This is a genomic window from Enterobacter sp. E1, assembly GCF_016809815.1.
GTDB classification, from domain to species: domain Bacteria; phylum Pseudomonadota; class Gammaproteobacteria; order Enterobacterales; family Enterobacteriaceae; genus Enterobacter; species Enterobacter adelaidei.
In genome coordinates, this window is record NZ_JAFBJM010000008.1 from 1 (window position 1) to 57201 (window position 57201).

The 57201-nt window shown below is 53.7% G+C and carries 54 protein-coding genes, 2 tRNA genes, 1 other RNA gene and 2 pseudogenes (1 of these 59 only partly in view); 24 read left to right on the plus strand and 35 right to left on the minus strand.

Annotation, left to right across the window (positions count from 1 at the left end; all coding sequences use genetic code 11):
• Positions 1-90 precede the first annotated feature (90 nt).
• The 6 genes and pseudogenes from JGF26_RS17660 to garL all read right to left on the minus strand — a co-directional run bounded on the left by JGF26_RS17660 (position 91) and on the right by garL (position 4335).
• Positions 91-873, minus strand: coding sequence for a PAAR domain-containing protein (locus JGF26_RS17660; protein WP_203250374.1), 783 nt, complete (start codon positions 871-873; stop codon positions 91-93).
• 11 nt (positions 874-884) lie between these two features.
• The gene (locus tag JGF26_RS17665) at positions 885-1379 is read right to left on the minus strand and encodes a PAAR domain-containing protein (protein ID WP_108091063.1); all 495 of its coding nucleotides are present in this window, start codon (positions 1377-1379) and stop codon (positions 885-887) included.
• A 103-nt stretch (positions 1380-1482) separates the two neighbouring features.
• Positions 1483-1691 (minus strand): annotated as a pseudogene (locus JGF26_RS22470) (hypothetical protein).
• Positions 1692-2216: 525 nt separating this feature from the next.
• Positions 2217-2593: RNase P RNA component class A (gene rnpB / locus JGF26_RS17670), an RNA gene on the minus strand.
• Positions 2594-2652: 59 nt separating this feature from the next.
• Positions 2653-3543, minus strand: a complete 891-nt coding sequence (garR, locus tag JGF26_RS17675; RefSeq protein ID WP_108091064.1) for a 2-hydroxy-3-oxopropionate reductase — start codon at positions 3541-3543, stop codon at positions 2653-2655.
• A 21-nt stretch (positions 3544-3564) separates the two neighbouring features.
• Positions 3565-4335: a 2-dehydro-3-deoxyglucarate aldolase gene (gene garL / locus JGF26_RS17680; protein ID WP_134708512.1), complete on the minus strand. Its 771-nt coding sequence runs from the start codon at positions 4333-4335 to the stop codon at positions 3565-3567.
• A gap of 336 nt (positions 4336-4671) precedes the next feature.
• Here garL and garD point away from each other — a divergent pair, with 336 nt between their 5' ends.
• A complete protein-coding gene (gene garD, locus JGF26_RS17685) occupies positions 4672-6243 on the plus strand; it encodes a galactarate dehydratase (protein WP_134708511.1) in 1572 nt (523 codons plus the stop codon).
• A 39-nt stretch (positions 6244-6282) separates the two neighbouring features.
• Here the strand turns inward: garD and JGF26_RS17690 are convergent, their stop codons facing one another.
• Complete coding sequence (locus JGF26_RS17690; RefSeq protein ID WP_134708510.1) at positions 6283-7092, minus strand: DeoR family transcriptional regulator; 810 nt, start codon at positions 7090-7092, stop codon at positions 6283-6285.
• Between the two features lie 239 nt (positions 7093-7331).
• On the opposite strand from JGF26_RS17690, the gene kbaZ reads away from it, so the two are divergent.
• The 9 genes from kbaZ (at position 7332) to JGF26_RS17735 (ending at position 16559) form a co-directional block, all read left to right on the plus strand.
• On the plus strand, positions 7332-8639 hold the full coding sequence (gene kbaZ / locus JGF26_RS17695; RefSeq protein WP_134708516.1) for a tagatose-bisphosphate aldolase subunit KbaZ: 1308 nt from the start codon (positions 7332-7334) through the stop codon (positions 8637-8639).
• Between the two features lie 20 nt (positions 8640-8659).
• Entirely contained in the window at positions 8660-9133 is a 474-nt protein-coding gene (gene agaV, locus JGF26_RS17700) for a PTS N-acetylgalactosamine transporter subunit IIB (RefSeq protein WP_028017073.1), read from the plus strand.
• 10 nt (positions 9134-9143) lie between these two features.
• Complete coding sequence (agaW, locus tag JGF26_RS17705) at positions 9144-9923, plus strand: PTS N-acetylgalactosamine transporter subunit IIC (protein WP_028017072.1); 780 nt, start codon at positions 9144-9146, stop codon at positions 9921-9923.
• The gene (gene agaE, locus JGF26_RS17710; RefSeq protein ID WP_028017071.1) at positions 9913-10791 is read left to right on the plus strand and encodes a PTS N-acetylgalactosamine transporter subunit IID; all 879 of its coding nucleotides are present in this window, start codon (positions 9913-9915) and stop codon (positions 10789-10791) included. Before agaW ends, agaE begins: the two co-directional genes overlap by 11 nt.
• 16 nt (positions 10792-10807) lie before the next feature.
• Positions 10808-11242 (plus strand): PTS galactosamine/N-acetylgalactosamine transporter subunit IIA, encoded by a 435-nt coding sequence (gene agaF, locus JGF26_RS17715; protein ID WP_028017070.1) that lies wholly within the window; start codon positions 10808-10810, stop codon positions 11240-11242.
• Positions 11239-12372 (plus strand): N-acetylglucosamine-6-phosphate deacetylase, encoded by a 1134-nt coding sequence (gene nagA, locus JGF26_RS17720; protein WP_134708509.1) that lies wholly within the window; start codon positions 11239-11241, stop codon positions 12370-12372. Before agaF ends, nagA begins: the two co-directional genes overlap by 4 nt.
• 246 nt (positions 12373-12618) lie before the next feature.
• Positions 12619-13764, plus strand: a complete 1146-nt coding sequence (locus JGF26_RS17725) for an SIS domain-containing protein (protein ID WP_134708508.1) — start codon at positions 12619-12621, stop codon at positions 13762-13764.
• 12 nt (positions 13765-13776) lie between these two features.
• Positions 13777-14649, plus strand: a complete 873-nt coding sequence (gene kbaY / locus JGF26_RS17730) for a tagatose-bisphosphate aldolase subunit KbaY (RefSeq protein WP_028017067.1) — start codon at positions 13777-13779, stop codon at positions 14647-14649.
• A gap of 20 nt (positions 14650-14669) precedes the next feature.
• Positions 14670-16559 (plus strand): enterotoxin, encoded by a 1890-nt coding sequence (locus JGF26_RS17735; protein WP_134708507.1) that lies wholly within the window; start codon positions 14670-14672, stop codon positions 16557-16559.
• 19 nt (positions 16560-16578) lie between these two features.
• On the opposite strand, the gene JGF26_RS17740 is transcribed toward JGF26_RS17735, so the two are convergent.
• Together JGF26_RS17740 and rsmI are read right to left on the minus strand one after the other, a co-directional pair.
• Positions 16579-17559: a Fic family protein gene (locus JGF26_RS17740; protein WP_049007618.1), complete on the minus strand. Its 981-nt coding sequence runs from the start codon at positions 17557-17559 to the stop codon at positions 16579-16581.
• Positions 17560-17563: 4 nt separating this feature from the next.
• A complete protein-coding gene (gene rsmI, locus JGF26_RS17745) occupies positions 17564-18427 on the minus strand; it encodes a 16S rRNA (cytidine(1402)-2'-O)-methyltransferase (RefSeq protein WP_108091074.1) in 864 nt (287 codons plus the stop codon).
• 62 nt (positions 18428-18489) lie between these two features.
• Between rsmI and JGF26_RS17750 the strand changes: the two genes are divergently transcribed.
• Genes JGF26_RS17750 through dolP form a run of 4 tightly spaced genes read left to right on the plus strand, consistent with a single transcriptional unit; the run spans position 18490 to position 22190 of the window.
• A complete protein-coding gene (locus JGF26_RS17750; protein WP_134708506.1) occupies positions 18490-20640 on the plus strand; it encodes a penicillin-binding protein activator in 2151 nt (716 codons plus the stop codon).
• A complete protein-coding gene (locus JGF26_RS17755; RefSeq protein WP_028017062.1) occupies positions 20598-20993 on the plus strand; it encodes a YraN family protein in 396 nt (131 codons plus the stop codon). The genes JGF26_RS17750 and JGF26_RS17755 overlap by 43 nt, the downstream gene beginning before the upstream one ends.
• Positions 20994-21014: 21 nt before the next feature.
• On the plus strand, positions 21015-21605 hold the full coding sequence (diaA, locus tag JGF26_RS17760) for a DnaA initiator-associating protein DiaA (RefSeq protein ID WP_003861754.1): 591 nt from the start codon (positions 21015-21017) through the stop codon (positions 21603-21605).
• Between the two features lie 9 nt (positions 21606-21614).
• Positions 21615-22190, plus strand: a complete 576-nt coding sequence (dolP, locus tag JGF26_RS17765) for a division/outer membrane stress-associated lipid-binding lipoprotein (RefSeq protein WP_028017061.1) — start codon at positions 21615-21617, stop codon at positions 22188-22190.
• 36 nt (positions 22191-22226) lie between these two features.
• On the opposite strand, the gene JGF26_RS17770 is transcribed toward dolP, so the two are convergent.
• Together JGF26_RS17770 and JGF26_RS17775 are read right to left on the minus strand one after the other, a co-directional pair.
• Positions 22227-23264 (minus strand): permease, encoded by a 1038-nt coding sequence (locus tag JGF26_RS17770; RefSeq protein WP_134708505.1) that lies wholly within the window; start codon positions 23262-23264, stop codon positions 22227-22229.
• A gap of 40 nt (positions 23265-23304) precedes the next feature.
• Positions 23305-23949, minus strand: a complete 645-nt coding sequence (locus tag JGF26_RS17775) for an NAD(P)H-binding protein (RefSeq protein WP_049007614.1) — start codon at positions 23947-23949, stop codon at positions 23305-23307.
• A gap of 128 nt (positions 23950-24077) precedes the next feature.
• On the opposite strand from JGF26_RS17775, the gene JGF26_RS17780 reads away from it, so the two are divergent.
• Positions 24078-24596, plus strand: a complete 519-nt coding sequence (locus JGF26_RS17780; RefSeq protein WP_008501486.1) for a type 1 glutamine amidotransferase domain-containing protein — start codon at positions 24078-24080, stop codon at positions 24594-24596.
• Here JGF26_RS17780 and JGF26_RS17785 read toward each other — a convergent pair.
• A complete protein-coding gene (locus tag JGF26_RS17785) occupies positions 24576-25010 on the minus strand; it encodes a YhbP family protein (protein WP_134708515.1) in 435 nt (144 codons plus the stop codon). The two genes, JGF26_RS17780 and JGF26_RS17785, sit on opposite strands and share 21 nt — an antisense overlap.
• A 14-nt stretch (positions 25011-25024) precedes the next feature.
• Here JGF26_RS17785 and JGF26_RS17790 point away from each other — a divergent pair, with 14 nt between their 5' ends.
• Positions 25025-25354 carry a GIY-YIG nuclease family protein gene (locus tag JGF26_RS17790; protein ID WP_108091077.1) on the plus strand — a complete coding sequence of 110 codons (330 nt, stop codon included), beginning with the start codon at positions 25025-25027 and terminating at the stop codon, positions 25352-25354.
• Here JGF26_RS17790 and JGF26_RS17795 read toward each other — a convergent pair.
• Positions 25341-25844: an N-acetyltransferase gene (locus JGF26_RS17795; protein ID WP_028017056.1), complete on the minus strand. Its 504-nt coding sequence runs from the start codon at positions 25842-25844 to the stop codon at positions 25341-25343. The two genes, JGF26_RS17790 and JGF26_RS17795, sit on opposite strands and share 14 nt — an antisense overlap.
• The gene (locus JGF26_RS17800) at positions 25838-26362 is read right to left on the minus strand and encodes an SCP2 domain-containing protein (protein ID WP_028017055.1); all 525 of its coding nucleotides are present in this window, start codon (positions 26360-26362) and stop codon (positions 25838-25840) included. The genes JGF26_RS17795 and JGF26_RS17800 overlap by 7 nt, the downstream gene beginning before the upstream one ends.
• Positions 26363-26573: 211 nt before the next feature.
• On the opposite strand from JGF26_RS17800, the gene JGF26_RS17805 reads away from it, so the two are divergent.
• The 3 genes from JGF26_RS17805 (at position 26574) to JGF26_RS17815 (ending at position 29546) form a co-directional block, all read left to right on the plus strand.
• Positions 26574-27569, plus strand: a complete 996-nt coding sequence (locus tag JGF26_RS17805) for a peptidase U32 family protein (RefSeq protein ID WP_028017054.1) — start codon at positions 26574-26576, stop codon at positions 27567-27569.
• A 7-nt stretch (positions 27570-27576) separates the two neighbouring features.
• Positions 27577-28455 carry a U32 family peptidase gene (locus JGF26_RS17810; protein WP_128348184.1) on the plus strand — a complete coding sequence of 293 codons (879 nt, stop codon included), beginning with the start codon at positions 27577-27579 and terminating at the stop codon, positions 28453-28455.
• 89 nt (positions 28456-28544) lie between these two features.
• Entirely contained in the window at positions 28545-29546 is a 1002-nt protein-coding gene (locus tag JGF26_RS17815) for a luciferase-like monooxygenase (RefSeq protein WP_128348185.1), read from the plus strand.
• A gap of 57 nt (positions 29547-29603) precedes the next feature.
• Here JGF26_RS17815 and mtr read toward each other — a convergent pair whose 3' ends face one another.
• The 12 genes and pseudogenes from mtr to JGF26_RS17875 form a co-directional block, all read right to left on the minus strand.
• Positions 29604-30848: a tryptophan permease gene (gene mtr, locus JGF26_RS17820; protein ID WP_129324185.1), complete on the minus strand. Its 1245-nt coding sequence runs from the start codon at positions 30846-30848 to the stop codon at positions 29604-29606.
• A 142-nt stretch (positions 30849-30990) separates the two neighbouring features.
• Complete coding sequence (locus JGF26_RS17825) at positions 30991-32880, minus strand: DEAD/DEAH family ATP-dependent RNA helicase (RefSeq protein ID WP_028017050.1); 1890 nt, start codon at positions 32878-32880, stop codon at positions 30991-30993.
• Positions 32873-32953 (minus strand): protein YrbN, encoded by an 81-nt coding sequence (yrbN, locus tag JGF26_RS17830; RefSeq protein ID WP_097533792.1) that lies wholly within the window; start codon positions 32951-32953, stop codon positions 32873-32875. The genes JGF26_RS17825 and yrbN overlap by 8 nt, the downstream gene beginning before the upstream one ends.
• A gap of 107 nt (positions 32954-33060) precedes the next feature.
• A complete protein-coding gene (gene nlpI / locus JGF26_RS17835; protein ID WP_008501476.1) occupies positions 33061-33945 on the minus strand; it encodes a lipoprotein NlpI in 885 nt (294 codons plus the stop codon).
• A gap of 50 nt (positions 33946-33995) precedes the next feature.
• Positions 33996-36192, minus strand: a pseudogene (gene pnp / locus JGF26_RS17840) (polyribonucleotide nucleotidyltransferase).
• 242 nt (positions 36193-36434) lie between these two features.
• Positions 36435-36704 (minus strand): 30S ribosomal protein S15, encoded by a 270-nt coding sequence (gene rpsO, locus JGF26_RS17845; RefSeq protein WP_003861789.1) that lies wholly within the window; start codon positions 36702-36704, stop codon positions 36435-36437.
• Between the two features lie 154 nt (positions 36705-36858).
• Positions 36859-37809 (minus strand): tRNA pseudouridine(55) synthase TruB, encoded by a 951-nt coding sequence (gene truB / locus JGF26_RS17850; protein ID WP_028017048.1) that lies wholly within the window; start codon positions 37807-37809, stop codon positions 36859-36861.
• Positions 37809-38213: a 30S ribosome-binding factor RbfA gene (gene rbfA, locus JGF26_RS17855; RefSeq protein WP_003024988.1), complete on the minus strand. Its 405-nt coding sequence runs from the start codon at positions 38211-38213 to the stop codon at positions 37809-37811. Before rbfA ends, truB begins: the two co-directional genes overlap by 1 nt.
• Before the next feature lie 89 nt (positions 38214-38302).
• Positions 38303-40993: a translation initiation factor IF-2 gene (infB, locus tag JGF26_RS17860; protein WP_028017047.1), complete on the minus strand. Its 2691-nt coding sequence runs from the start codon at positions 40991-40993 to the stop codon at positions 38303-38305.
• Positions 40994-41017: 24 nt separating this feature from the next.
• A complete protein-coding gene (gene nusA, locus JGF26_RS17865) occupies positions 41018-42520 on the minus strand; it encodes a transcription termination factor NusA (RefSeq protein ID WP_028017046.1) in 1503 nt (500 codons plus the stop codon).
• A 28-nt stretch (positions 42521-42548) separates the two neighbouring features.
• Positions 42549-43001, minus strand: coding sequence for a ribosome maturation factor RimP (gene rimP / locus JGF26_RS17870; RefSeq protein WP_014833432.1), 453 nt, complete (start codon positions 42999-43001; stop codon positions 42549-42551).
• 207 nt (positions 43002-43208) lie between these two features.
• Positions 43209-43285 (minus strand) — tRNA-Met (locus JGF26_RS17875).
• Between the two features lie 286 nt (positions 43286-43571).
• Here JGF26_RS17875 and argG point away from each other — a divergent pair.
• Positions 43572-44918: an argininosuccinate synthase gene (gene argG / locus JGF26_RS17880; protein WP_028017045.1), complete on the plus strand. Its 1347-nt coding sequence runs from the start codon at positions 43572-43574 to the stop codon at positions 44916-44918.
• Between the two features lie 104 nt (positions 44919-45022).
• Here the strand turns inward: argG and JGF26_RS17885 are convergent.
• The 6 genes from JGF26_RS17885 to rlmE all read right to left on the minus strand — a co-directional run bounded on the left by JGF26_RS17885 (position 45023) and on the right by rlmE (position 50615).
• Positions 45023-45109: transfer RNA gene (locus tag JGF26_RS17885), tRNA-Leu, on the minus strand.
• Positions 45110-45118: 9 nt separating this feature from the next.
• Positions 45119-45451, minus strand: a complete 333-nt coding sequence (gene secG / locus JGF26_RS17890) for a preprotein translocase subunit SecG (RefSeq protein WP_023309338.1) — start codon at positions 45449-45451, stop codon at positions 45119-45121.
• Between the two features lie 223 nt (positions 45452-45674).
• Complete coding sequence (gene glmM / locus JGF26_RS17895) at positions 45675-47012, minus strand: phosphoglucosamine mutase (protein ID WP_028017044.1); 1338 nt, start codon at positions 47010-47012, stop codon at positions 45675-45677.
• Positions 47005-47853, minus strand: coding sequence for a dihydropteroate synthase (gene folP / locus JGF26_RS17900; RefSeq protein ID WP_134708504.1), 849 nt, complete (start codon positions 47851-47853; stop codon positions 47005-47007). The genes glmM and folP overlap by 8 nt, the downstream gene beginning before the upstream one ends.
• A 98-nt stretch (positions 47854-47951) precedes the next feature.
• Positions 47952-49886 (minus strand): ATP-dependent zinc metalloprotease FtsH, encoded by a 1935-nt coding sequence (gene ftsH / locus JGF26_RS17905; RefSeq protein ID WP_028017042.1) that lies wholly within the window; start codon positions 49884-49886, stop codon positions 47952-47954.
• A 102-nt stretch (positions 49887-49988) separates the two neighbouring features.
• On the minus strand, positions 49989-50615 hold the full coding sequence (gene rlmE / locus JGF26_RS17910) for a 23S rRNA (uridine(2552)-2'-O)-methyltransferase RlmE (RefSeq protein WP_003861812.1): 627 nt from the start codon (positions 50613-50615) through the stop codon (positions 49989-49991).
• A gap of 127 nt (positions 50616-50742) precedes the next feature.
• Between rlmE and yhbY the strand changes: the two genes are divergently transcribed.
• A complete protein-coding gene (yhbY, locus tag JGF26_RS17915) occupies positions 50743-51036 on the plus strand; it encodes a ribosome assembly RNA-binding protein YhbY (protein WP_003861814.1) in 294 nt (97 codons plus the stop codon).
• Between the two features lie 151 nt (positions 51037-51187).
• Here the strand turns inward: yhbY and greA are convergent, their stop codons facing one another.
• Positions 51188-51664, minus strand: coding sequence for a transcription elongation factor GreA (gene greA, locus JGF26_RS17920; protein WP_028017041.1), 477 nt, complete (start codon positions 51662-51664; stop codon positions 51188-51190).
• A 225-nt stretch (positions 51665-51889) separates the two neighbouring features.
• Here greA and dacB point away from each other — a divergent pair, with 225 nt between their 5' ends.
• From dacB to pmrB, 3 genes are read left to right on the plus strand one after another with little or no spacing between them, the layout of a single operon-like run.
• Entirely contained in the window at positions 51890-53323 is a 1434-nt protein-coding gene (gene dacB / locus JGF26_RS17925) for a serine-type D-Ala-D-Ala carboxypeptidase (RefSeq protein WP_028017040.1), read from the plus strand.
• Positions 53324-53325: 2 nt separating this feature from the next.
• On the plus strand, positions 53326-53988 hold the full coding sequence (gene pmrA, locus JGF26_RS17930; RefSeq protein WP_028017039.1) for a two-component system response regulator PmrA: 663 nt from the start codon (positions 53326-53328) through the stop codon (positions 53986-53988).
• On the plus strand, positions 53985-55028 hold the full coding sequence (gene pmrB, locus JGF26_RS17935) for a two-component system sensor histidine kinase PmrB (protein ID WP_028017038.1): 1044 nt from the start codon (positions 53985-53987) through the stop codon (positions 55026-55028). Before pmrA ends, pmrB begins: the two co-directional genes overlap by 4 nt.
• A gap of 35 nt (positions 55029-55063) precedes the next feature.
• On the opposite strand, the gene cgtA is transcribed toward pmrB, so the two are convergent.
• Positions 55064-56236: an Obg family GTPase CgtA gene (gene cgtA, locus JGF26_RS17940; protein ID WP_028017037.1), complete on the minus strand. Its 1173-nt coding sequence runs from the start codon at positions 56234-56236 to the stop codon at positions 55064-55066.
• Positions 56237-56251: 15 nt separating this feature from the next.
• Positions 56252-57201 carry the 3' portion of a DMT family transporter gene (locus JGF26_RS17945; RefSeq protein ID WP_028017036.1) on the minus strand. It continues 16 nt past the right edge of the window, so only the last 950 of its 966 coding nucleotides appear in the window; its start codon lies off the right edge, out of view; its stop codon occupies positions 56252-56254.

Below are 57201 nucleotides of genomic sequence, written 5' to 3' on the forward strand. Positions count from 1 at the left end.
GTCCCCATTCATCGCTGGATTACCAGACACCAGCTGAATTCGCAACGGACTGGCGAAACAGGAAATATGAAGAAAAACCAACCGACATTACTAACTGAAGGTTGTATCTAATCCTGGGGGCAGGTCACCATAAGTATCACTCGCCGTACTTGCTGCGGCAGAAAACATCTCAACAGTGTCTTTGTACTTGAAAAGAAAATTAGCTTGCTGGTGTGAGAGTGGAGCTAAAGCACTATCGATACGTTCTTTCGCTGCCTGCATATGGGCAATTTGTTCACTATCCTGCTTGTCCGGGTCAACAACTAACAGAATAGAACCGGCTTTGTATTCCTTACCTGCACCATTTAGAGCACGGTAAAGTTCGCGTGTGCCTGCCGGTGGCTCACTTTCGAATAACCAGGGCTCATATGCGCCAGTTTCAGCACCGTAAGGAAGTATGCAAAAACCAGCATCTACAGGTTCGCGTTTTGCTTCCTGCGGTTTTGGTTCTTCTTGTACATGTTTTTTAGCGGCCTGTGCGTGCTGCTCTGGCTCCGGAACGGTTTCTGTCGTTGATTTCACGGCTGCTGACACCGGGGCGGCTTTTGTTGATGCGACTGGATATGAACCATGCCATGCCCAGGTCTGCGAGGGAATGAAACGAGCCTTGCACGGACAGGTTGAGCGGCTATAAAGCGTGCTCGCAACATGCGTACCATCGACTATGTCACCAGGATGCCCCCCTGCTACGTGGAAGACTCCAGGGTGCTTTCCACAAGAGACTTTATGGCCATTCAGGGCTGCATAGTTACCAGCAAACTCTTTTCTTTTTGTTCCTTCGAGGATCTGTCCACCGCAAGTTGTCCTGTCCCCTTTGACTAACCAATGTCCCATTACTGGATCTCCTACAGTGCAACAGGGGTGAGAAAATTGGCAGGCATTGCGGGGCTGTTGTCCAGTTGGCACAGGAGAGCAAAATCTTGTGGGGTACTAATAATCACGTCACCGTTATCAAGCTGGCTTCCTACAAGAGCAAAAGAAACACCGTTTCCATTAGTTGCTGCTGATCCTGAGCCACTGATAATACGGGTGCGTGTTCCGTCCGGATAAACAACATAATCGCCAACCATTGCCCGATTAACCTTGCTCCCATCTTCAAGAGTAAATGAGTCGTTTGCGCTGGCTTGCTCAATCTTCCCACCGTTTCGAGTGAGCGATCCCGCAGTGGCAAAGCGCCAAATCGCCACTAAAGAACGGTCTTTCATTTCTTCAACATGAGAGTTGAAAATCTGGCGTTGTTCGGCGCTGAATGGATTCTTGAATGATGCGAGCACTGATGGCGTGAGTCCGTTGGTGTATTGCTGCATAAGTCCCTCTACTTGCTGTGAATTTATCTTCATACGTAAGCCATTGTACAAATAGCGCCCATGCTCAGGTAGTAGCTTTTCCTAAAAAATGAAACCGTATTTCAAATAATTCACATGGTGAATGTGTTGGTGTTTTTCATTCACTATTTTCAGTATCAAAGGTCTCGCTGTATGGGCAGTGCTTCGATTTCATCAGGTAGGTAAACGTATAGATGCTATGGAATAAACGCACAGGGTTTGCCCATTTGCTGTGCTTGACTGTTACGGATTGCTCATCGTTATACGGGCCGCGTCAGCGTTGAATGCCGCCAACAGACCACAAAACATAACTGCGTAGCCTCGCATCTTCATCTCTCCTATGTCGGGGACGTTGGTGTATCAGTGGTGTAGTGCATAAATCTAGCGAACAGATGTCACCGGCAGAATATGAAAATCACTATTATCAACGGCTCGGAAGTGTCTAGATTACCCGTGGCAATTCTCTACCGCATAGTTGTTGGGATTTTTTTCACCGCAGCATAAAAGGTGGCCTGAACGCAAAGTAAATAATCATCAATGTCTTTTTGTTCTAATTTCTTCATTTTCTGCACTATGTCCAATAGTTGGGCTGGCTCTAGATTGGACGATTTTACAAAAGAAATGAACATAGAAAGGCGGGAAGATATAAATCTTGCTCTGCTGGCTAAATCGCAGCCCAGAGACACGCGGAACAAACCACCTGAGGGTAGTCTGAAATGAAGGCTGTAGCGATTGCCACGCTTTAGGATGTTGGGGATGGAACATCCGTTGGTGTGTCTCTTTTGTATCACAGTCTGTGTCACAGTTTTTCCTTAGAAAGCCTGAGACACACCAACGTATTGTTTTAAAATAAGTTGAAGCTGACCGATAAGCCGGGTTCTGTCGTGGACAGTCATTCATCTAGGCCAGCAATCGCTCACTGGCTCAAGCAGCCTACCCGGGTTCAGTACGGGCCGTACCATGTGAACCCCTATTTGGCCTTGCTCCGGGTGGAGTTTACCGTGCCACGGACTGTTACCAGCCGCGCGGTGCGCTCTTACCGCACCCTTTCACCCTTACCTGATCCCGCTTGCGCGGGCCATCGGCGGTTTGCTCTCTGTTGCACTGGTCGTGGGTTTCCCCCCCAGGCGTTACCTGGCACCCTGCCCTATGGAGCCCGGACTTTCCTCCCCTCCGCCCGTCTCCCCCGAAGGGGACGACGACGAAGCGGCGACTGTCTGGTCAGCTTCGGCGCGCAGTATAGAGGGTTTGCGCGCCGCTGTCACCCTCAGGTGTGGGCAAGATGTTATTAACGGGCGACTTCTACCTTCGCCAGTTTTTCGTAGTAGCAGGCAATGGCACTGTGGTCGGCCGTCCCCATGCCATCGGCACGCAGGGCCTGCATCATTTCCATCACGGCGGCGGTCAGCGGCAGTTGCGCCCCAACACCGTGAGACGTATCCAGCGCGTTTGCCAGATCTTTAATATGCAGGTCGATGCGGAAACCAGGTTTGAAGTTACGATCCATCACCATCGGTGCTTTGGCATCCAGCACGGTACTCCCCGCCAGACCGCCACGGATTGCCTGGTAGACCAGGTCCGGGTTGACGCCCGCTTTAGTTGCCAGCGTCAGCGCTTCGGACATCGCAGCGATATTCAGCGCCACAATCACCTGGTTCGCCAGCTTAGTCACGTTACCCGCTCCGATGTCACCGGTGTGCACCACAGAGCCAGCCATCGCTTTCATCAGATCGTAGTATTTATCGAAGATCGCTTTATCGCCGCCGACCATCACCGACAGCGTGCCGTCGATCGCTTTCGGTTCACCGCCGCTGACCGGCGCATCCAGCATATCGACGCCTTTCACTTTCAACGCTTCGCTGATTTCACGGCTTGCGAGGGGGGCAATAGAGCTCATATCAATCAGTACCAGACCTGGCTTCGCACCGTCGATAATGCCATTCTCACCCAGAGCGACCTCTTTTACATGTGGAGAGTTTGGCAGCATGGTGATGATGACATCGCACTGCTCAGCAATGGCTCTGGCTGTGGCGGCCGTTTCGGCACCCGCAGCAATGACCTCAGCCACAGCTTGCGGATTATGGTCTGAAACCACCAGTGAGTAACCCGCTTTGATGAGGTTCTTACTCATTGGTTTACCCATGATCCCCAGGCCAATAAAACCGACTTTCAGCGTCATAAACTGTTTCCTCAATGATGGTTATTTTTTAAAAGCGTCCGCTAATTTCTGCGTGGCTGAGCGGAATACGCCGAGGTCACTGCCGACAGCCACAAAGGTGGCGCCCCATTCCAGATAACGACGTGCGTCAGCTTCAACCGGTGCCAGAATGCCGCACGGTTTGCCATGGGCTTTGGCGCGGGCAAAGATGTGTTGAATGGCGTGCTGTACGTCCGGGTGACCCGCATTACCCAGGTGTCCCAACGCCGCAGCCAGGTCACTCGGGCCAACAAAGATGCCGTCGACGCCGTGTGTGGCAGCAATGGCGTCGACGTTATCAACACCCTGCTGGCTCTCAATCTGTACCAGGATGCTGATGTTGTTATTGGACTGCGTGAAGTAGTCCGGCACGGTGCCAAACATATTGGCGCGATGCGAAACGGATACACCGCGGATCCCTTCCGGGGGATAGCGCGTTGAGGCCACGGCCCGCTCCGCCTCTTCTTTCGTTTCCACAAACGGGATCAGGAAGTTGTAGAAGCCGATATCCAGCAGACGTTTGATGATCACTGGTTCGTTGGTTGGCACACGCACCACCGGCGCACTCTGGCTACCTTTGAGTGCCATCAACTGCGGAATAAACGTATTGATATCGTTCGGCGCATGCTCACCGTCCAGTACCAGCCAGTCGAAACCGGCCAGGCCCAGCACTTCGGTGCTGATGGGATTTGCCAGCGCGGACCAGCAACCAATCTGGATCTGATGCGCCGCGAGGGACGCTTTAAACTTATTTGGGAAAATATCGTTATTCATCGCGTTTACCTTTTTAATTCCGCAGCCTTATTCCGTATATTTATTGCCAGCGTTATATTTATTTTCTGACTTAATTTCGGCGTTATAAAATCGTCATTCAGTATAATCCGCATATCACCGCGACACATTGTTTTAATGCTCAGGTATTGTGGTTATTTTTGATAATATTTTGAGCATTTGCACGAATCACTGCGCGCTGATGCACAGAATCAGGCATTACGGGTTCTGGGGCGATCGAGATCACATTCTCGTTCCTTATCTCCTGACATGCTTTATTTCTGCCATAAGAAAATTGGCTGCATTTATTATCAGACTCTTGCTGGAGAATACTGAACAATGGCCGATATTGAAATTCGACAAGCGTCGCCGAGGGCGTTTTATATAAAAGTCCACGATACCGATAATGTGGCGATTATTGTCAACGACAATGGCTTAAAAGCGGGAACCCGTTTCCCGGACGGGCTGGAGTTGATTGAGCATATTCCGCAGGGACATAAAGTTGCGCTTGTGGATATCCCCGCTCACGGTGAAATTGTGCGTTACGGAGAGGTGATTGGTTATGCCATTCGCGCCATTCCTCAGGGTAGCTGGGTTGAAGAGTCGCTGGTCGCGTTGCCAAAAGCACCGCCCCTGAACACACTCCCGCTGGCAACCCGCGTGCCTGAACCACTCCCTCCACTGGACGGCTATACCTTCGACGGTTATCGCAATGCCGACGGTAGTGTCGGTACCAAAAATCTGCTCGGCATTACCACCAGCGTGCACTGTGTGGCAGGCGTGGTGGATTATGTGGTGAAAATTATTGAACGCGACCTGCTGCCGAAATACCCGAACGTGGATGGCGTGGTCGGCCTGAATCACCTTTATGGCTGCGGTGTGGCCATCAATGCACCGGCGGCCGTTGTGCCTGTCCGTACCATTCACAATATCGCCCTGAACCCGAACTTCGGCGGCGAGGTGATGGTCATTGGCCTCGGCTGTGAAAAGCTTCAACCTGAACGCCTGCTGCTGGGGACCGAGGACGTGAAAGCTATCCCGGTCAGCGATGCCAGTATCGTGCGTTTGCAGGACGAGCACCACGTCGGTTTTAGATCGATGGTCGACGATATTCTTCAGGTGGCAGAACGCCATCTGGATAAGCTGAACAAACGCCAGCGTGAAACCTGCCCGGCCTCTGAGCTGGTGGTAGGAACACAGTGCGGCGGCAGCGATGCGTTTTCCGGCGTGACCGCCAACCCGGCGGTAGGCTACGCGTCCGATCTGTTTGTTCGCTGTGGTGCCACGGTGATGTTCTCCGAAGTGACTGAAGTGCGTGACGCTATCCATCTGCTTACCCCTCGCGCCATCAATGAAGAGGTAGGTAAGCGTCTGCTTGAGGAGATGGCCTGGTACGATAACTATCTCGATATGGGCAAAACCGACCGTAGCGCCAACCCCTCTCCGGGGAACAAAAAAGGTGGACTGGCGAACGTGGTGGAAAAAGCCCTCGGCTCGATTGCGAAATCTGGCCAGAGCGCCATTGTTGAAGTCCTTTCGCCGGGCCAGCGTCCAACCCGACGCGGCCTGATTTACGCGGCAACCCCGGCCAGCGATTTTGTTTGCGGTACGCAACAAGTCGCGTCGGGTATTACAGTGCAGGTCTTTACCACCGGACGCGGCACGCCGTACGGCCTGATGGCGGTTCCGGTGATCAAGATGGCAACCCGCACGGAGCTTGCAAACCGCTGGTATGACTTAATGGATATCAACGCGGGCACAATCGCCACCGGGGAAGAGAGCATTGAAGAGGTGGGCTGGAAACTGTTCCACTTTATTCTGGATGTGGCGAGCGGTCGCAAGAAAACCTTCTCTGACCAATGGGGATTACATAATCAGCTGGCGGTGTTTAACCCGGCGCCCGTGACCTGATTAACATCGACCCTCTCCCCCATCGGGAGAGGGTCACAATTATTCCTTAACCAACACCACGTCTATCCCAATCTTGCGTAACCCTTCCAGACTTTCAGCCGGAATACCTTCGTCGACAATAATCATATCAATGCGTTGGGTATCAATGATTTTATGCAGGCTTGAGCGGTTAAATTTGCTGGAGTCAGTCACGACGATAATGCGTTCTGCCACTTCGCACATTTTGCGATTCAGACGGGCTTCATCTTCGTTATGCGTGCTTACGCCGCGATCGAGATCGATGGCGTCGACGCCCAGGAACAGCATATCAAAATGGTAATTCTGTAAGGATTGCTCCGCCTGGTCGCCATAAAAAGATTGCGACTGACGGCGTAAATGCCCACCGGTCATCAGCAATTCCACCCCTTCCGCTTCCAGCAACGCGTTCGCGACATTCATGCCGTTGGTCATAGCAATCACGTCCGTATGCTGACGCAGCATACGGGCGATTTCAAACGTCGTGGTACCGGAATCCAGAATGATACGGTGTCCTGGCTTCACCAGCTCAGCGGCCACCTGCGCAATACTGCGCTTTACGGCCGTATTCAATGAACTTTTATCTTCCACTGAAGGTTCTACGCCTTGCGCATGGCCTTCACAAATCAGTGCACCACCGTAGGCACGCACGGCAATGCCCTGCTTCTCAAGGAAGGCCAGGTCGTTGCGGATCGTTACCGTCGAAACACCATATAAATGAGAAAGATCGTTAACCTGCACGCTTCCCTGCGCCCGCAACCGCTGAATAATTTGCTCTCGCCTTTCACTGGTGCCGGAGATGCGCTTTTCTGCGGATGAATCGGTGCTGCTCATGCGAGCTCCTTAATCAATAAACTTTCGTTTCATTTCGTTTTGCCTATTAAGGCCTTTCTTTTACGGGAATGCAAGCCCTGTCTGACGACCAGGGGCAAGCTCACCCGGCGCTGAAACCTTTCATTATGTTTCTTTTGTGAAACAGATCGGAAAACTATTATCTTTCGTTTTATTTTTACACCACCATGATGCAGGATTAAATGAAACAAAACGAAAGATGAATGCCATCACCATCCGAAATGGAGAGGAAAGTGAAACATCTGACAGAAATGGTGGAACAACATAAACGGGGGAATTCAAACGGGATTTATGCCGTCTGTTCCGCACATCCACTGGTACTTGAAGCTGCAATTCGTTACGCCCACTCGCATCAGACGCCGCTATTAATTGAGGCCACCTCCAACCAGGTGGATCAGTTTGGTGGCTATACCGGCATGACGCCCGCTGATTTTCACGGGTTTGTTTGTCAGCTTGCGGAATCCCTTAATTTCCCGACTTCACAGTTGATCCTCGGCGGGGATCATCTGGGGCCCAATCGCTGGCAAAATCTACCTGCGGAACAGGCGATGGCAAATGCCGACGATCTGATCAAAAGCTATGTTGCTGCCGGGTTCAAAAAGATCCACCTCGACTGCAGTATGTCTTGCGAAGACGATCCGGTACCTTTAACCGACGCAATCGTCGCAGAGCGTGCTGCACGTCTGGCGAAAATTGCCGAAGAGACCTGTCGTGAACAGTTTGGCGTGTCTGACCTGGTCTACGTTATCGGCACTGAAGTGCCTGTTCCCGGAGGGGCGCATGAAACCCTGAATGAACTCGACGTCACCACACCGGAAGCGGCACGCGCCACGCTTGAAGCACACCGTCACGCTTTCGAAAAAGAAGGTTTAAACGCTATCTGGCCGCGCATTATTGGCCTGGTCGTTCAGCCTGGCGTTGAGTTTGACCATGCCCATGTGTGCGACTACCAACCACACAAGGCCGTCGCGCTGAGCAAAATGGTGGAAGCGTACGACACGCTGGTGTTTGAAGCGCACTCCACCGATTACCAGACGCCGCAAGCACTTCGCCAGCTGGTAAAAGATCACTTCGCGATCCTGAAAGTCGGCCCAGCTTTGACCTTCGCTCTGCGAGAAGCGTTGTTCTCACTGGCCGCCATCGAAGAAGAACTGCTGCCTGCCAAAGCCAGTTCTGGCCTGCGTCACGTACTGGAAAACGTGATGCTCGATCGCCCGGAATACTGGCAAAGCCATTACCACGGTGACGGCAATGCACGACGCCTGGCGCGCGGCTATAGCTACTCTGACCGCGTCCGCTATTACTGGCCAGACAGCCAGATTGACGATGCCTTTGAGCGACTGGTACGCAACCTGGCTGACGACCCTCTCCCGCTGCCACTGATTAGCCAGTACCTGCCGTTGCAGTACAGCAAAGTTCGCGAGGGTGCTCTCAAGTCAACGCCACGGGAACTCATCATCGACCACATTCAGGACATACTTCAGCAGTACCACGCCGCCTGCGAAGGCGTAACGACTCAACACGCATAATTAAAAAAGAGGAAAACGCTATGCCAAACATTGTTTTATGCCGCATCGACGAACGTCTGATCCACGGTCAGGTGGGTGTGCAGTGGGTGGGGTTTGCGGGGGCAAACCTGGTGCTGGTCGCTAACGATGAGGTCGCTGAGGATCCGGTTCAACAAAACCTGATGGAAATGGTGCTCGCGGAAGGGATTGCCGTGCGCTTCTGGTCGCTGCAAAAAGTGATCGACAACATTCACCGCGCTGCCGACCGCCAGAAAATTCTGCTGGTCTGTAAATCACCCGCTGATTTTCTGACGCTGGTGGAGGGCGGCGTACCTGTCACCCGTATCAATGTAGGCAACATGCACTATGCCAATGGCAAACAACAAATTGCCAAAACGGTCTCTGTCGACGCAAACGATATCACTGCGTTCAACGGTCTGAAATCTGCCGGAGTGGAATGCTTCGTTCAGGGCGTTCCAACAGAAACTGCTTTGGATCTCTTTAAACTGCTCTGAGGGATTCACAATGGAAATCAGTCTGTTGCAGGCACTGGCGTTGGGCGTTCTCGCCTTTATCGCCGGCCTGGATATGTTTAACGGCTTAACACATATGCACCGCCCGGTGGTACTCGGGCCGTTGGTTGGCCTGATTCTGGGCGATCTACACACCGGTATTTTGACCGGCGGTACGTTAGAACTGGTCTGGATGGGACTGGCACCGCTGGCAGGCGCACAGCCACCAAACGTGATTATCGGCACGATTGTAGGCACAGCGTTTGCTATCAGCACGGGCGTGAAGCCGGAAGTTGCCGTTGGCGTCGCCGTCCCGTTTGCCGTTGCGGTACAGATGGGGATCACGTTCCTCTTCTCGGTGATGTCCGGCGTGATGTCGCGCTGCGATCGCATGGCGGCCAATGCGGATACTAACGGTATTGAACGGGTCAACTATCTGGCACTGCTGGCCCTCGGTATCTTCTACTTCCTGTGTGCTTTCCTGCCGATTTACTTCGGTGCAGAACACGCGAAAACCGCCATTGATGTTCTGCCGGCACGGTTGATTGATGGTCTTGGCGTCGCGGGCGGCATCATGCCAGCTATCGGTTTTGCCGTACTGCTGAAAATCATGATGAAAAACGTCTACATCCCTTACTTCATTATCGGTTTTGTGGCCGCAGCCTGGCTCAAACTTCCGGTACTGGCGATTGCCGCTGCTGCCCTGGCAATGGCACTTATCGACCTGATGCGTAAATCACCTGAACCGACAGCACCTGCGTCCCGGAAAGAGGAATTCGAAGATGGCATCTAATCAAACAACTTTGCCTGGCGTTTCTGAAAGCGAAGAGACCCTGCTCACTGGCGTGAATGAGAATGTCTACGAAGACCAAAGTATCGGTGCCGAGCTAACGAGAAAGGACATTAACCGCGTAGCCTGGCGTTCCATGCTGTTGCAGGCCTCGTTTAACTACGAACGTATGCAGGCCTCCGGCTGGCTGTATGGCTTACTGCCTGCGCTGAAAAAGATCCACACCAACAAGCGGGATCTGGCGCGTGCCATGAAAGGTCACATGGGCTTCTTCAACACCCATCCGTTCCTGGTGACCTTTGTTATCGGCATCATCCTGGCCATGGAGCGCTCCAAGCAGGATGTGAACAGCATCCAGAGCACCAAAATTGCCGTGGGCGCACCACTCGGCGGCATTGGTGACGCCATGTTCTGGCTAACTTTGCTGCCCATATGCGGTGGGATTGGCGCAAGCCTGGCGTTGCAGGGTTCCATTCTGGGCGCCGTGGTCTTTATCGTACTGTTTAACGTGGTGCATCTGGGCCTGCGTTTTGGTCTGGCGCATTACGCCTACCGGATGGGCGTCGCAGCGATCCCGCTGATTAAGGCCAACACCAAAAAAGTTGGTCACGCGGCCTCTATCGTCGGGATGACGGTGATTGGCGCGCTGGTGGCAACCTATGTCCGCCTTAATACCACGCTCGAAATAAAGGCCGGTGATGCCGTCGTCAAACTGCAGGCCGACGTTATCGACAAGCTGATGCCTGCCTTCCTGCCACTGGTCTATACCCTGACTATGTTCTGGCTGGTACGCCGTGGCTGGAGCCCACTGCGTCTGATTGGTATCACCGTGGTGCTCGGTGTTGTCGGTAAATTCTGTCACTTCCTGTAAAAGCAAAGAGGTTACGATGTTAGGCATTATTTTGACGGGGCACGGCGGTTTTGCCAGCGGGCTTGAGCAGGCGATGAAGCAGATCCTTGGCGAGCAACCGCAGTTTATCGCCATTGATTTTCCGGAGACCTCCACCACGGCGCGGCTGACCACCCAGCTTGAGCAGGCGGTGAGCGAGCTCAATGCAGAGCACGATATTGTATTTCTCACCGACCTGCTGGGCGGTACACCGTTCCGCGTGGCGTCAACGCTCGCGATGCAAAGACCGGGCAGCGAAGTGATTACCGGCACCAACCTGCAGCTGCTGCTGGAGATGGTGCTGGAGCGCGACGGTTTAAGCAGCGAAGCATTTCGATTGCAGGCGCTGGAATGCGGACATCGTGGGCTGACAAGCCTGGTAGACGAGCTGGGGCGCTGCCGTGAGGAAGCGCCCGCTGAGGAAGGCATATGAGCCAGCTGTTACGCGCTCGCCGCGTGCTCACCGAACGGGGCTGGCTTGAAGACCACCAGCTACGTATTGAAAGTGGGATCATCACGGCGATTGAGCCAATCCCCGTGGGCATTGCGCCGCGCGATGCTGAGCTACTTTGCCCGGCCTATATTGATACGCACGTTCACGGCGGTGCGGGTGTGGATGTCATGGATGACGCGCCCGACGTACTGGATACTCTGGCGATACATAAAGCGCGTGAAGGCGTGGGAGCATTTCTGCCCACCACCGTCACCGCGCCGCTGGAGGCCATACACGGCGCACTTATGCGTATCGCCCGGCGCACTCGCTCCGGCGGGCCCGGCGCGCAGGTTCTGGGAAGCTATCTTGAAGGTCCGTACTTTACGCCGCAAAACAAAGGGGCGCACCCGCCGGAGCTTTTTCGGGAGCTGGATATCACTGAGCTGAACGCACTGATTGAGGTTTCGCAAAACACACTACGCGTGGTGGCGCTTGCGCCGGAAAAACCTGGCGCATTACAGGCGATTCGCCACCTTAAACAGCACGGTTTACGCGTGATGCTGGGCCATAGCGCCGCCACTTACGATCAAACCCTTGCCGCTTTTGACGCAGGTGCTGATGGGTTGGTCCACTGCTACAACGGTATGACGGGGTTACATCACAGGGAACCCGGCATGGTTGGCGCTGGGCTGACAGACAAACGTGCATGGCTGGAGCTGATTGCCGATGGTCACCATGTCCACCCTGGAGCCATGCGTCTGTGCTGCTGCTGCGCGAAAGACCGCGTGGTGCTGATCACCGATGCAATGCAGGCTGCTGGTATGCCTGACGGGGGCTACACCCTGTGCGGTGAAGAGGTCTGCATGCAAAATGGCGTCGTGCGTACCGCCACCGGTGGCCTGGCAGGGAGTACGCTCTCGCTGGATGCCGCCGTCCGCAATATGGTGGAGCACGCAGGCATCACCGCTGAAGACGCGATCCATATGGCCTCGCTGCACCCTGCAAGGCTGCTGGGTATTGATAACCAGCTCGGGTCGTTAGCATCAGGCAAACACGCCACGCTCATCGCGCTGGACGGTGGTTTACACCTCCAGCGGATCTGGATTCAGGGCCAGGCTCTTCCCCTTTAGCCCTTTCATTGTGTCTCCTGTTGGCCTTACGACACGCGATCGTAAGGCCTTTCTTTTCCTTTCCTTCTTCATTGCCTTTTCTTTTGCGATCACACTTTTCGTTTTATTTCTTTTCTTTCATTGAACTTTCGATTTCTTTTCTATAAATTTTATTTAACTGCTCAAGTGAACAAGTGAAACGAAACGAAAGATAGCGACATATTTGCCAGCGTCTGATGTGGAATTCACACGACTAAGGACTGAGTTATGCCACAAATCACTACCGCCACAACTGGCACCTGGACCGAAGAAGAGATCCGTCAGCAACCAGCGAGCTGGATCCGATCGCTCAGCAACATTGATAGCCTGCGTTCGTCTATCGACGGTTTTCTGACTCCGCTGCTGCGCAAATCTGATCTGCGGATCGTCCTGACAGGGGCGGGCACATCTGCCTTTATCGGCGACATTATTGCGCCATGGCTTGCCAGCCACACCGGGAAAAACTTCACCGCCGTACCCACAACTGACCTGGTGACGAACCCAATGGATTACTTCAGCCCTGCGCATCCATTGTTGCTGATTTCGTTTGCCCGCTCCGGCAACAGCCCGGAAAGCGTGGCGGCTGTAGAACTGGCCAATCAGTTTGTGCCGGAATGCTACCACCTGTCGATCACCTGCAATGAAGCAGGCAGTTTGTACCAGAATGCCGTCAACAGCGATAACGCCTTTGCCCTGCTGATGCCAGCCGAAACGCACGATCGCGGCTTCGCGATGACCAGCAGTATCACCACCATGATGGCAAGCTGTCTGGCGGTTTTCGCCCCGGAGACGATCAACAGCCAGACCTTCCGCGACGTAGCCGATCGCTGCCAGGCGATCCTGACGTCGCTCGGCGATTTCAGTCAGGATGTCTTTGGCAATGCGCCATGGAAGAGGATCGTCTACCTGGGAAGCGGTGGCCTGCAGGGTGCCGCGCGTGAGTCAGCGCTGAAGGTGCTGGAACTGACGGCGGGAAAACTGGCAGCATTCTACGACTCTCCTACCGGTTTCCGTCATGGGCCGAAGTCGCTGGTGGATCACGAAACGCTGGTGGTGGTGTTTGTCTCCAGCCATCCGTATACGCGTCAGTACGATCTCGATCTGCTGGCCGAACTGCGCCGCGATCGCCAGGCCCTGCGCGTGGTGGCTATCGCCGCTGAAACGGATCCGGTTATTGAAGCGGGTCCGCACATCCTGCTACCGCCTTCTCGTTCGTTTATCGACATGGAACAGGCGTTCTGCTTCCTGATGTATGCCCAGGTCTTTGCACTTTCCCAGTCGCTCAGCGTAGGCAACACCCCCGATACACCATCCGCCAGCGGCACGGTCAACCGTGTGGTTCAGGGCGTTGTTATTCATCCGTGGCAGGCTTAAGAGGATCTCATCATGAGCATTATCTCGACTAAATATCTTCTGCAGGACGCCCAGGCAAAAGGCTACGCCGTGCCGGCGTTCAATATCCATAACGCAGAGACGATCCAGGCGATACTCGAAGTGTGCAGCGAAATGCGATCGCCGGTGATCCTTGCGGGCACGCCCGGGACGTTTAAACACATTGCGCTCGAAGAGATCTACGCCTTGTGCAGCGCTTATTCCGTCACTTATGACATGCCGCTGGCGCTGCATCTCGATCACCACGAATCACTGGACGATATTCGTCGTAAAGTGAATGCCGGTGTACGCAGCGCAATGATCGACGGCAGCCACTATCCATTTGAGCAGAACGTGAAGCTGGTGAAATCCGTGGTCGATTTTTGCCATCTCAACGACTGTAGCGTCGAGGCAGAATTGGGGCGTTTGGGTGGCGTGGAAGATGACATGAGCGTCGACGCCGAAAGCGCATTTCTCACCGACCCACAAGAAGCGAAGCGCTTTGTTGAGCTAACCGGCGTCGATAGCCTCGCTGTGGCCATCGGCACCGCGCACGGCCTCTATACCAAACGACCCAAAATCGACTTCCAGCGGCTGGCCGAAATTCGCGAAGTGGTCACCGTACCGCTGGTGCTGCATGGCGCGAGCGATGTACCGGATGAGTATGTTCGCCGCACCATTGAGCTGGGCGTCTGCAAAGTCAACGTGGCAACCGAGCTGAAAATCGCCTTTTCTGACGCCGTCAAAGCCTGGTTTGCCGACAACCCGCAAGGTAACGATCCACGCTTCTACATGCGGGTCGGCATGGATGCCATGAAAGAGGTGGTCAGAAGCAAAATTACCGTTTGTGGCTCGGCAAATCGCTTGCTGCTGCCGGCAGAAGCCTGATTGAAAAGGATCTTACCCTGATGAAAAAAATCCTCCCCCTCTCAATACTTGCCCTGTGTGTTTCTCATGGCGCGATGGCAGCAAACTACAGCCTTAATAACGACAATATTGCCCTGTCATTTGATGACGCAAACTCGACGGTCGTGGTTAAAGACACCAGGGCCAACCATCCTCTGACACCGCAGGAGCTGTTCTTTCTGACGCTGCCAGATGAGAAAAAAATCCACACGGCGGATTTTAAGATCAAGCATGTCGAAAAGCTGAACAACGGAATTGTCATCGACTTCACCCATCCGGACTTTAACGTCACGGTGAAGCTGAACCTGGTGAAGGGGAAATACGCCAGCATCGACTACACCATCGCAGCCGTCGGGCAGCCTCGTGAAGTGGCGAAAATCACCTTCTTCCCAACCAAAAAGCAGTCTCAGGCACCTTATGTAGACGGGGCAATTAACAGCTCGCCGATTATCGCAGACTCGTTCTTTATCCTGCCGGATAAACCCATCGTTAATACTTACGCCTATGAAGCGACGACCAACCTCAATGTGGAGCTGAAAACGCCCATTCAGCCGGCAACGCCAGTCAGCTATACCACCTGGTTCGGTACCTTCCCGGAAACCAGCCAGCTGCGACGTAGCGTAAACCAGTTTATTGATGCCGTCCGCCCGCGTCCGTATAAGCCTTATCTACACTACAACAGCTGGATGGACATCGGCTTCTTTACCCCTTACTCCGAGCAGGATGTGCTGGGGCGTATGGACGAATGGAACAAAGAATTTATCACCGGGCGGGGCGTAACGCTGGATGCTTTCCTGCTTGACGATGGCTGGGATGATCTTACAGGGCGCTGGCTGTTTGGCCCGGCATTCAGTAACGGTTTTGGCAAGGTACGGGAGAAAGCTGACAGCCTGCACAGCTCCGTTGGCCTGTGGCTTTCGCCGTGGGGCGGATATAACAAACCGCGCGATACTCGCGTCTCACATGCAAAAGAGTATGGTTTCGAAACGGTCGACGGGAAGCTGGCGCTGTCAGGCCCGAACTACTTTAAAAACTTTAATGAGCAGATTAGTAAGCTGATAAAAAACGAGCATATTACTTCGTTTAAGCTGGACGGAATGGGTAACGCCAACTCGCACATTAAAGGCAGCCCGTTCGCCTCGGATTTTGACGCCTCTATTGCACTGCTGCATAACATGCGCAGCGCCAATCCGAACCTGTTTATCAACCTGACGACCGGAACCAATGCCAGTCCATCCTGGCTGTTCTACGCCGATTCCATCTGGCGTCAGGGTGATGACATAAACCTTTATGGCCCTGGTACGCCGGTACAGCAGTGGATGACTTACCGCGACGCTGAAACGTACCGTTCCATTGTGCGCAAAGGCCCGCTCTTCCCACTGAACTCCCTGATGTATCACGGGATCGTCAGTGCAGAAAACGCTTATTACGGGCTGGAGAAAGTGCAAACGGACAGCGATTTTGCCGACCAGGTCTGGAGTTACTTCGCCACCGGCACGCAGTTGCAGGAGCTATACATCACCCCTTCAATGCTGAATAAGGCGAAGTGGGATACCCTGGCGCAGGCGGCGAAATGGTCGCGGGATAACGCCAGCGTGCTGGTGGATACGCACTGGATTGGCGGTGACCCAACTGCGCTGCAGGTTTACGGCTGGGCATCCTGGAGCAAGGACAAAGCAATTCTCGGCTTACGTAACCCGTCGGATAAGCCGCAAAGCTACTACCTGGATTTGACGAGAGATTTCGAAGTCCCAACAGGAAACGCGTCGCAGTTTAGTCTGAAGGCAGTGTATGGACGTAATTCAACCGTACCGGAGGCGTACAAAAACGCAGTGGTGATTACGCTGCAGCCGCTGGAAACGCTGGTGTTTGAAGCATTCCCAGAAAAATAAAAAGTGTTCAGTTGGCAGGTTAAGCCATGACCTGCCAGCTTCCCCCTTTCCTTGCCCCCACGCGTTTTAATTTACCTTTTGATTGCAAAGAACGGAGATAACGTTCCGCAGTGCGGGAAGTTACGCCCAAAACAGATGCCAACATTACCGCAGTCATTTGCGGTTGAACGGTAAGAAGCTCAAGGATAGTATTTTCCTTTTCCGACAATTCTTCCGACATTTTTTCCGACAATACTGACGACATACCTATGCCTTCCCGCAAAGCTTCAGCCATATTTTGCAGCATAAACTCCACGAATGCCGTGCAATCACTGGCCCGATCGCATTGTCCTAATATCTGGTAATAGCGCGCCTGCTGAAAATGGATGAGTGTCTCGACGGGTAGCCATGCCAGTTCCGCACGCCACTGGCTTAAGATCAACGTTTGCCACAGCCGCCCCATACGGCCATTTCCATCTGAAAAGGGATGAATAAACTCAAACTCGTAATGAAATACCGAACTGGCAATAAGCGGGTGGAGATCAGTTTGCTTAAGCCAGGAAAGAAGATCGTCGATCAGACGGTTCATCTGGGAGGCAGGAGGAGCCATGTGGACTAACTGGTTTCCACGGTATACCCCTACGTCTCCATTCCTGAGCTTTCCAGGGAGATCGACCAGACCAGTCATTAATAACCGGTGTGCATTGAGTAAGTCATTGAGCTTCCATGGCTTCCATTCAGACAATTTCTCATATGCCAGGATAGCATTGCGGACTTCCTGAATATCTTTTTCAGGCGCGAGCACGCGCTTGCCATCCATGATTGCCGTCACTTGCCCGGTAGTCAGCGAGTTGTGTTCAATGGCCAGCGATGCCTGGATAGTGCGGATACGGTTCTCTTTACGCAGTAAAGGAGATGTCCTTCCGGAATGAGCCGCCCAATGCCCCAGCAACTCACCAATCTCAACAACCTGATTGAGAATTGATGGCGTGATAGCGAATGGAGGCAGGTAGCGGCTCATACGTTTACTCCCCCTGCTGCTCCAGCGCATACTTATACAGCGCATTTTTCTTCACGCCGTGAATTTCTGCCGCCAGCGCAGCGGCTTTCTTCAGCGGCAGTTCCGCCTGCAGCAGCGCCAGCGTGCGCAGCGCGTCGGCTGGCAGCGCGTCTTCCTGCGCTTTATGTCCTTCGACAATCAGCACCATTTCACCTTTACGGCGGTTTTCATCTTCCTTCACCCACGCCAGCAGTTCACCCACCGGTGCACCGTGGATCGTTTCCCAGGTTTTGGTCAGTTCGCGCGCCAGCACCACGTAGCGGGCTTCTCCCCACACGGTCACCATATCTTCCAGGCTCTCAAGCAGGCGGTGCGTGGATTCGTAGAAAATCAGGGTGCGCGGTTCCGCTTCCAGGTCTTTTAACACGTCGCGGCGGCCTTTGGATTTGGCAGGCAGGAAGCCTTCATAGCAGAAACGGTCAGACGGCAACCCCGCAGCGCTCAGCGCAGCAATTGCGGCGCAGGGGCCCGGCAAAGGTACAACCCGAATCCCTGCTTCGCGGCAGGTACGCACCAGATGGTAACCAGGGTCGTTAATCAGCGGGGTTCCTGCATCGGAAACTAACGCAATGTTCTGCCCCTCTTTCAGCTTCGCCACCAGCGTTTCGGCTTTTTGTTGCTCATTGTGATCGTGCAGGGCAAACAATCGGGCGGTGATCGCGAAATGTTGAAGCAGTAAACCGGTGTGCCGGGTATCTTCAGCAGCAATCAAATCAACAGCTTGCAACACGGTAAGCGCACGTTGGGTAATATCAGATAAATTCCCGATAGGAGTAGGTACAATATAGAGCTGGCCTTGAGAATTATCCGCCGTTTCGTGTTGTTTCATTGTTTAGTCCGTATTGCCGATTTAATATTGAGCATTGCGTAAAAAAAATCACTGGATACAGTATGGTACCGTTAACGTTTCTTCGAAAAAAAGCCACTCGCAGCGTGCCGCTTCTGCTGGCAGCGCTGATCTTTGCAGGCTGTGGCACCCAGGCACCTGACCAGAGCACTGCACATCTGCAGGGTTCCGCTCAGGCTGATTCTGGTTTTTATCTGCAACAAATGTCGCAGAGTTCAAATGATACCAAGACCAACTGGCAATTACTCGCCATTCGTGCACTGTTGAAAGAGGGTAAAACCCAGCAGGCCGCCGAACTGTTCAATCAGTTACCGAAGGATCTTAACGACACCCAACGTCGTGAGCAGAGCTTGCTTTCCGCTGAGCTGAAAGTCGCACTGAAAGATTATGATGGCGCGAAAAAGATCCTGGGTAATATCGACGTCAGCGCGCTGGATAAAAATCAGCAGGCTCGCTTCTGGCAGGCAGGTATTGCCGCTGAGCAGGGTCGTCCTTCCCTGACACTGCTCCGTGCACTGATTGCCCAGGAACCGCTGCTCGGCGGCGCCGACAAGCAGAAAAATATTGATGCCACCTGGCAGGCGCTTGCCTCCATGACCCAGGAACAGGCGCAGGCACTGGTCATCAATGCCGATGAAAACGTCCTGCAGGGCTGGCTGGATCTGCAGCAGATGTGGTTTAACAACCGCAACGATCCGAAGATGCTGAAAGCCGGTATTACTGACTGGCAAACCCGCTACCCGCAGAATCCGGGCGCGAAAATGCTGCCAACACAGCTGGTAAACGTGCAGAACTTTAAGCCCGCATCGACCAGCAAAATCGCCCTGCTTCTGCCGCTAAACGGTCAGGCGGCGGTATTTGGTCGCACTATTCAGCAGGGTTTTGAAGCGGCGAAAAACGGTACCACGCCGGTGACAGGCAGTGCCGTTCCAGCACAAGCAGCACAGGCAGCAAATGTGAACGATGTTGTCAGCCCGTCCGCAGCCGAGACCAGTGACCTGACCACCGCCCAAACCCCGGCGCAGGGCACGATGCAAAACCCGGTTACCGCACCAACGACACCTCCGGCAACTGCGCCTGCGCCTGCAACACAGGCTCCGGCTGAGACACAAGCGGCGCCGGCACCTGCTGCCACAGCACAACCGTCTGAACAGCAACCTGCGCAACCCGCAGCCCAACCTGCTGCGCAGCCGCAAACCGTGGCAGCCTCCAGCGCCAACCCGGGCGCTGAGCTAAAAATCTACGACACCAGCTCACAGCCGCTTGACCAGGTTCTGGCGCAGGTTCAACAGGACGGTGCAAGCATCGTTGTCGGCCCGTTGTTGAAAAACAACGTGGAAGAGCTGATGAAGAGCAATACCACGCTGAACGTGCTGGCGCTCAATCAGCCTGAGCAGGTTCAGAACCGCGCCAATATCTGCTACTTCGCACTTTCCCCTGAAGATGAAGCCCGCGATGCCGCACGACATATCCACGAGCAGGGTAAACAGGCTCCTCTGTTGCTCATCCCACGCAGTACGCTGGGCGATCGCGTCGCGAATGCCTTTGCCAATGAATGGCAGAAGCTCGGTGGCGGTATGGTACTGCAGCAGAAATTCGGTTCAGTCTCTGAACTGCGCGCTGGCGTAAATGGCGGAGCAGGCATCGCGCTGAACGGTAGCCCGGTAACCGCAAGCCTGCCGCAGCAGCAGGGCGTGACAATTGGCGGTCTGATAATCCCGGCCCCACCTACCGACGCACAAATCAGCGGTGGCGGTAAAGTGGATGCCGCCTATATTGTCGCCACGCCGCAAGAGATCGCCTTTATCAAACCGATGATTGCAATGCGTAACGGCAGCCAGAGCGGTGCAACGCTGTACGCGAGTTCACGCAGCGCGCAGGGCACTGCAGGCCCGGATTTCCGTCTGGAAATGGACGGTCTGCAGTACAGCGAAATCCCTATGCTGGCAGGCAGCAATCCGGCACTGATGCAGCAGGCGCTGGGGGCAGTACGTAACGACTACTCTCTGGCGCGTTTGTATGCGATGGGTGTCGATGCGTGGGCGCTGGCGAACCACTTTACCCAGATGCGTCAGGTGCCAGGCTTTGAGCTTAACGGCAACACCGGCGATCTGACCGCTACTCAGGATTGCGTGATCAACAGGAAGTTATCATGGCTCAAATACCAGCAGGGGCAAATCGTCCCGGCCAGTTAAGCCGTAAAGAGACCGGCGATGCGTGGGAGTTAAAGGCGCGTCGCTGGCTTGAAGGCAAAGGACTGCGCTTTATCGCCGCTAACGTCCGTGGGCGCGGCGGCGAGATTGACCTGATCATGAAAGAGGCTCAGGTCATTGTGTTTGTAGAAGTCCGTTTTCGACAGTCCTCCCGTTTTGGCGGCGCTGCCGCCAGCGTGACGCTCGCCAAACAACATAAATTATTACAGACTGCCCACTTGTGGCTTGCCCGCCATAATGGGAGCTTTGATACTGTGGATTGCCGGTTCGATGTGATAGCCTTCACCGGAAATGAGATCGAATGGCTTAAAAACGCTTTTGGCGAAGACGCATAATTAAGATTTAAAAGGGATAACGTGCTCGAAAGAATTAAAGTGTGCTTCACAGAAAGCATCCAGACTCAGATTGCCGCGGCGGAAGCGCTACCGGATGCGATCTCCCGTGCCGCGATGACGCTGGTGCAATCCCTGCTTAATGGCAACAAAATCCTCTGTTGTGGCAACGGAACGTCAGCCGCCAACGCGCAGCATTTTGCTGCCAGCATGATCAATCGTTTTGAAACAGAACGTCCGAGTTTACCTGCCATTGCACTTAATACCGATAATGTGGTCTTAACAGCGATTGCTAACGATCGTCTGCATGACGAAATTTACGCTAAGCAGGTGCGAGCCCTCGGCCATGCCGGAGATGTACTGCTGGCAATATCCACACGCGGCAACAGCCGGGACATTGTTAAAGCCGTTGAAGCCGCCGTAACCCGGGACATGACTATCGTGGCTTTAACCGGCTATGACGGTGGTGAGCTGGCGGGTCTGCTGGGGCCGCAGGATGTGGAAATCCGCATTCCTTCTCACCGTAGCGCGCGTATTCAGGAAATGCATATGCTGACGGTAAATTGCTTATGCGACCTGATCGATAACACGCTTTTCCCTCACCAGGATGATTAAGGAGTTCTTATGAAGGCTTTATCGACCCTCGCAGTCCTTATGTCTGCATTACTGCTTCAGGGATGTATCGCTGCGGCTGTCGTGGGTACTGCTGCTGTAGGCACCAAAGCGGCAACCGATCCGCGTTCTGTCGGGACGCAGGTGGATGACGGTACGCTTGAGCTGCGCGTCAACAGTGCGCTGTCGAAAGACGAACAGATTAAGAAAGAAGCGCGCATCAATGTGACGGCTTATCAGGGCAAAGTGCTGCTTGCAGGCCAGGCCCCTAACATGGAACTCGCCTCCCGCGCCAAACAGATTGCGATGGGTGTAGAAGGTACGACAGAAGTCTTCAACGAAGTGCGCCAGGGACAGCCTGTCAGCCTGGGCACCGCATCGTCTGACACCTGGATCACCACCAAAGTGCGTTCCCAACTGCTGGGTTCTGATCAGGTGAAATCTTCCAACGTGAAAGTGACGACGGAAAACGGTGAAGTGTTCCTGCTGGGTCTGGTAACCGACCGTGAAGGGAAAGCCGCGGCTGATATCGCCAGCCGGGTGAGCGGCGTGAAACACGTCACCACCGCGTTTACTTATATCAAGTAACAAACAATACCCGGCAATGCCGGGTATTTTTTTGCCTTAAACCAATGCAAAACTTCCCACAATCACCCCACTCAACGCCACCAGCCCCGCAGTCAGCCACAGCGCTTTGGCCGGGAATGATTTACGCAGCATGATAAGCGACGGCAGGCTAATTGCAGGCAGTGTGATGAGCAGCGCCAGCGCCGGTGCGGTGCCCATGCCAGCCAGCATCATGGTCTGCACAATCGGGATCTCCGCCGCCGTTGGGATCACAAACAGGCAGCCTGCAACGGCCATCGCAATGACCCACATCAGCGTGTTGTCGATAGCGCCATCCGCATGTGGGAAAAGCCAGACGCGCGCAGCCCCCAGAACCAGTACCGCAAGGATATAGACCGGGATGGTGCTCCAGAAAAGCTGCCATAACGCCTGACCCCAGCGCATGAAGAAACTCCCCTGAGGCTCGCTGACGTTCAGCTCAACTGACGCCGGTTCAACGGCATTATCTTTCACCCATTTTTGTACCAGCGTCGCGACCACCAGCACCGTCAGCAATCCAGCCACCAGACGGATGAACGCAAAATGCCATCCCAGAACAAAACCCATAAACACCAGCGTCGCTGGGTTTAACAGCGGGTTACCCATCCAGAAAGCCAGCGCGCCGCCCATCGAGACACGCTGGCGACGCATCCCCGCAGTAACAGGAGCCGCACAGCAGGAGCACATCATGCCCGGCAGAGAAAAAATTGTCCCCAGCAGCGTGCCCTGAAAACGCGACTGCCCAAGGGTTTTCACCAGCCAGTTCCGCGGAATAAGTACCTGAATCAGTGACCCCAGAATGACGCCTAAAACGGCGGCTTTCCAGACGGCAAGGAAGTAGACCATGGCGTAATCCCACGCCGCCTGCAGCGGGCTGGCATCAGCCTGAGCGAGAATAGATTTACCGATACTGTGCGTTTCGGCGGCGGTGAAGGCTTTGCCGTAGTAGGGCTGCCATTTCACATACCAGAGGCCGATAATGACCACAAGAAAGAAGAGCGCGGGCTTCCACCATTGAACAGGTGTTGCCGCCTGAGATGAAGACTGACCAGTCATAGCATTCCCCGGAGAGTAGTAGGTAATTAGCCGGGGGAGTTTACGCCTCGCCCTGCGCGATTTCACGCAGTTTTGCCGAAGGGATAATGTTCACCCCTTCCTTCGAAGGTGAAAGCGCCTCTTTCAGCATCGCGCGTGCGACATCCTGCGCCTCAATGGATTTCCAGTTCCCCGGAAGAATGCGGAATAGCGGGGCGAAAATAGACTCATTAAAACGCCGTTCGTCGCGGTGTCCCAGCAACATGGAGGGGCGAACAATCGTCAGGTAATCCCATCTCTGCGCAATCAGCGCGTCCTCCATTTTGCCCTTCACGTTGTTGTAGAAAAAAGGCGATCCGGCACTGGCACCCAGCGCGCTGACCACCAGGAAATGTTTGGCCCCAAGCCTTTTGGCCGTGAGTGCCGTATCCACCACCAGTGTGTAGTCCGCATGCACAAACGCCTCTTTACTGCCCGCCTCACGCCGGGTCGTGCCGAGACAACAAAATGCGATATCAATGGGGTCCTGCACCTGTGCCAGCGCGTCCGTCAGCTGCGGATCATGTGGGTTGAAGACGCCGGAGATATCTGCGAGCGGTCGCCGCGTCGGGGCGGCAATATAATTCACTTTGCGCTCCTGAATCAGCAGACGCAGTAAATGCCCGCCCACCAACCCGGTTGCGCCTGTAAGCAGTACCTGACTCATCTTTTCCCCTTTACAGAATTGTCCGTTTGCGAACTTAGCGTGGTTGACCACACTTAGAAGTCTGTTACAGGTAAGTATTTACCACAAGCGGAGAAAAATCAGTCTGAAGCCAAAACAACGGAGGAAGCATGGGCAAAAAAATCGCAGTCTTGATTACCGACGAGTTTGAAGATTCAGAATTCACCTCTCCAGCCGAGGCGTTCCGCAAGGCGGGACATGAGGTCATCACCATTGAGAAAGAAGCGGGCAAAACGGTGAAAGGTCATAAGGGCGAGGCCAGCGTGACCATCGACGAGACTATCGATAACGTTAGCCCGTCAGATTTTGACGCCTTGCTGTTACCCGGCGGCCATTCACCGGATTCCCTGCGCGGTGACGAACGCTTCGTGACCTTTACACGGGACTTTGTCTCTACCGGCAAACCGGTCTTTGCCATCTGCCACGGCCCGCAACTGCTCATCAGCGCTGAGGTTGTACGCGGGCGTAAGCTCACGGCTGTGAAACCGATCGTTATCGATCTGAAAAATGCGGGAGCCGAGTTTTACGATCAGGAAGTGGTCAACGACAAAGACCAGCTGATCACCAGCCGAACCCCGGACGATCTTCCGGCATTTAACCGCGAAGCGCTACGCCTGCTCGGCGCGTAGCCAGTGCAGCTTCTTGCCAAAGCCCAGCGTGTTGTCGGTAAATTTCAGCTCATCAAGGCGGATTTCCCATACCGGGGCTTTTAGCGCAGCGGCAACCGGAAAGCGGCGCGTGTAAAGCTTACGACGCGCGTCGCTCTCTTCTCCGTCCAGACGACGGATTTCCCCTTTAAACTGCACCCCACGGATCAATGCGACCGTTTTAGGCTGGCCATTCACCGTGCCCGCGACCTCCGCCTGCTGGCCAGTCATCTGCGCATGACGTGTCTTATCTTCACTCATGATATAAAAGGCCACACGCTCCGGATCGTAGTAGTAAAACGCGTTTGCGCACCACATCTCACCCTCGCTGTACACGCACCAGGTGACGACATGCTGTTTCGCCAGCCAGCGGTTAATGGGGGCCAGTGTTTCCATTTTCATTCTCTCTCATGCTATGGTGCGTTCACCTTAACATACTGAATCTGTTTACCGTGTGCTGGTTTCTCTATCTTGTCCGAACCGCTGATAACGCACTCTACACCGGGATCACTACCGATGTGGCGCGGCGTTTTTTACAACATCAAACGGGAAAAGGGGCAAAAGCACTGCGGGGGAAAGGAGAACTACAACTCGCCTTTTCAGCACCTGTTGGTGACAGATCGCTGGCGCTAAGACTGGAATACCGTATTAAGCAGTTGACGAAGCGCCAGAAAGAGCGCCTCGTGAGCGGAGACGGCTCGTTTGAGGCGCTACGCGAGCACCTGATTAAAAGCGATTGAAATGGTCGTGGTACTCGACCAGGCCATTGACCCCGTTGAGCGCGTCGTCCGCCAGACGATGGACCTGGAAAGCAGATTCCGTACCCGGCCAGCGGCAGCGCAGATCGTAATGCGCGGCCTGCTCAAAGCCCAATCGTCCATAGAACGCCGGATCGCCCAGCGTGACAACGGCCGCATAACCAAACTCATTCAGCGAATCCAGCCCTTCATAGACCAGCTGACGTGCCAGCCCTTGCCCGCGATAGTTTTCATCTACCGCCAGCGGTGCCATTCCCACCCACTGAAGATCTTCGCCCTGAACGATGACCGGACTGAAGGCCACATAGCCGACCACCTGACCTTCGTCATCGGTAGCAACCAGCCCCAGCGTAATCAGGCCATCTTCACGGAGATCGTGGACCAGTTGGGCCTCGGCATCGCTCTCAAAAGAGCGGCGTAGCAACGCATCAATTCCCGGTGCATCAATCCCAATTTCAACTCGAATCAGCATGGCTCACCTACTGAAGTGTGTTTGCTTTCCGGCGGGCTTTTCAGCCCAGCCTCAACGAAATCTGCCATTTGCATCAACATGACACGCAGCGCTTTTGGCATCTGCTCCAGCTCAATGGCATCCATTAAATTCTTAACGTACAGGCCCAGCTCCGTATCGCCTTCAATGACCAGACGACGCTGGAAGAAGAGCGTATCCGGATCTTGCTTACGCGCGGCAATCATCAGCAGATCGCTGGCGTTGGCGCTAAAGCTCACATCCGCGTCAGCGGATTCACGTACGATCAGCTGATCATTCTCAACGGAGGTAAACCAGCGTAGCCCGATGTCACGCACTTCAATGCTTAGCCAGCGGCCTTCCAGGAACTCCAGCTCGCCGTCCTGCAGCGCCTGGCGGAACTGCCAGCTCAGGACCTGCTCCAGCACCTGGCGTTTAAGCGCGAACGGTGCCAGCTTGACCGGCACGCTCAGCATTGATGGACCAAATTGTACGAGACGTGAACGCAGTTTATCCAGCACGAGCTTTACTCCCTGATATCTATAGTCCTGCTATTTTGCCATATCCGAAGCGCAACATAGCGGCGTAAATCAACAAACCGTCGTCCGCCGTACCTCATTATTGGTGCCATCAATACGCCATTAGCTGCCTTAAATCAAAAATTGTCGCGTATGGGTTAATTAAAATCCCAGCTCGTTAACAATTTTGCGATCGACTACATCAGGATAAATTATGGAGCTGCTCTGCCCAGCCGGAAACCTTCCGGCGCTTAAGGCGGCCATCGAAAATGGGGCCGATGCGGTCTATATCGGGCTGAAAGATGACACCAACGCCCGCCATTTTGCTGGCCTCAACTTTACGGAGAAAAAGCTTCAGGAAGCCGTTAACTTCGTTCACCAGCACCGCCGCAAACTGCATATCGCCATCAATACTTTTGCCCATCCTGATGGCTATGCCCGCTGGCAGCGTGCGGTGGATATGGCGGCACAACTGGGTGCGGATGCGCTAATCCTGGCCGACCTCGCTATGCTTGAGTATGCGGCAGAACGCTATCCCCATATTGAGCGCCACGTCTCTGTTCAGGCATCTGCCACTAACGAAGAGGCCGTGCGTTTTTACCATCAACACTTTGACGTGGCCCGCGTGGTGTTGCCGCGCGTGCTCTCTATTCATCAGGTTAAGCAACTCGCGCGCGTCACGCCAGTGCCGCTTGAAGTTTTTGCTTTTGGTAGCCTGTGCATCATGGCTGAAGGCCGTTGCTATCTTTCCTCTTATTTAACCGGTGAATCGCCGAATACCGTCGGGGCCTGCTCCCCTGCCCGATTTGTTCGCTGGCAGCAAACGCCGCAGGGGCTGGAGTCTCGTCTGAATGAAGTACTGATCGACCGCTATCAGGACGGTGAAAACGCTGGCTATCCGACGCTGTGTAAAGGTCGCTATCTGGTCGATGGCGAGCGTTACCACGCGCTGGAAGAACCCACCAGCCTCAACACGCTGGAACTGCTGCCGGAACTGCTGGCGGCCAATATTGCCTCGGTAAAAATCGAAGGTCGCCAGCGCAGCCCGGCGTACGTGAGCCAGGTGGCGAAAGTCTGGCGTCAGGCCATCGACCGCTGCATGGCCGATCCGCAGAACTACGCCCCACAACCGGCCTGGATGGAGACGCTCGGCTCGATGTCCGAAGGCACGCAAACCACGCTTGGCGCGTATCACCGTAAATGGCAGTGAGATAACCATGAAATATTCATTAGGGCCGGTGCTCTACTACTGGTCAAAAGAGACGCTGGAAGATTTTTACCAACAGGCCGCCACCAGCAGCGCCGATGTGATTTATCTCGGTGAAGCCGTGTGCAGCAAACGCCGCGCCACTAAGGTCGGCGACTGGCTGGATATGGCAAAAAACCTGGCCGGAAGCGGCAAACAGGTGGTGCTTTCAACGCTCGCACTGGTACAAGCCTCTTCCGAACTGGGAGAACTGAAGCGTTACGTTGAGAACGGCGAGTTCCTGCTGGAAGCGAGCGATCTGGGCGTGGTGAACATGTGCGCTGAACGCAAGTTGCCGTTTGTCGCGGGTCATGCGCTGAACTGCTATAACGCCGTCACCCTGCGTCTGCTGCTCAAACAGGGGATGACGCGCTGGTGCATGCCGGTAGAACTCTCCCGCGACTGGCTGGTAAACCTGCTGACTCAGTGCGAAGAGTTAGGCATTCGCAATCAGTTTGAAGTGGAAGTGCTCAGTTACGGCCACCTGCCGCTGGCCTACTCTGCCCGTTGCTTTACCGCGCGCTCGGAAGATCGCCCGAAAGACGAGTGCGAAACCTGCTGCATCAAGTACCCGAACGGGCGCAGCATGCTGTCTCAGGAGAATCAGCAGGTATTTGTTCTGAACGGTATTCAGACCATGAGCGGTTATGTCTATAACCTGGGCAATGAGCTGGCATCGATGAACGGGCTGGTAGACATGGTGCGTCTGTCGCCGCTGGATACCAGCGTGTTCGCAATGCTGGACGCCTTCCGCGCCAATGAAAACGGGACATCTCCGCTGCCGCTGACCGCTAACAGCGACTGCAACGGTTACTGGAAGCGCCTCGCCGGGCTGGAACTGCAGGTATAGCGATAAAGTGTAAAGGCTCACTTTGTTAACAACGGTTATTAATTTTTAATGCACTATTAAAAGATTCACCGTCGACAAAGTGAGCTGTTATGACTAATAAAACCATTCCGTTTTCGGTGCTGGATCTGGCGCCGATCCCACAAGGCTCCTCAGCGGGCGAGGCCTTTTCCCACTCTCTGGATCTTGCTCTTCTTGCCGAAAAACGTGGCTATCACCGCTACTGGCTGGCGGAACACCACAATATGGTGGGTATCGCCAGTGCCGCGACATCAGTACTGATTGGCTATCTGGCGGCGAACACCACCACGCTGCATCTCGGATCCGGTGGCGTCATGCTGCCGAACCATGCGCCCCTGGTGATTGCCGAGCAGTTTGGTACGCTCAATACCCTCTATCCAGGGCGCATTGATTTAGGGCTTGGCCGTGCGCCGGGCAGCGATCAACCGACCATGCGCGCGCTACGTCGCCATATGAGTGGGGATATCGACAACTTCCCACGCGATGTGGCGGAACTGGTGGACTGGTTCGATGCGCGGGACCCGAACCCACACGTGCGCCCGGTTCCGGGCTACGGCGAGAAGATCCCGGTGTGGTTGCTGGGCTCAAGCCTCTACAGCGCACAGCTTGCCGCACAGCTGGGGCTGCCATTTGCGTTTGCCTCACACTTCGCGCCGGATATGCTGCATCAGGCGCTGCATCTCTACCGCACGAACTTCAAACCATCTGAACGTCTGGAAAAACCGTACGCGATGGTGTGTATCAACATCATTGCCGCCGACAGCAATCGCGACGCGGAATTCCTGTTCACCTCCATGCAGCAGGCCTTTGTGAAGCTGCGCCGCGGCGAGACGGGTCAACTCCCGCCGCCGGTGGAGAATATGCATCAGCTGTGGTCCGCTTCCGAGCAGTATGGCGTGCAGCAGGCGCTGAGCATGTCTCTGGTGGGCGATAAGGCGAAAGTGCGTCACGGGCTTGAAGCGGTGCTGCGTGAAACGCAGGCGGATGAGATTATGGTTAATGGCCAGATTTTCGATCACCAGGCACGTTTGCATTCGTTTGAGCTGGCGATGCAGGTGAAAGAAGAAATGTAGGGAAGTGTGTTTTGTTACTCCGGCCCTCTCCCTGTGGGAGAGGGCGAAAAGAGTCGTTTACTGATACACAGGCAACAGGTTAAAACTCGACAGCACGTGCACCAGCGCGTTACCGATACCAAACACCAGAATCAGCACAATCATTGGCTTGCCGCCCCAGACGCGGAATTTAGGGCTGCCGAAGCGTTTACGTGATTTGCGCGCCAGCAGCGCCGGGACAATCGCCGCCCAGATGGTTGCCGCCAGTCCGGCATAGCCGATGGCGTACAGGAAGCCGTTCGGCCACAGCAGGCCACCCACAATCGGTGGCAGGAAGGTCAGCAGCGCGGTTTTGAAGCGCCCCATAGCAGAATCATCAAAGCCAAACAGATCCGCCAGGTAGTCAAACAGGCCCAGCGTTACGCCGAGGAAAGAGCTCGCCACGGCAAAGTTGGAGAACACCACTAGCAAGAGATCCAGGCTACGGCTGTTCAGCACACCACTCAGCGCCTGCACCAGCACATCAATGTTACCGCCCTTCTGCGCAATGCCGATAAATTCCGGACGCGGGATATTACCCATCGTCCCCAGCAGCCAAATCACATACAGACCCAACGCCAGCAGCGTGCCGTAGACCAGGCATTTCACAATCGTACGCGGATCTTTGCCGTAGTACTTCATCAGGCTCGGCACATTGCCGTGGTAGCCGAACGACGCCAGACAGAACGGTAGCGTCATCAGCAGGTACGGCGTATAGGAGGTATTCACTTCGGCGACGTTAAACAGTGTAGCGGGAGTGACGTGCCCCAGCAGGCTGCCGAAGGTCAGGAAGAAGGTGATGACCTTCGCGCCCAGCACAATCGCCGTCATGCGGCTCACCGCTTTGGTACTCATCCAGACGATAAACGCCACGCCAAGGGCAAAACACAGCCCCGCCAGACGCGCCGGAACGTTCAGCGACATCTCCGAAAAGGTGTGGTGCAGAATAGAACCGCTCGCTGAAATATACGCGTAGGTCAGGATGTAAAGCACAAACGCGATGGAGAGGCCGTTCACCAGGTTCCAGCCTTTACCTAAAAGATCTTTGGTAATGGTGTCGAAGCTCGAACCAATACGGTAGTTCAGGTTCGCTTCGAGGATCATCAGCCCGGAATGGAGCATACAGAACCAGGTAAAGACCAGCGCCGCCAGCGACCAGAAGAACCACGCACCGGACATGACCACGGGCAGGGAGAACATCCCGGCCCCAATAATGGTTCCGCCGATGATCACCACGCCGCCAAGCAGCGAAGGTGACGTTTGGGTGGTGGTTAGTGTCGCCATACAGCCATTTCTCCAGTCAATAATGCGGTGATGCATTTTAATGTGCAGCACTGTACCAGTACAGGAGTACAAAAGAAATAAAAAAAGCCCCGATAGCGTTTATCGGGGCTGTATATTTTACTTTACGTCAGTGGCGTAAGGCTTACGCGTCACGTCGACGGCTTGAACCTTCGTCACGACGTGGGCCACGGTTTTCACGGCGCTCGCCGGAGAAACGACGACCTTCACCGCCACGACCTTCACTGCGACCGCCTTCACGACGCTCACCACCGAAACCGCGACCACCGCCACGACGTTCACCGCCACGGTCAGGACGTGGCTGTGCATCGCCCAGCAGCTGCATGTTCATCGGCTTGTTCAGGATGCGGGTGCGAGTAAAGTGCTGCAGTACTTCGCCCGGCATGCCTTTTGGCAGCTCAATGGTAGAGTGGGATGCGAACAGCTTGATGTTACCAATGTAACGGCTGCTGATGTCGCCTTCGTTAGCGATCGCGCCAACGATATGACGAACTTCAACACCATCATCACGGCCCACTTCAATGCGGTACAGCTCCATGTCGCCCGCGTCACGACGCTCACGACGTGGACGGTCTTCACCACCGCGCTCTGGACGGTCACCACGTGGGCCACGATCGTTACGGTCGCCACGACGTTCGAAGCGATCGTCACGGTCACGGAATTCACGCTTAGGACGCATTGGTGCATCTGGTGGCACGATCAGGCTACGTTCGCCTTGCGCCATTTTCAGCAGTGCTGCAGCCAGGGTTTCCATATCCAGCTCTTCGCCTTCAGCGGTTGGCTGAATCTGCGACAGCAGTGCACGGTACTGATCCAGATCGCTGCTTTCCAGCTGCTGCTGAACTTTCGCGGCGAATTTCTCCAGACGGCGTTTGCCCAGCAGTTCTGCGTTTGGCAGGTCAGCTTCTGGAATGGTCAGCTTCATGGTGCGTTCGATGTTACGCAGCAGACGACGCTCACGGTTCTCAACGAACAGCAGAGCACGACCCGCACGACCCGCACGACCGGTACGGCCGATACGGTGAACGTAAGACTCGGAGTCCATCGGAATATCGTAGTTAACAACCAGGCTGATACGCTCAACGTCCAGACCACGTGCTGCCACGTCGGTTGCAATCAGGATATCCAGACGGCCGTCTTTCAGACGCTCCAGAGTCTGCTCACGCAGGGCCTGGTTCATGTCGCCGTTCAGCGCTGCGCTGTTGTAGCCGCTACGCTCAAGCGCTTCAGCCACTTCCAGGGTCGCGTTTTTGGTACGAACGAAGATAATCGCCGCATCAAAATCTTCCGCTTCGAGGAAACGTACCAGCGCTTCGTTTTTGCGCATGCCGTATACAGACCAGTAGCTCTGGCTGATGTCCGGGCGAGTGGTGACGCTGGACTGAATACGCACTTCCTGCGGCTCTTTCATGAAGCGGCGGGTAATGCGACGAATCGCTTCTGGCATGGTTGCAGAGAACAGCGCGGTCTGATGACCGTCCGGGATCTGCGCCATGATAGTTTCTACGTCTTCGATGAAGCCCATACGCAGCATTTCATCTGCTTCATCCAGTACCAGGCCGCTCAGTTTAGAGAGGTCCAGAGTACCGCGCTTCAGGTGATCCAGCAGACGGCCAGGCGTACCGACAACAATCTGTGGGCCCTGGCGCAGGGCGCGTAACTGCACGTCATAACGCTGGCCGCCGTACAGGGCTACCACGTTTACGCCGCGCATATGTTTAGAGAATTCCGTCATTGCTTCAGCAACCTGAACAGCCAGTTCACGGGTTGGAGCCAGGACGAGGATCTGCGGTGCACGCAGGTCCGGATCAATGTTGTTCAGCAGCGGCAGCGAGAACGCCGCAGTTTTACCGCTACCAGTCTGGGCCATGCCCAGCACGTCACGACCAGAGAGCAGATGTGGGATACATTCTGCCTGGATCGGAGATGGTTTTTCGTAACCCAGATCGTTAAGGGCTTCAAGGATAGGAGCCTTCAGGCCCAGATCTGCAAAAGTGGTTTCGAATTCAGCCATGTAGTACGAGTGCCTCAATGTCAATGGCGGCCAGTCTACTTAGCTCATCGTGAAAATGATCTGCAATTTTCATTGAAAAGTGTGAACCGGCTCAAATTAGATGTATTGACGAACAACAACGCCCTCACCAGTTAAGGTGATGGCAATCAAAAGATTACGGGCTGATGTTTATGTCGTCAGCTATTGCTGGTCCGATTCTGCCAGGTCGTCTTGCTCCTGGCCCAAGAGCGATAATTCCAACAATGCATAACGGTGCTCAACGAAGTTGTGTACGTTGTTAGCAACCGCTAATTTGAACAGTGCCGTAGCGCTGTCCTTATCCCCCAGACTTAGGTAGTACTTACCTAAATAGAAGTTGGTTTCACTGAGATGCTCAGCGAGCGAGGTGTTATCCGTTGCGTCCGCCTTGAGGCGTTCCATCAGCGTTGCTTCGCTAATGTTGCCCAGGTAGAACTCGACAATGTTCCATCCCCACTGTTCCTTGTCCGATTTATCGAAGCGCTGTTTCAGTGCCTCTTTTGCCTGCTTCTCATCGAGCTTCCGCTCAACGATGTAAAGCCACAGGCTACGGAAAGGATCATTAGGATCGTCTTGATAAAACGCCAGCAGATCATCTTGCGCTAACTTGTCACGACCGCCGTAATATAATGCGATACCGCGATTCAAGTGCGCGTAGTTGTAAGTTGGATCAAGCTCAAGTACAGAATCAAACGCTTCATAGGCAGCATCAAAATTGCCTGCCTGCGTTAAATAAATGCCTAAGTAATTGAATACTTCAGGCATATCAGGTCGGATTGCCAGCGCTTGTGAAAAATCATTTCGCGCCAATGCCCTCAGACCGAGACTATCATACAACACTCCGCGCTCATATAAAAGCTGTGCGCGTTCGTCATCGGTTAAAGCCCGACTGGCAAGAATTTGTTCCATGCGTGCCAGAATCACTTCCTGCTGCAAAGTCGGTTGCAATGGCACTGCGAGGACTTCGCTCTTACGCCAGGCAGAGTTGCTGCATCCTGCCAGCGTTAGAGCTGTCGCAACGAAACACCAGCGCAAAAAAGGCTTCATTTCCCACTCCCGAAGACAACTATTGGATGAACGTCCTGTCCCCCGGCGGCTTAACAAGGCGTCCTGCCTGATAATAGGCCCTCCGCAAAGCGGAGGGCAAATGGCAACTTACTCGCCTTGCTGTTCTGCTGCCTGTGCTTCTGGCGCAGCAGCTGGCTGAGACTGCTCGGTTGCTTCTTTAATGCTCAGACGGATACGGCCCTGGCGGTCAACTTCCAGAACTTTAACCGGTACTTCCTGGCCCATCTGCAGGTAATCGGTCACTTTCTCAACGCGCTTGTCAGCGATCTGAGAGATGTGAACCAGACCTTCTTTACCGCCACCGATGGCAACGAACGCGCCAAAGTCAACGATACGGGTCACTTTACCAGCGTAGATACGGCCCACTTCGATTTCTGCGGTGATTTCTTCGATACGACGGATAGCGAATTTCGCTTTCTCGCCATCGGTTGCAGCAATCTTCACTGTACCGTCATCTTCGATTTCGATGGTGGTGCCAGTTTCTTCGGTCAGAGCACGGATAACAGAACCGCCCTTACCGATAACATCTTTGATCTTGTCTGGATTGATCTTGATGGTGTGAATACGCGGAGCGAACTGAGAAATATCGCCACGCGGTGCGTTAATCGCCTGTTCCATCACGCCCAGGATGTGCAGACGCGCACCTTTAGCCTGGTTCAGAGCAACCTGCATGATCTCTTTGGTGATACCTTCAATTTTGATATCCATCTGCAGTGCAGAGATACCGTCGCGGGAACCCGCTACTTTGAAGTCCATATCGCCCAGGTGATCTTCGTCGCCCAGAATGTCAGACAGAACAACAAAGTTGTCGCCTTCTTTCACCAGACCCATTGCGATACCCGCAACAGCGGCTTTGATTGGCACGCCTGCATCCATCAGCGCCAGAGAGGCACCACACACGGAAGCCATAGAAGAAGAACCGTTAGATTCGGTGATTTCAGAAACCACACGAACGGTGTACGGGAATTTGTCTGCGTCTGGCATCACTGCCAGCACACCGCGCTTCGCCAGACGACCGTGACCAATTTCACGACGCTTCGGCGAACCCACCATACCGGTTTCACCTACGGAGTACGGAGGGAAGTTATAGTGGAACAGGAAGCTGTCAGTACGCTCGCCCATCAGTTCGTCGATGATCTGTGCATCACGGGCAGTACCCAGAGTTGCCGTCACCAGCGCCTGAGTTTCACCACGGGTGAACAGTGCAGAACCGTGAGTACGTGGCAGTACGCCAGTACGAACGTCCAGACCACGGATCATGTCTTTTTCGCGGCCATCGATACGCGGCTCACCAGCCAGAACGCGGCTACGAACAACGTTTTTCTCGATTGCGTGCAGGATTTCGCCAATTTCGTTAGCGTCCAGCGTTTCGTCTTCAGCAACCAGGGCTGCGGTAACGTCAGATTTGATCACGTCAACCTGAGCGTAACGCTCTTGTTTGTCAGTGATACGGTACGCATCGCTCAGACGAGATTCTGCCAGTGCAGCAACGCGTGCATTCAGTGCGTCGTTTGCCGCTTCTGGCTGCCAGTCCCAACGTGGTTTACCCGCTTCTTTCACCAGGTCGTTGATGTTCTGGATAACAACCTGCTGCTGATCGTGACCGAAGACCACGGCGCCCAGCATCTGGTCTTCGCTCAGCAGTTCAGCTTCGGATTCAACCATCAGGACAGCCGCTTCAGTACCTGCAACCACCAGGTCCAGCTTACTTTCTTTCAGCTCTTCCTGAGTTGGGTTCAGTACGTACTGGTCGTTGATGTAACCTACGCGCGCGGCACCGATTGGGCCATTGAATGGAATACCAGACAGTGACAGGGCAGCAGATGCACCAATCATCGCTACGATGTCCGGGTTAACCTGTGGGTTAACGGAAACAACGGTCGCGATAACCTGAACTTCGTTCACGAAACCTTCCGGGAACAGCGGGCGAACGGGACGGTCAATCAGACGCGCGATCAGGGTTTCGCCTTCGCTTGGACGGCCTTCACGACGGAAGAAACCACCTGGGATTTTACCGGCAGCGTAAGTACGCTCCTGGTAGTTAACGGTCAGCGGGAAGAAGTCCTGACCTGGTTTTGCTTTTTTCTGGCCCACTACGGTCACGAATACCGCGGTGTCATCCATGCTTACCATAACGGCAGCAGTAGCCTGACGTGCCATCATGCCGGTTTCCAGCGTGACGGTATGTTGACCATACTGGAATTTACGAACGATCGGATTCAGCAAAGTTCTGTCCTTTCTTAAATGTTTGACAGCACACCCACGGCGTGCTGTCGATTTAACCCGACCTTCTTCGCATCCTCGCGACTAATGACAACCGACACCCTCATGGGTGAAGCCTCTCATTAGCCGCGCGAACCTCTGCAATGAAGATCATTTATAGCAACAATACAATAGTTTCCAGTGAATTGCTGCCGTCTGGTTGAAAAAAGGGGCCATCAGGCCCCCTTTTCTGAAACTCGCAAGACTTAGCGACGCAGACCCAGACGCTCGATCAGCGCGGTGTAGCGTGCAACATCTTTACGTTTCAGGTAGTCGAGCAGTTTACGACGCTGAGAAACCATGCGCAGCAGACCACGACGGCTGTGGTGATCTTTTTTGTGCTCTGCAAAGTGACCCTGCAGGTGGTTAATCTGTGCAGTCAGCAGTGCAACCTGAACTTCGGTAGAACCGCTGTCGTTAGTACCACGACCAAACTCAGAAACGATTTTAGCTTTAGCTTCAACGCTTAGAGACATTTTCAAACTCCAAAGTATAAAGAATGTAAGGATGCCGATCTCTAATTCAGCAATCCAATGTACGCCCCGCAAATTGTTAAACAATTTACCAGACGTTAAGCGGCAATATTCTACTCGTCTCCCCTGCTTATCGCAAGGTGAGCCGTTATCGCCGTCACGCTTCTACCGGGTATTCGACGACCAGACGGCGTGGCGCAACGCGCCCTTCACCATCCATTTCGCCCATCCCAATAAACTTGCCTTCATCACCTTCAGTCACGCGTACCAGACCTTCCAGCGGCGCATCAGCCGTACGAACGGGGTTTCCGTTCTTAAAGTAAACGGACGATGTTAAAGGAAGATTAACAACAGGGAAGTCCGCTGCCGGACTGTCCATTGGCATCAGCAATGGATCCAGTAAATCTGCTGGAGCAATCCCCTGGGCTTCAGCCTGTTCAACCAACGCGCGAAGATGTTCAAGGGTCACCATCCGCTCTACTGGATACTTACTCACCGCAAGGCGGCGCAGGTAGATAACATGCGCGCCACAGCCCAGTTTTTCACCGAGATCGTCGATGATGGTACGAATATAGGTGCCTTTCGAACAGTGTACTTCCAGCTCCAGCTCATCCCCTTCATGGCGAATAAACAGCAGTTCATACACGGTTATGGGACGGGCTTCACGCGGGACTTCAATGCCCTGGCGTGCATATTCGTAGAGTTTTTTTCCCTGATATTTCAGCGCCGAATACATCGACGGCACCTGCATCGTGTCCCCACGGAAGCTCTCCAGCGCAGCATCAAGCTGTTCCGCGCTGAATGTCACCGGACGCTCTTCTACCACCTGACCATCTGCGTCGGAGGTATCCGTACGCTGTCCTAGTTTGGCAATAACGCGGTAACGCTTATCGGAGTCGAGCAGATACTGGGAAAACTTTGTCGCCTCCCCCAGACAAACCGGCAGCATACCGGTTGCCAGAGGGTCCAGCGCACCCGTGTGGCCCGCACGGTTGGCGTTAAAAATACGCTTAACTTTTTGCAGCACGTCGTTGCTGGAAGCGCCCTGGGGTTTATCCAGCAGCAGCACACCATGCACGTCGCGACCACGACGACGAGGACGACTCATTAGTCCTCCTTGCTGTCGTCCGCTGGGTTAACACGACGTTCGTCGTCATGTTTCACCACGCTGGTTACCAGGTTAGACATACGCATACCTTCGACCAGCGAGTTGTCGTAGAAGAAGGTCAGCTCAGGCACGATACGCAGACGCATCGCTTTACCAAGCAGAGAGCGGATGAAACCAGAGGCTTCCTGAAGGGCTTTGATACCGTTTTTAACTGCGGCTTCATCCTGATCGTTCAGGAAAGTCACGAACACTTTGGCATACGCCAGGTCACGGGACATTTCTACGCCAGACACGGTGGTCATCATACCCACGCGAGGGTCTTTAATTTCACGTTGCAGAATGAGGGCGATCTCTTTCTGCATTTCCTGCGCTACGCGCTGAGGGCGACCAAATTCTTTCGCCATAATAAATTCTCCAGACAAAAAAGGGGCTAAAGCCCCTTTTTTAAATTATTGCCGGGTGGCGCGAGGCGATCCCGGCCTACAATCGGTCATTAAGCGATGGTACGCTGAATTTCGATGATCTCGAACACTTCGATCATATCGCCAACGCGAACGTCGTTGTAGTTCTTCACGCCGATACCACATTCCATACCGTTACGGACTTCGTTCACGTCATCTTTGAAGCGGCGCAGAGATTCCAGCTCGCCTTCATAGATAACCACGTTGTCGCGCAGGACACGGATTGGGTTGTGACGCTTGATGATACCTTCGGTAACCATACAGCCCGCGATCGCACCGAATTTCGGTGATTTGAACACGTCACGTACTTCAGCCAGACCGATGATCTGCTGTTTCAGCTCAGGAGACAGCATCCCGCTCATCGCAGCTTTCACTTCGTCGATCAGGTTATAGATGACGGAGTAGTAACGCAGATCCAGGCTTTCCGCTTCGATCACGCGGCGAGCAGAAGCATCAGCACGCACGTTGAAGCCAACCAGGATGGCGTTGGACGCTGCAGCCAGGGTTGCGTCAGTTTCGGTGATACCACCTACACCAGAACCGATGATCTTCACTTTAACTTCGTCGGTGGACAGTTTCAGCAAGGAGTCGGAGATCGCTTCCACAGAACCCTGAACGTCGGCTTTCAGAACAACGTTCACTTCGTGAACTTCGCCCTCGGTCATGTTGGCAAACATGTTCTCGAGTTTAGATTTCTGCTGACGAGCCAGTTTAACTTCACGGAATTTGCCCTGACGATACAGTGCAACTTCACGCGCTTTCTTCTCGTCACGCACAACGGTCACTTCATCACCGGCAGCCGGAACACCGGACAGACCCAGGATTTCCACTGGAATGGACGGACCTGCTTCCAGGACTTCCTGACCCAGTTCGTTACGCATCGCACGAACACGACCGTATTCGAAACCACACAGGACGATATCGCCTTTATGCAGCGTACCTTCGCGAACCAGAACGGTAGCTACAGGGCCACGGCCTTTATCCAGGAAGGATTCGATAACAGCACCGCTCGCCATACCGTTACGGATCGCTTTCAGTTCCAGAACTTCAGCCTGCAGCAGGATCGCGTCCAGCAGCTCGTCGATACCGGTACCTGCTTTCGCAGACACGTGTACGAACTGGCTTTCACCGCCCCACTCTTCTGGCATGATGCCGTACTGGGACAGTTCGTTTTTAACACGATCCGGATCCGCTTCTGGCTTATCGATCTTGTTCACTGCAACCACGACCGGCACACCCGCCGCTTTCGCGTGCTGGATAGCTTCGATAGTCTGTGGCATAACGCCATCGTCAGCAGCAACAACCAGAACAACGATATCTGTCGCCTGAGCACCACGAGCACGCATTGAGGTAAACGCGGCGTGGCCTGGGGTATCCAGGAAGGTGATCATACCGTTGTCAGTTTCTACGTGGTAAGCACCGATATGCTGGGTAATACCACCCGCTTCACCGGAGGCCACTTTCGTAGAACGAATGTAGTCGAGCAGAGAGGTTTTACCGTGGTCAACGTGACCCATGATGGTCACCACTGGCGCACGCGGCTCAGCCGCTGCACCGGTGTCACGGTCGCTCATTACCGCTTCTTCCAGCTCGTTTTCACGACGCAGGATAACTTTGTGGCCCATCTCTTCGGCAACCAGCTGTGCGGTTTCCTGGTCGATAACCTGGTTGATGGTCGCCATTGCGCCCAGCTTCATCATCGCTTTGATGACCTGAGAGCCTTTAACTGCCATCTTGTTCGCCAGATCGCCAACGGTGATGGTTTCGCCAATCACAACGTCACGGTTAACGGCCTGAGCTGGCTTCTGGAAGCCCTGCTGCAGAGAAGAACCTTTACGCTGTTTGCCACCTTTACCACCACGTACCGCTGCACGCGCTTCTTCACGGTCAGCTTTAGACTCGGCGTGTTTATTGCCTTTTTTCGCCGGACGCGCTGCTTTCGCATTGCGACCACGACCACGACCGCCTTCAACTTCACGGTCGTTATCATCTTCAGCCTGACGTGCGTGCTGAGAAGTGGTCACATGATAGTCGCTGGTATCTTCAGACTGCTCAGCGGTATCAACACCGTTCTTCTCGTTTTCTTCTGCCATACGACGTGCTTCTTCAGCCACACGACGTGCTTCTTCTTCCAGCTTACGACGGGCTTCTTCTTCCGCTTTACGCTTCAGCTCGGCAGCTTCATTTTCACGGCGGGCTTTTTCAGCCTGGGCGGTTTTGGTCATTTCGTCTGTCTGTTGATTGCTCACTTTGTCTTTTTCCGCAGCGTCACGCTTCACTTTATCACTTGCGTCGCGTTTCGCTTTTTCTGCGGCCTCACGTTCAGCTTTTAATTCTGCTTCACGTTTAGCGGTTGCTTCCGCCTCACGCTGAGCTTGTTCTTCCGCTTCACGCTGTGCCTGCTCTTCCGCGGCAAGGCGTTCTGCCTCTTGCGGATCACGTTTTACAAAGGTGCGCGTCTTGCGGACTTCAATTTGTACCGATTTGCTTTTGCCGCCGGTACCTGGGATGTTTAACGTGCTACGCGTTTTGCGTTGCAGCGTTAACTTGTCAGGCGTCGAACCGTGTTCACGGTTCAGATGCGTTAACAAGGTTTGTTTTTCTTGCGCGGTCACCGAGTCATCAGCGGACTTCGGGATCCCTGCATCAGCAAATTGCTGTACCAGGCGGTCCACGGAGGTCTGAATCTCAGCAGCCAGCGATTTTACAGTTACATCAGTCATGCTGTTCCTTCCTGCTACAGTTTATTACGCTTCGTCGCCGAACCAGCAAATATTACGTGCGGCCATGATGAGCTCGCCGGCTTTCTCGTCGGTTAAACCTTCGATATCAGCCAGGTCATCAACGCCTTGCTCAGCGAGATCTTCCAGCGTACAAACACCACGGGCAGCCAGCTTGAACGCAATCGCACGATCAAGACCTTCCAGATTCAGCAGGTCATCAGCCGGCTTCTTATCGCCAAGGCTTTCTTCCTGAGCCAGTGCCAGGGTGGTCAGTGCGTTTTTAGCGCGTTCACGCAGGGCTTCAACGGTTGGCTCATCCAGACCGTCAATTTCCAGCAGCTCTTTCATTGGCACATAGGCCAGTTCTTCCAGCGTAGAGAAACCTTCTTCAACCAGAACAGTGGCGAAATCTTCGTCAATATCCAGGTACTTCGTGAAGGTATCGATCGCCGCGTGGGCTTCAGCCTGATGCTTAGCCTGCAGGTCATCAACGGTCATGACGTTGAGTTCCCAGCCGCTCAGCTGTGACGCCAGGCGAACGTTCTGACCATTACGGCCGATTGCCTGAGCCAGGTTGCCCGCTTCAACTGCGATATCCATGGTGTGTTTGTCTTCGTCAACAACGATAGACGCCACATCAGCTGGAGCCATTGCGTTGATCACGAACTGCGCCGGGTTATCGTCCCACAGAACGATATCAATACGCTCGCCGCCAAGCTCAGTAGAGACAGCCTGAACACGCGCACCACGCATACCGACGCAAGCACCGACTGGGTCGATACGTTTGTCGTTGGTTTTCACCGCAATTTTCGCACGAGAGCCCGGATCGCGAGCCGCTGCTTTAATCTCGATAACTTCTTCGCCGATTTCCGGTACTTCGATACGGAACAGTTCAACCAGCATTTCTGGTTTAGAACGGGTCACGAACAGCTGTGCACCACGCGCTTCAGGACGCACGGCATACAGAACACCGCGAATACGGTCACCTGGACGGAAGTTTTCACGCGGCAGCATGTCTTCACGCAGAATTACCGCTTCAGCGTTACCCGGCATCCCTTCGGATTTGATTTCCAGAGAGATATTGTCGCGGTTCACTTTCTTCACCACGCCAGTAATGATTTCGCCTTCCTGATCGCGGAACTGGTCAACAACCAGCGCGCGCTCGGCTTCACGCACTTTCTGCACGATAACCTGTTTCGCGGTTTGGGTCGTGATACGGTCGAAAGTCACAGATTCAATCTGATCTTCAACGTATTCACCCACGTTCAGACTTTCGTCTTCAAAACGTGCCGCTTCCAGGGTGATCTCTTTGGTCGGCTGGGTCACTTCTTCAACGATTACCCAACGACGGAATGTATCGAAGTCACCGCTTTTACGATCGATTTCTACGCGAACATCGATCTCTTGCTCGTATTTTTTCTTGGTTGCTGTAGCCAGTGCACTTTCCAGCGCTTCGAAAATCTTCTCACGCGGCAGTGATTTCTCATTGGAGACGGCTTCAACAACAGCCAAAATTTCTTTGTTCATCGCGGGCTTTTCACCTCAATCCAGACTGTTAAAAGTGGGGAACCAGGTTCGCCTTCTGGATATTACTCAGCGCGAACACTTCATCTTTGCCTTCGACTGTTACCGTGATCATTTCACCATCAACGGCTTTGATAATTCCCTGCCATTTACGGCGGTTCTGTACGGCCATACGCAGAACGAGAGCCACTTCTTCACCGGTAAAACGCACATAGTGTTCGGCCGTGAACATCGGGCGATCGAGGCCAGGTGAGGAAACTTCCAGGTTGTACGCAACGGTAATCGGGTCTTCAACATCAAGAACCGCACTCACCTGGTGGCTAACATCAGCACAATCATCAACATTGATGCCATCTTCACTATCAATATAGATGCGCAGCGTCGATGTACGGCCGCGAACGAATTCGATGCCGACCAGTTCGTAGCCCAGTGCTTCGACCGGTGCAGTAATCATCTCTGTTAATTTTTGCTCTAATGTGGACAAGCCCACCCCCAAGACATAAAAAAAGGGCGTAAAGCCCAGTTATTCTGTAGTCAGATAACAAAAAACCCCGATAAATCGGGGCTTTAGATAACTGAACCCTATAGCCACAACTGTGGCCTGGAGCACTCTCCGAAAGAATTTTTTCAAATCCAGCTACGAAGGCTCTAAGTCTTCACAGTATATTTGAAAAAGAACTTTATGGGAAAGTGGTTGCGGGGGCCGGATTTGAACCGACGACCTTCGGGTTATGAGCCCGACGAGCTACCAGGCTGCTCCACCCCGCGCCTGAAACGTGGCAAATTCTACGCGTTTTGGACAGAATTTGCAAATAATGCTGGGATTTGGTACCGAAGACGGGACGTAAAATCGGCGTTCAGTATATTGATAGTTGACCCCACCTGTCAAGGCGACTTCAGTCAGAGCAATCAGACCAAAATTTTTACAAAAAACGCAGGAGTCTCTTTCGGTCATCGACAAAAGATGATTAAATGAATACTCACTTATTTTGCATAAAAATGCACAGATAGCGAAAGCGGTCTCTAATCAGTCAATCAAGCAGGGTTTTATTATATGACGACGATTCTCAAGCATCTTCCGGTAGGACAACGTATTGGCATCGCTTTCTCAGGCGGCCTGGATACCAGCGCTGCACTGCTGTGGATGCGTCAGAAGGGAGCGGTTCCGTATGCATATACTGCGAACCTCGGTCAGCCAGATGAGGAAGATTATGATGCGATCCCTCGTCGTGCCATGGAATATGGCGCAGAGAACGCACGTCTGATTGACTGCCGTAAGCAACTGGTCGCTGAAGGTATCGCGGCTATTCAGTGCGGTGCGTTCCATAATACCACCGGCGGCCTGACCTATTTCAACACCACTCCACTGGGCCGCGCTGTGACCGGAACGATGCTGGTTGCGGCCATGAAAGAAGATGGTGTGAACATCTGGGGTGACGGTAGCACCTATAAAGGCAACGATATCGAACGTTTCTATCGTTATGGTCTGCTGACGAACGCTGAACTGCAGATCTACAAACCGTGGCTGGATACTGACTTCATCGACGAGCTGGGTGGCCGTCATGAGATGTCCGAATTCATGATCGCATGTGGTTTTGACTACAAGATGTCAGTCGAGAAAGCCTATTCCACCGACTCAAACATGCTGGGTGCGACGCACGAAGCGAAAGACCTGGAGTTCCTGAATTCCAGCGTGAAGATCGTTAACCCAATCATGGGTGTGAAGTTCTGGGACGAAAACGTCAAAATCCAGGCGGAAGAAGTGACCGTGCGTTTCGAACGTGGTCATCCGGTTGCGCTGAACGGCAAAACCTTCTCTGACGATGTTGAGCTGATGCTGGAAGCAAACCGTATCGGTGGTCGTCACGGTCTGGGCATGAGCGATCAGATTGAAAACCGTATCATTGAAGCGAAAAGCCGTGGCATCTATGAAGCTCCGGGGATGGCGCTGCTGCATATCGCATACGAGCGTCTGCTGACCGGTATTCACAACGAAGATACCATTGAGCAGTATCACTCTCATGGCCGTCAACTGGGTAAACTGCTGTATCAGGGCCGCTGGTTCGATCCGCAGGCACTGATGCTGCGTGATTCCCTGCAACGTTGGGTTGCAAGTGCAATCACTGGTGAAGTTACGCTGGAACTGCGTCGCGGTAACGACTACTCCATCCTGAACACCGTGTCTGACAACCTGACTTACAAAGCAGAACGTCTGACCATGGAGAAAGGGGAATCTGTGTTCTCTCCGGACGATCGTATTGGCCAGTTAACCATGCGTAACCTGGACATCACCGATACCCGTGCGAAGCTGTTTAACTATGTTGAGAATGGCCTGCTCTCTGCCAGTTCCGGTAATGGTCTGCCACAGGTTGAAAACCTGGAGCACAGCGATAAGAAGTAATCGCTGACAAGAAATGCAAAAGGCGTCCGATGGACGCCTTTTTTATGCCTGTTAATCCACAGACGAAAAAAAAGACGTCTTTCGACGTCTTTCTTCTGGAATATTGGTACCGAGGATGGGACTCGAACCCACAAGCCCGTTAGGGCACTACCACCTCAAGGTAGCGTGTCTACCAATTCCACCACCTCGGTACAGAATACTTAGTGCGGGATATCGCTGGTCGGCTTAGCCGGAGCAGCTGGTTGAGTTTGCTCAGTTTTTGCTGGCGCGCTCAGATTTTCCCACTCGCTTCCTTTGCTGGTCTTGTTGCTGTTGATATTGCCAAGCACCAGACTGATGATGAAGAACAGCGTAGCCAGAATCGCCGTTGTGCGGGTCATGAAGTTCGCAGAACCACTTGAACCGAACAGCGTACCGGAAGCGCCTGCTCCGAAGGAGGCTCCCATATCAGCGCCTTTACCTTGCTGCAGCATAATCAGCGCTACGAGAGCGATGGCTACAATAAGGAAAACAACTAAAAGAGCTTCGTACATAATCAACCTGTTCCTTGCGGATTTGCCGCATACCAATGCTTCGACCAATTAGCAGGATTTTTGTTTCCCACTGAAGCGGGTGTGAATACTAACCAAAGCGAATGACCTTCGCAAGGGCATTTTTGACGCATTGTATCAACTGCGGAAAAAAACAGCAAAAAGCCATTAATTGCTCAAAACAAAGGCGACAAAAGCCGCCTTTTTAAACATTTAGCGTGCAAGATTATGCAGCTTTTACGGCATCCGCGATACGGTGCGCAAATTCATTAACCTGCGCTTCGTCTTCACCTTCCACCATGACGCGAATCAGTGGTTCAGTACCAGACTTACGCAACAGTACGCGTCCACGGTTGCCCAGGGCAGCTTCAACATCAGCCATCACCGCTTTCACGTTATCATTTTCCAACGGATCGCCTTTACCGGCGGTAAACCGCACGTTCACCAGGATCTGTGGGAACATTTTCATACCGCTGCAGAGATCGTGCAGACTCATATGGTTGCGCGCCATGGCAGCAACCACCTGCAGTGCGGCGACAATACCGTCACCGGTGGTGGTTTTGTCGAGCAGAATCACGTGACCGGAGTTCTCTGCGCCAATTCGCCAGCCCTTCTCCTGCAGTTTTTCCAGCACATAGCGGTCGCCAACTTTCGCACGAACAAACGGAATACCAAGCTGTTTAAGTGCCAGTTCCAGGCCCATGTTACTCATTAAGGTACCGACTGCGCCGCCGCGCAACTGACCCTGACGCAAACCTTCACGCGCGATGATATACAGGATCTGGTCACCATCGACCTTATTGCCTTCGTGGTCGACCATGATCACACGGTCACCGTCGCCGTCCAGCGCAATACCCAGATCGGCTTTTTCCGCCAGCACACGCGCCTGCAGGGCACGAACGTCTGTCGCTCCGACCTGCTCGTTAATGTTCAGACCATCCGGCTCACACCCAATGGTAATCACTTTTGCGCCCAATTCACGGAAGACATTCGGGGCAATGTGGTAGGTCGCACCGTTTGCACAGTCCACCACAATTTTGAGATGTGCCAGACTCAGCTCGTTCGGGAATGTCCCTTTGCAGAATTCGATATAACGACCCGCCGCATCGACGATACGGTTGGCTTTACCCAGTTCTGCGGAATCGACACAGGTGATCTCTTTTTCCATTTCGGCTTCGATGGCCTCTTCCACTTCATCCGGCAACTTGGTGCCATCAATGGAGAAGAACTTGATACCGTTGTCATAGAACGGGTTGTGTGACGCCGAAATAACAATCCCCGCTTCTGCACGGAAAGTACGCGTCAGGTACGCGACTGCAGGTGTTGGCATTGGGCCCGTAAAGGAGGCGGATAGCCCGGCAGCCGCAAGACCAGCTTCCAGCGCGGATTCCAGCATATAACCCGAAATACGGGTGTCTTTACCGATAATGATCTTACGGGAACCATGACGTGCCAGTACCTTGCCAGCAGCCCAGCCAAGCTTCAGGACAAAATCAGGAGTGATTGGAGCATCGCCTACACGCCCACGGATACCATCGGTACCAAAATATTTACGATTACTCATAGCGTTTGTTTTCCTTCGCTGCCAGTGTGGCTTCCACCACACGCATGGCTTCTACTGTTTCTTTGACGTCATGGACACGGATAATGTGCGCACCTTGCATCGCCGCAATCACCGCGCAGGCCAGACTACCACTCAGGCGTTCCCCTGGCCCCACATTCAGTAACTGACCAATCATCGACTTTCTCGACATCCCCACCAGCAGCGGCAGGTTAAAGTGATGAAATTCCGATAAGCGCGCAAGCAATGCATAATTGTGGGAGAGATTTTTACCGAAACCGAACCCCGGGTCGAGCAGCAATTTCTCTTTTGCGATACCTGCACGTACGCAGCGAGCAATATGCTCAATAAAGAAGCGATTCACATCGGCATACACATCATCATACTTTGGCGCTTCCTGCATGGTTTTCGGTTGCCCTTGCATATGCATCAGACAAACCGGCAAGCCGGTTTCCGCAGCGGCTTCAAGTGCGCCAGGTTCGGTAAGCGAACGGATATCATTGATAATGTGAGCACCTACTCTCGCCACTTCACGAATCACTTCTGGCTTGGATGTATCAACAGAGATCCAGACCTCAAATCGCTGTGCTATCGCTTCCACCACCGGTACTACGCGCGCCAGCTCTTCTTCCACAGAAACGTCCGCCGCACCAGGACGCGTCGATTCGCCGCCAACGTCAATGATCGTTGCACCTGCATTGATCATTAAATTTGCGTGCTTAACCGCCTCGATGAGCGTGTTATGCGTACCACCGTCGGAGAAGGAATCAGGGGTAACATTCAGGATCCCCATCACATGGGGATGTGAGAGGTCGAGATGCGAGTCCTGAGCGAATAGTTTCATGGCAAAATCCCTGGTATTTTCAAGGTTAAACAGAAAAGAAAAACCCCGGAGCAAGCTCCAGGGTTTGAGGTACAGACAAACGCTTCAACAGCAGTGACTTACTTATCGCCCAACTGTTCTGACATGGTGTTGCCCGGGTTTGGCGTACGCGGTTCATCAACCGGACGCGGCGCACGCGGGGTGCCATTGTTGTCAGAATTGTTGGAAGCACCTGGGTCTTCCCAGCCTGCTGGCGGACGCACTTCGCGGCGGGCCATCAGGTCGTCAATCTGCGGAGCATCAATGGTCTCATATTTCATGAGCGCATCTTTCATCGAATGCAGAATGTCCATATTGTCGTTCAGGATCTGACGTGCGCGACCGTAGTTACGTTCAATCAGCGCTTTCACTTCCTGGTCAATGATACGTGCAGTCTCATCGGACATATGTTTCGCTTTTGCCACAGAACGACCCAAGAATACTTCACCCTCTTCCTCTGCATACAGCAGTGGACCGAGTTTGTCAGAGAAGCCCCACTGAGTCACCATGTTACGCGCCAGGTTTGTCGCGACTTTAATGTCGTTAGACGCACCGGTAGAAACATGTTCCGCACCGTAGATAATCTCTTCCGCCAGACGACCGCCGTACAGGGTAGAAATCTGACTTTCCAGTTTCTGACGGCTGGCGCTGATCGCGTCGCCTTCAGGCAGGAAGAAGGTCACACCCAGCGCTCGACCGCGTGGAATAATCGTTACTTTATGCACCGGATCGTGTTCCGGTACCAGGCGGCCGATAATCGCGTGACCCGCTTCGTGGTACGCCGTGGACTCTTTCTGCGCTTCGGTCATCACCATGGAGCGACGTTCCGCACCCATCATGATTTTGTCTTTCGCTTTCTCGAACTCCACCATCGACACAACACGCTTGTTACCGCGAGCGGCAAACAGTGCTGCTTCGTTGACCAGGTTAGCCAGGTCCGCCCCGGAGAAACCAGGGGTACCGCGCGCAATGATTGCTGCGTCAACATCTGGCGCCAGCGGTACGCGACGCATATGGACTTTCAGAATCTGTTCACGACCGCGAACATCTGGCAGACCCACCACAACCTGACGGTCGAAACGGCCTGGACGCAGCAGCGCAGGGTCAAGTACGTCAGGACGGTTAGTCGCCGCGATAACGATGATACCTTCGTTACCTTCGAAACCGTCCATCTCAACCAGCATCTGGTTCAGCGTTTGTTCACGTTCATCGTGACCGCCACCCAGACCCGCGCCACGCTGGCGGCCAACGGCGTCGATTTCATCGATGAAGATAATGCACGGTGCCGCCTTCTTAGCCTGCTCGAACATGTCACGCACACGAGATGCACCGACACCCACGAACATTTCTACGAAGTCAGAACCCGAAATGGTAAAGAACGGCACCTTCGCTTCACCCGCGATAGCTTTCGCCAGCAGGGTTTTACCGGTACCCGGAGGGCCGACCATCAGGACGCCTTTCGGGATCTTACCGCCCAGTTTCTGGAAACGGCTCGGCTCGCGCAGGTATTCAACCAGTTCACCGACCTCTTCTTTCGCTTCGTCGCAACCGGCAACATCAGCGAACGTGGTCTTGATCTGGTCTTCCGTCAGCATACGCGCCTTGCTCTTACCGAACGACATGGCACCTTTGCCACCGCCGCCCTGCATCTGACGCATAAAGAAGATCCAAACGCCGATAAGAAGCAGCATCGGGAACCAGGAAATGAAGATAGAAGCCAGCAGGCTTGGTTCTTCTGGCGGCTCACCTACCACCTTGACGTTTTTAGTCAGAAGGTTATCAAGCAGCTTAGGATCGTTCACCGGGATGTAAGTCGTGTAACGGTTACTATCTTTCTTGGTAACGTTGATCTCACGTCCGTTGATACGCGCTTCGCGAACCTGGTCCTGATTGACCTCCTGCAGGAAGGTAGAATAATCCACCTTGCGGCCATTCGACTCGCTGGGCCCAAAGCTCTGGAATACTGACATCAGCACAACGGCAATGACCAGCCAGAGAATTAGGTTTTTCGCCATGTCACTCAAGGGATTAACCTCACATTACAACTGTGTTAAAAACAGCGTCAGGATACTCTATATCCAGTTTCATTCAAACTTTCGCCTGAAATCCACCGGTTATCATTTTCGCCCGGTCGCTACAATATACACTTCACGGGAACGCGCCCGGGAAGAGTCCGGTTTACGAACTTTGACCTTCGCAAACAGGGAGCGAATTTCCTTAAGATACTCCTCGAAACCTTCGCCCTGAAACACCTTCACAACAAAACTACCACCAGGCGCTAGTACATCACGACACATTTCTAACGCTAGCTCCACCAGATACATGGCGCGGGGGATATCCACCGCCGGTGTTCCACACATATTTGGTGCCATATCCGACATGACAACCTGGACCTTACTATCACCAACACGATCAAGTAACGCTTTCAGCACTAATTCATCACGAAAATCGCCCTGAAGGAAGTCGACACCGACGATGGGATCCATTGGTAAAAGATCGCACGCGATGATTCGGCCGGTTCCGCCGATCTGCGTTACCGCATACTGGGACCATCCGCCAGGTGCCGCACCGAGGTCAACAACCGTCATCCCCGGCTTAAAAAGTTTGTCACTTTGCTGTATTTCATCAAGTTTAAACCAGGCGCGGGATCGCAACCCCTTTTTCTGCGCCTGTTGAACATATTTATCGCTAAAGTGTTCCTGAAGCCAGCGGCTGGAGCTGGCAGAACGCTTTTTACCTGTCATTTAACATTTCCGTCCTGGTTCATCGTTGCTTGCCTGTGACGTAAATTTCTACGCAGCTATTTGGCGATATAAGGGAGATGGCGGTAGAATGAACCGTTTTCAATCCCAACGTAAGCAAAAATATACGATGAATCTGAGTACTAAACAAAAACAGCACCTTAAAGGTCTGGCACATCCGCTCAAGCCTGTAGTCATGCTTGGCAACAATGGTTTGACCGAAGGGGTGCTTGCCGAGATTGAACAAGCGCTGGAACACCACGAGCTGATCAAGGTGAAAATCGCCTCTGAAGACAGAGACACTAAAAACCTGATCGTGGAAGCCATCGTGCGCGAAACCGGCGCCTGTAATGTACAGGTCATCGGTAAAACGCTGGTGCTCTACCGCCCATCTAAAGAGCGTAAAATCTCGCTGCCACGCTAAGGATATCCTGAATCGAACACATTTACTGTGTAAAACGAGGGATTTCTGTCAGCAGGTGAGCAAAATGCCACGCTCCTTGAGTTGATAAAAGGCCGCTACGCGGCCTTTTTCTTTTCTTTACAATGTATCAACATCTTAGCAGAGAGGCGAATTACAGGTACTCGACCTTGATAATTTCGTACTCCACTTCACCACCTGGGGTGCGGATAGTCACAACATCATCCTGCTCTTTGCCAATCAGGCCGCGAGCAATTGGCGAGTTCACCGAAATCAGGTTCTGTTTAAAATCGGCTTCATCATCGCCCACGATGCGGTAAGTCTGCTCTTCGTCGCTGTCCAGGTTCAGCACAGTAACGCTTGAGCCGAAGATCACGCGGCCATTATTTGGCATTTTTGTGATGTCGATAACCTGCGCATTAGACAGCTTGGCTTCGATATCTTTAATACGCCCTTCGCAAAAGCCCTGCTGCTCACGCGCCGCATGATATTCAGCATTCTCCTTCAGGTCGCCATGCTCACGCGCTTCCGCGATAGCGGCGATAATTTCAGGGCGGCGAACGGATTTCAGGAAATCCAGCTCTTCGCGCAGTTTTTCGGCACCACGTAAGGTCATCGGAATAGCTTGCATTTGTTATACCTCTTAAACATTCCTGTTGGGAGCAGTGTTCCCTGCCCCAGCCGCATTAGCAGGCCAGAAGCAAAAAGAAAACCGACCCGGGGTCAGGCCCCAGGTCAGCAGCAATTTTCAATTTGATACGCATTTTACCCCGAAGTTCACTATGGGTCATCGTTTACTTTGCAGTGCTATGCACCGTAGTATGACGGTTTGTTTTCGGGTTGTTAGCGCGAGATTATGCGATTTTCCAGTTTTATCATCGGATTGACTACCAGTATAACGTTCAGCGTTCAGGCTGCGAATGTTGATGAGTATATTAATCAACTGCCCGCAGGTGCCAACCTTGCATTGATGGTGCAGAAGGTCGGAGCGCCGACGCCAGAAATTGACTACCACAGTCAACAAATGGCGCTGCCCGCCAGTACCCAGAAGGTGATCACTGCGCTCGCCGCCCTGCTTCAGCTCGGGCCTGATTTTCGTTTTACCACCACCCTTGAGACCAAAGGCAACGTCGTGGGCGGTGAACTGAAAGGCGATCTTATCGCCCGTTTCGGGGGTGACCCGACATTTAAACGCCAGGATATCCGCAATATGGTTGCGGTGCTGAAAAAATCGGGTGTGCAGAAGATTGATGGCAATGTGCTGATCGACACCTCCATTTTTGCCAGCCACGATAAGGCTCCAGGTTGGCCGTGGAACGACATGACGCAGTGCTTTAGCGCCCCGCCCGCCGCCGCGATTGTTGACCGTAACTGTTTCTCTGTTTCGCTTTACAGCGCACCAAAGCCAGATGATTTAGCGTTTATCCGCGTGGCGTCCTACTACCCGGTCACCATGTTTAGTCAGGTACGCACGCTGGCCAAGGGCTCACCGGATGCGCAGTATTGCGAACTGGACGTGGTACCAGGCGATCTTAACCGCTTCACGCTGACGGGCTGCCTCACGCAGCGCGCCGATCCGCTGCCGCTGGCCTTTGCGATACAGGATGGGGCAAGCTATGCGGGTGCCATTCTGAAAGATGAGCTGAAACAAGCGGGAATAACATACTCCGGCACGCTGCTTCGTCAGACGCAGGTCAATCAACCCGGCACGGTCATCGCCAGCAAACAGTCGCCACCGCTGCACGATTTGCTGCGAATTATGCTGAAAAAGTCTGACAACATGATTGCCGACACCGTGTTCCGCATGATTGGTCACGCGCGCTTTGGCGTGCCAGGTACCTGGCGCGCGGGTTCAGATGCTGTTCGTCAGATCCTGCGACAACAGGCAGGGATCGACCTGGGTAATACCATCGCCGTCGATGGCTCCGGGTTATCACGCCATAATTTGATCTCCCCGGCCAGCATGATGCAAGTGCTTCAGTACATTGCACAACATGACACTGAGCTAAACTTTATTTCTATGCTGCCACTTGCCGGGCAGGACGGCACGCTACAGTACCGCGCCGGGCTTCACGCAGCCGGTGTGGATGGTAAAGTATCCGCTAAGACAGGTTCATTGCAGGGGGTTTACAACCTTGCAGGCTTCATCACCACCGCCAGCGGACAACGCATGGCATTCGTGCAGTATCTTTCCGGCTATGCCGTCGAACCAACCGACCAGCGCAATCGTCGTATTCCGCTTGTTCGATTCGAAAGCAGGCTTTATAAGGACATCTACCAGAATAACTAGCGATGAAACTACTTATAGTTGAAGACGATCTGTTATTACAGGAAGGGCTGGCGCTGGGGCTGGCCAATGAAGGGTATGCCCTCGACTGTGCTGGCACAGCGGCAGAGGCGGATGCTCTGATCCAGAGCGGCGAATACAGTCTGGTGATCCTCGATTTGGGCTTACCTGATAAAGACGGTGCCACGCTGCTCAGTCAGTGGCGACGCCGCGGGATCGCTAATCCAGTGTTGATCCTGACAGCACGCGATGCCATTGAAGATCGTATCACTGGCCTCGATGCTGGCGCAGATGATTACCTGGTGAAGCCTTTTGCACTAGCAGAGCTTCAGGCTCGCGTCCGGGCGTTAATACGCCGTTATCAGGGTCATAGCGATAACTTACTGACTGATGGCGATATTACGCTGAATCTGCAAACCCAGCAGGTACTGCGTCAGTCCCAGCCGATTGAGGTGACACCAAAAGAGTTTGCTTTGCTGACGCGCCTGATTATGCGCAGCGGGCAAACGGTACACAGAGAAACCCTGCAACAGGATATCTACTCCTGGCAGGATGATCCTGGGTCCAATACCCTTGAAGTCCACATTCACAACCTGCGTCGTAAGCTTGGCAAAGACCGGATCAAAACCGTCCGTGGCGTTGGCTACCGCCTGGAGAGTCAGAAATGAACAGCATGCGTCGGCGATTGATGGTGCTGCTGGCGGTCATTCTGTTATTTTTCCAACTGATAAGCGTGATCTGGCTGTGGCATGAAAGCCGTGAACAGATTGGTTTTCTGGTCAGTGAGACGTTGTCGGCAAAAGCGCGGAATAATCACGTTGAAAAAGAGATCCGTGAAGCGATTGCCTCTCTGCTGGTCCCTTCTCTGGTGATGGTTGGCTTTACGCTGCTTTTCTCTTTCTGGGCAGTGACCTGGATAACCCAACCCCTGAATAAACTGCGTGCCAGCCTGGCTAACCGTTCGGCAGATAACTTAACGCCGCTTCCAATGTATTCCGACATGGAAGAAATTGGTGCCGTCACCACCTCGCTGAATCAGTTGCTCGCCCGGCTGGATAATACCATCCAACAGGAGCGTCTTTTCACCGCAGACGCCGCACACGAACTGCGGACGCCCCTTGCAGGTATCAGACTCCATCTGGAACTGATGGCACAGTCTGGTTCTCCTCAGGCCGCGACGTTAATTAGCCGTATTGATCAACTCATGCACACCGTTGAGCAACTGCTGATGCTGGCCCGAGCCGGGCAAGCAATGGCCAGCGGCCATTACGAAACGGTGAACTGGACAGACAATATCATCACCCCACTCAGCCTTGAGCATGAAGCCAAAGAACATACCGTGATATGGCCTGCTAAAAGTGCGCTCACGGTTCAGGGAGACGCCGTGCTTCTGCGTCTGATGCTGCGTAACCTGCTGGAGAATGCCGGTCGTTACAGCCCGTCAGGAACAACCATTAAAGTGTCATTAAACGAGGTCGAGGGGGGTACCCAGGTCAGCGTTATCGACCAGGGACCGGGTATTGCTGAAGCGCACCGACAATCAATCACTGAACCGTTCCGCCGTCTTGATCAGCGTTTCGGTGGTAGCGGTCTGGGGCTGAGTATTGTTCAGCGCATCGTGCAACTCCACCGCGGCAAGCTGACGCTTGATAACGGTGCTGAGGGCGGTTTAATCGCCAGCTGTTGGTTGCCCTCAACGCTGGAATAAAAAAAGCCCCTCGAACGAGGGGCTTTGAACTGATATTAGTGCTTGTAGATGAACTCGACGCCTTCTTCGTCGTCTTCATCCCAGTCATCATCCCAGTCTTCTTCCTCTTCCGCTTCCAGCTCTTCGAGCTGTTGACGGTGGTAGTCATCCCACATGAATTCGACTTTTTCAGGCTGTTTCGCTTCTTCGGCCTGAACAATTGGGTTCTCGATGATAAAGGTCATCACATCCCAGCAGAGGTCTTTCACGCCAACCTGGCTTGCTGCAGAGATCAGGTAGTATTTCTCTTCCCAACCCATCGCTTCAGCAATCGCTTTAGCTTTCGCTTCCGCTTCGGCTTTGTCCATCAGGTCAATTTTGTTGAAGACCAACCAGCGTGGTTTATTCGCCAGTTTTTCGCTGTATTTTTCCAGCTCGCCGATGATGATTCGGGCGTTTTCAACCGGATCGGAACCGTCGATAGGATCGATATCAATGAGGTGCAGCAATACGCGGCAGCGCTCAAGGTGTTTCAGGAAGCGGATACCCAGACCGGCACCTTCAGCAGCACCTTCAATCAGGCCCGGAATATCGGCAACCACAAAGCTCTTCTCGTTATCCATGCGGACAACGCCCAGGCTTGGTACCAGTGTGGTAAACGGATAGTCCGCCACTTTAGGTTTCGCGGCAGACACGGCGCGAATAAACGTCGATTTACCGGCATTTGGCATACCCAGCATGCCCACGTCTGCCAGAAGCATCAGCTCCAGTTGCAGATCGCGCTTATCGCCAGGCGTCCCCATCGTTTTCTGACGTGGAGTACGGTTAACGGATGATTTGAAACGGCTGTTACCCAGACCGTGCCAGCCACCTTTTGCGACCATCAAACGCTGACCGTGTTTGGTCATGTCACCCATGGTCTCACCGGTACCCTGGTCGATAACACGCGTACCGACAGGAACCTTAATAGTGACATCTTTACCGCGTTTACCGGTACAGTCACGGCTCTGACCATTCTGGCCACGTTCAGCGCGGAATGATTTTTCGAAACGGTAGTCGATCAGCGTGTTGAGGTTCTCATCCGCCTCCAGCCAAACGTCACCACCATCCCCGCCGTCACCGCCATCAGGGCCACCACGTGGGATATATTTTTCACGGCGGAAGCTCACGCAACCGTTGCCGCCATCACCAGCCACGACCAGGATCGTCGCTTCATCAACAAACTTCATTTTACTCTCCGTAACTCATTCGCCTGAGCGGGGGACTACTACAACCGCTTCATTTTTGCGCCAACGTCCCCAAAGACGATGACCAATGGCGGAATACATCGCGCCCGCAACCACGACAAACGCACCGAGATAACCCAACAAGTTGAGCATCGGTCTGACGAAGACATCGGGCCAGGCCATTGATAACAAATCTGAAAATAACAGCGTAAACAGCGGAGTTAGCGTGATTAACGCGCTCACCTGTGCTGCCTGCCAGCGCGCCATCGCTTCGGCCAGCGCGCCATAACCGACCAGCGTATTCAGTCCACAAAAAATGAGACACGCCAGTTGCCAGTCGCTAAGCTGGGCAATCACACCCGGCTTTGCTAATGGCAGCAATGCTATTGTACACAAAGTGTACAGCAAAAAGAGGATCTGCTGTGAGGCAAGACGTCGCAATAACACCTTTTGCGCGACGCCATAACTCACCCAGACCGCTGCTGCTCCTACGCCGAAGATCACACCCCAGGTGTAATCCGTCAGCCGGGTAAAAATCTCTATCAGACTGGTGTTGAAGAACATCACCAGACCGCATAGCAGCATGCTCGCCCCGACAATCTGCGTACCGCGCATCTTCTCCTTGAGGATAAAGACGCTGGCGACCATCATGCCCACCGGTGAAAGCTGACCAATCACCTGCGACGCCGTGGGACTGAGATATTGCAGGGAAGAGCTGAACAGGATGAAGTTACCGAACAGACCGCCCGTCGCGATAGCCAGCAACACCAGCCAGCGCGGTTTACGGAAGAGCCGCAAGGGAGGAAGCTTACCTTTGACAGCCAGGATGGCCCCGAGGCCGATGCTTGCCATCAGAAAGCGATAAAAGACCACCGTAGGCGGCTCCATCACCTCCAGTACCTGCTTCATTGCAATTGGCAGGGCACCCCAGCACATTGCGGTGGTGAGCGCCAAAAGAATACCGATGC

Bases quoted from the DNA above. Each gene is read 5' to 3' on its own strand.
- JGF26_RS17660 (WP_203250374.1), bottom strand. From the start codon at position 873: ATGGGACATTGGTTAGTCAAAGGGGACAGGACAACTTGCGGTGGACAG.
- JGF26_RS17665 (WP_108091063.1), bottom strand. From the start codon at position 1,379: ATGAAGATAAATTCACAGCAAGTAGAGGGACTTATGCAGCAATACACC.
- garR (WP_108091064.1), bottom strand. From the start codon at position 3,543: ATGACGCTGAAAGTCGGTTTTATTGGCCTGGGGATCATGGGTAAACCA.
- garL (WP_134708512.1), bottom strand. From the start codon at position 4,335: ATGAATAACGATATTTTCCCAAATAAGTTTAAAGCGTCCCTCGCGGCG.
- garD (WP_134708511.1), top strand. From the start codon at position 4,672: ATGGCCGATATTGAAATTCGACAAGCGTCGCCGAGGGCGTTTTATATA.
- JGF26_RS17690 (WP_134708510.1), bottom strand. From the start codon at position 7,092: ATGAGCAGCACCGATTCATCCGCAGAAAAGCGCATCTCCGGCACCAGT.
- kbaZ (WP_134708516.1), top strand. From the start codon at position 7,332: ATGGAGAGGAAAGTGAAACATCTGACAGAAATGGTGGAACAACATAAA.
- agaV (WP_028017073.1), top strand. From the start codon at position 8,660: ATGCCAAACATTGTTTTATGCCGCATCGACGAACGTCTGATCCACGGT.
- agaW (WP_028017072.1), top strand. From the start codon at position 9,144: ATGGAAATCAGTCTGTTGCAGGCACTGGCGTTGGGCGTTCTCGCCTTT.
- agaE (WP_028017071.1), top strand. From the start codon at position 9,913: ATGGCATCTAATCAAACAACTTTGCCTGGCGTTTCTGAAAGCGAAGAG.
- agaF (WP_028017070.1), top strand. From the start codon at position 10,808: ATGTTAGGCATTATTTTGACGGGGCACGGCGGTTTTGCCAGCGGGCTT.
- nagA (WP_134708509.1), top strand. From the start codon at position 11,239: ATGAGCCAGCTGTTACGCGCTCGCCGCGTGCTCACCGAACGGGGCTGG.
- JGF26_RS17725 (WP_134708508.1), top strand. From the start codon at position 12,619: ATGCCACAAATCACTACCGCCACAACTGGCACCTGGACCGAAGAAGAG.
- kbaY (WP_028017067.1), top strand. From the start codon at position 13,777: ATGAGCATTATCTCGACTAAATATCTTCTGCAGGACGCCCAGGCAAAA.
- JGF26_RS17735 (WP_134708507.1), top strand. From the start codon at position 14,670: ATGAAAAAAATCCTCCCCCTCTCAATACTTGCCCTGTGTGTTTCTCAT.
- JGF26_RS17740 (WP_049007618.1), bottom strand. From the start codon at position 17,559: ATGAGCCGCTACCTGCCTCCATTCGCTATCACGCCATCAATTCTCAAT.
- rsmI (WP_108091074.1), bottom strand. From the start codon at position 18,427: ATGAAACAACACGAAACGGCGGATAATTCTCAAGGCCAGCTCTATATT.
- JGF26_RS17750 (WP_134708506.1), top strand. From the start codon at position 18,490: ATGGTACCGTTAACGTTTCTTCGAAAAAAAGCCACTCGCAGCGTGCCG.
- JGF26_RS17755 (WP_028017062.1), top strand. From the start codon at position 20,598: ATGGCTCAAATACCAGCAGGGGCAAATCGTCCCGGCCAGTTAAGCCGT.
- dolP (WP_028017061.1), top strand. From the start codon at position 21,615: ATGAAGGCTTTATCGACCCTCGCAGTCCTTATGTCTGCATTACTGCTT.
- JGF26_RS17770 (WP_134708505.1), bottom strand. From the start codon at position 23,264: ATGACTGGTCAGTCTTCATCTCAGGCGGCAACACCTGTTCAATGGTGG.
- JGF26_RS17775 (WP_049007614.1), bottom strand. From the start codon at position 23,949: ATGAGTCAGGTACTGCTTACAGGCGCAACCGGGTTGGTGGGCGGGCAT.
- JGF26_RS17780 (WP_008501486.1), top strand. From the start codon at position 24,078: ATGGGCAAAAAAATCGCAGTCTTGATTACCGACGAGTTTGAAGATTCA.
- JGF26_RS17785 (WP_134708515.1), bottom strand. From the start codon at position 25,010: ATGGAAACACTGGCCCCCATTAACCGCTGGCTGGCGAAACAGCATGTC.
- JGF26_RS17790 (WP_108091077.1), top strand. From the start codon at position 25,025: ATGCTATGGTGCGTTCACCTTAACATACTGAATCTGTTTACCGTGTGC.
- JGF26_RS17795 (WP_028017056.1), bottom strand. From the start codon at position 25,844: ATGCTGATTCGAGTTGAAATTGGGATTGATGCACCGGGAATTGATGCG.
- JGF26_RS17805 (WP_028017054.1), top strand. From the start codon at position 26,574: ATGGAGCTGCTCTGCCCAGCCGGAAACCTTCCGGCGCTTAAGGCGGCC.
- JGF26_RS17810 (WP_128348184.1), top strand. From the start codon at position 27,577: ATGAAATATTCATTAGGGCCGGTGCTCTACTACTGGTCAAAAGAGACG.
- JGF26_RS17815 (WP_128348185.1), top strand. From the start codon at position 28,545: ATGACTAATAAAACCATTCCGTTTTCGGTGCTGGATCTGGCGCCGATC.
- mtr (WP_129324185.1), bottom strand. From the start codon at position 30,848: ATGGCGACACTAACCACCACCCAAACGTCACCTTCGCTGCTTGGCGGC.
- JGF26_RS17825 (WP_028017050.1), bottom strand. From the start codon at position 32,880: ATGGCTGAATTCGAAACCACTTTTGCAGATCTGGGCCTGAAGGCTCCT.
- yrbN (WP_097533792.1), bottom strand. From the start codon at position 32,953: ATGAAAATTGCAGATCATTTTCACGATGAGCTAAGTAGACTGGCCGCC.
- nlpI (WP_008501476.1), bottom strand. From the start codon at position 33,945: ATGAAGCCTTTTTTGCGCTGGTGTTTCGTTGCGACAGCTCTAACGCTG.
- rpsO (WP_003861789.1), bottom strand. From the start codon at position 36,704: ATGTCTCTAAGCGTTGAAGCTAAAGCTAAAATCGTTTCTGAGTTTGGT.
- truB (WP_028017048.1), bottom strand. From the start codon at position 37,809: ATGAGTCGTCCTCGTCGTCGTGGTCGCGACGTGCATGGTGTGCTGCTG.
- rbfA (WP_003024988.1), bottom strand. From the start codon at position 38,213: ATGGCGAAAGAATTTGGTCGCCCTCAGCGCGTAGCGCAGGAAATGCAG.
- infB (WP_028017047.1), bottom strand. From the start codon at position 40,993: ATGACTGATGTAACTGTAAAATCGCTGGCTGCTGAGATTCAGACCTCC.
- nusA (WP_028017046.1), bottom strand. From the start codon at position 42,520: ATGAACAAAGAAATTTTGGCTGTTGTTGAAGCCGTCTCCAATGAGAAA.
- argG (WP_028017045.1), top strand. From the start codon at position 43,572: ATGACGACGATTCTCAAGCATCTTCCGGTAGGACAACGTATTGGCATC.
- secG (WP_023309338.1), bottom strand. From the start codon at position 45,451: ATGTACGAAGCTCTTTTAGTTGTTTTCCTTATTGTAGCCATCGCTCTC.
- glmM (WP_028017044.1), bottom strand. From the start codon at position 47,012: ATGAGTAATCGTAAATATTTTGGTACCGATGGTATCCGTGGGCGTGTA.
- folP (WP_134708504.1), bottom strand. From the start codon at position 47,853: ATGAAACTATTCGCTCAGGACTCGCATCTCGACCTCTCACATCCCCAT.
- ftsH (WP_028017042.1), bottom strand. From the start codon at position 49,886: ATGGCGAAAAACCTAATTCTCTGGCTGGTCATTGCCGTTGTGCTGATG.
- rlmE (WP_003861812.1), bottom strand. From the start codon at position 50,615: ATGACAGGTAAAAAGCGTTCTGCCAGCTCCAGCCGCTGGCTTCAGGAA.
- yhbY (WP_003861814.1), top strand. From the start codon at position 50,743: ATGAATCTGAGTACTAAACAAAAACAGCACCTTAAAGGTCTGGCACAT.
- greA (WP_028017041.1), bottom strand. From the start codon at position 51,664: ATGCAAGCTATTCCGATGACCTTACGTGGTGCCGAAAAACTGCGCGAA.
- dacB (WP_028017040.1), top strand. From the start codon at position 51,890: ATGCGATTTTCCAGTTTTATCATCGGATTGACTACCAGTATAACGTTC.
- pmrA (WP_028017039.1), top strand. From the start codon at position 53,326: ATGAAACTACTTATAGTTGAAGACGATCTGTTATTACAGGAAGGGCTG.
- pmrB (WP_028017038.1), top strand. From the start codon at position 53,985: ATGAACAGCATGCGTCGGCGATTGATGGTGCTGCTGGCGGTCATTCTG.
- cgtA (WP_028017037.1), bottom strand. From the start codon at position 56,236: ATGAAGTTTGTTGATGAAGCGACGATCCTGGTCGTGGCTGGTGATGGC.